The organism is Mesorhizobium xinjiangense, from assembly GCF_009749525.1.
GTDB classification, from domain to species: domain Bacteria; phylum Pseudomonadota; class Alphaproteobacteria; order Rhizobiales; family Rhizobiaceae; genus Mangrovimarina; species Mangrovimarina xinjiangensis.
Window position 1 is genome coordinate 1 of sequence record NZ_WOAC01000008.1, and the last position, 57,671, is coordinate 57,671.

The following is a 57,671-nucleotide window of genomic DNA, read 5'->3' on the forward strand; positions in this document are numbered from 1 at the left end:
CGCTGGCGCCGCTGCCGCCGCCACCCGTTCCGCCTGCGCCGCCCGTCGAACCACCGGCACCACCGCCGCCACCGCTGCTGCCTCCGGCGCCGCCTGCGCCGCCGCCACTTCCTCCTCCCGCACCGCCTGCGCTACCGGCGGAACCGCCTGACCCGCCACCACTTCCACCGCCCGCGCCCCCGGCGCCGCCTGATGCACCACCGGCGCCTCCGCCTCCCCCGCCGCCGGCACCGCCAGCGCCACCTGAACCACCAGGACCGCCCGCGCTGCCGCCGCCTCCAGAGCCACCTGGGCTTCCAGGGCTTCCAGGACTGCCCGGACTGCCCGGACTGCCCGCACTGCCCGCACTGCCGCTATCGCCCCTGCCACCCGCCCTGCCGGGTTGGCCCGGCGGGCCGGGCGCGCGCGGCTGGCTGCGCGGCGCGAGTATGTTCTGGGGTCCAGGTGCGATCGACGAACTGCCCTGGCAGGCACTTGAACCGCCCTGGAACTGGGGCAGGATGGGCCGCGAATTGGTGAGCAGCGGAAACAGGTTCCGGTAGCGGCGCGTTCCCATGCTCCCGGCGACGTTGCCCGTCTCGAGAAAGCCGCGGCCGGAAAAGGCGACGAACTCGCATCGGCTGCGAACCACACGGCAGCCGCCGGTACGCGGGCAGATGTTGATCTGGCCATGCAGCAGGACGACATTGGTCCGGCCCCGTTCCACCGTGACATCGAATGCCGTGCCTCTGACACCGATGGTGCCTTCGGGCGTCCGGATGGAATAGACCCTCTTGCGGCTGTTGCCGCTGATGAAGCGAAAGGCGCCCCGGGTCGCGGCGAGCGAGATGCTCCGGGCCGACCGGTTTGCCGAGAAGACGAAACTGTCCAGGACGATGCTGGAATTCGGACCGAGCACGAGCTTGGTGTCGTCGAGGAACCGGATCTGCGCCAAGCCTGTCGCGTTGGCCCTCAGGCGATCATTGTGGAAGACGGGAGCGGAACTGACGAGAACCTTGCTGCCGCCCTGGCCAGTCGCCGACACGCGAAGCCGTGCATCGACAGCCACGCCGATCTCCTGCGCCGTTGCCGTCGCGTGCAGGGCCAGCAGCAGGAACGACAGCAACATTATACCCATGCCGTACATGAGCTATTGCCTCGCGTCGCGAATGACTCGCGAATTGACCATTCTAAAATGCGGGTTGTTGCAGGTCGATATGTCGCGGCTACCAATTATGGCTTAGGCCGTGTGGACAGCTATGGATTGGGCGTGGCGCGAGCCGGATTTCGTTCCTGAACAGGAGAAAAGCGCAAGGCGGTGTCGACCACCGTCGAGCATTTTCGACGTATTCAGGGGCGAGATCCGCCGCGTCCCGAAGGGATATGGCGATAATCGCCCATTTCGGCGTCGCGGCCCCTTGAAAGGGGGCGACCCTTCCTGCGGGCCCACTCCTGGAACTGAACGATTTTCGCTCATACCACGCTCCAATCCATAGCTGTCCACACGGCCTAGCGATCAAACACATTCGACCGTCCTCGCCGCGCATGATCGGCCCGCAGACGTGCAAATTCCGGCGAGCGCGCGTGGTCCTCGTCGCCGACCAGCGCGTAGAGCGCCACATCCTGCGATTTGCCCTTGAGAGCCAATTCGCCGATCGGCAGCAGAGCCATGCCGGCCACCGCCGCCGCCGTCTCCTGTGAAAGCAGGATCGGGTAGCCGATGGTCTTGGTCATTGTCTCGATTCGAGCGGCAACGTTCACCGTGTCGCCGATGACCGAATAGTTAAAGTGCGCCGACGATCCCATATTGCCGACACAGGCATCTCCGGTGGCGATGCCGATCCCGATGCGGATATCGTCGAGCGCCAAGCCCTTGCCGCGAAAGCCGAATGCATCGCTGCGGTTCAGCGCCTCGACCGCCTCGACCATCTTCAATGCCGCGCGGCAGGCCTTGCGCGGATGGGCCTCGACGCTGAGCGGCGCGTTCCAGAACGCCATGATGGAATCGCCGATATATTTGTCGATCGCACCTTCATGCGCCTGGATGATATCGGACAGAGGCGAGAAGAGCCGGTTGAGAAACGCAACGAGGTCGGCCGGCGCAAGCGTTTCCGATATTGCGGTGAAATTGCGGATATCCATGAACAGCACGGTTATGTTGCGCACCTCGCCGCCAAGGATGAGCTTTTCCGGCTCGGCCTCGAGCTTGGTCAGCAGTGCCGGCGCCAGATAATGCTGGAACGCCGAGCGGACGAAGCGGCGCTCGCGCTCGGAAGCCGCGAAAGTCAGCGTGATCGCCAGGATATAGACGGCGCCGCCGGTCAGCATGGCGAAGACAGGCTCGATCAGCACGCCGTAGCGCTGGAAGGCGATCCAGCTGATGGCGGCCACGATCGCGGCGCAGATCGCCCCGAATATCGCGGCGACGAGAGCGCTGCAGAAGGGCAGAACGGCCATCATCAACGCCGTGAGCACCACCGTCATGGCGAACTCCGCGCCGTCGGCCCAGTCGGGCCGTTCGAGGAAATTCTGCGTCAGGATCTGCTCGATGATCTGCGCGTGCAGCGACACGCCCGGCACCGTCTCGCCCAGCGAGGTGATGCGCATGTCCGACAAGCCCACGGCCGACGCTCCCACCAGCACGATATGGCCCTCGACAAGCGGTGCAAGGTCCTCCGCCTGGTCGCCGAGGAGCCGGCCGGCGGAAATGTAGTCCGAAGCCCGGTCGCGCTTGAAATAGAGCTGTATCTCGCCCGACGCCGTCGTCGGCGCGACGAAATCGCCGACCTTGACACTGACCATCCCGGCCGTCCCGCCGCTGACCTCGCCGCTCGCAGATGCCGTCTTCAATATGTATGTCGACCCGCCGGCGGCGAGCCTCAGCGTCTCCATCGCCAGGGCCGGATAGATGGCTTCGCCGTCGGTGAGGAAGAGCGGGATCCGCCGCACGACGTCGCTCGTGCGCCCGCCGGCCAGGCTGATGCTGCCGATGCCGGCGGCCGCGTCTTCGAGCGCCGGAAGGTTGACGATGGCGCCGTTCATGCGCAGAAGCGCCGGCACGGGATCGTCGCCGGCAAAGGCGAACCCGGCCGTCTGGCGCGGGCGCTCGTCGCTGACGGCGCCGGTTGCGAAAAAGCCGACCACCGAGGGCTGCCGCGCAAGGCTTTGGGCAAACAGCGCGTCATTGTCCGGCATGCTATTCAGCGTGTCGACCAGGACCTTTTCGTCACCGCCGCGCCCGGCAAGCAGACGCCGGGCGATTTGGGCCGGATTCGTGCGGTCGGGTTCGGAAAAGACCATGTCGAATACGACGACGGCCGCCCCCAACGCGCCGAGCCGGTCGGTGATCTCGGCCAGCATGGTGCGCGGCCAGGGCCACTGGCCATAACGGCGCACCGAATCGTCGTCTATATCGACGATGCGTATCGGCAGCTCGGGCGGCGCCCGCGGCGCGATGCGCTGGTACTGATCGAAGGTCGCATCCCGGACGGTCTGCAGAATGCCCGGATCGGCAATGCGCACCAGCCACGCCGCCAAGAGCACGCTGGCGGCAATGAGAGCCACCTGGAACGGCTTGCGCTGAACAATGCGCTTCATGACACGCCCGACCGTTGATGGGGCATGCAGAAGCCTATTGGATCGCCCGTGCGGTGTCGAGCCGGCCTATTGACCGGCGTCCCGCGCTGCTTCCGCCAGCAGCGTCCAGGCATAGTCGGCGAAGGAGCGCCAGACCTCCACCCGGAAGGCATCCTCGCCGGTGCGCACGAGCACGATCTCTGCCTTGCCGAAAACGGTGCGCGAAACCGCCCCGACCGGGAAGGCCGCTGGCGACAGGTCCTGCGGACAGCCGGCCGCAAGACAGGCCTGCGCGCCCGCGCCTTCGACCAGGATCGCGGCATTGCGATGCGCGATATCGACCGCAGCATGGAGCGCACCGGCCCCGGCGGCTTCGCCTGCCAGATCCGTGCCGTCCGGCGCGACGATCAGCCATTCGTCAGGCCCGAGCCACAGCGCGGTGCGCGCGCCGTCCTTCGAGACGGCCGAGGATTTCGGTGTTTGCGGCAGGGTCACCCCGAGGGCCTTCGACAAGGCGGCGATGGAGGCTTGCGGCGCGCGCAGCGCCAGCCGCGCTGCCGGTTCGGCCGGCGTCAACGTGACATTCCCCGCCTTAAGCGAGCGGCCGGCGAGCTTTGGCCGGCGTTCGGCCGACGTCTGGACGGCTTTTGCGGCCTTAGCCATGCACGCGTTCTCCCTTTTCATCGAAGAACACCGTTGCGGTAACCTCGACCGCGATCGTCCGGTCCGGCATGGGAACGTAGAGCGTCTCACCCATGCGATCGCGCCCGTCGGCGACCAGTGCCAATGCAATCGAGCGGCTGCAATTTTCCGACCAGTAGGACGACGTCACGTGGCCGAGCATGCGCATCGGCACCGGCTCATCGGGATCGGCGACGATCTGCGCACCTTCCTCCAGCACGGTTTGCGGATCCTTCGTCTTCAGTCCGACAAGCTGCTTGCGCCCGGAAGCGACGAGGTCCGGCCGTTTCAGGCCGCGTATGCCGACGAAATCGCTCTTCTTCTTGCCGGTCGCCCAGCCAAGGCCGGCATCGTCCGGCGTCACCGTGCCGTCGGTGTCCTGGCCGACAATGATGAAACCCTTCTCGGCGCGCAGAACATGCATCGTCTCGGTTCCATAGGCACAGGCGCCGTGCTTTTCGCCCTCGGCCCACACGGCCTCCCAGACCGCTTCGCCATAGTCGGCCGGCACGTTGATCTCATAGCCGCGCTCACCGGTGAACGACATGCGGAACAACCGCGCCGGCACGCCGCAGATCGTGCCTTCACGCACCGACATGTGCGGCATCGCCTCGTCGGTCAGATCGATGCCCTCGACGAGCGGGGCGACAATCTCCCGGGCCTTCGGCCCCTGCACGGCGATGACGGCCCATTGCTCGGTGGTCGAGGTGAGCCAGACATCGAGATGCGGAAATTCGGTCTGGAGATAATCTTCCATGTGGTGAAGCACGCGCGGCGCGCCGCCGGTCGTCGTCGTCACATGGAAGCGGTCCTCGGCCAGCCGACCGACCACGCCGTCATCATAGAGGAAGCCGTCCTCGCGAAGCATGACGCCGTAGCGGCAGCGCCCCGGCGCGAGCTTGGCCCAGGGATTGGTGTAGAGGAGTTCCATGAAGCGCACCGCGTCCGGCCCCACCACCTCGATCTTGCCGAGCGTGGAGGCATCGAAGATGCCGGCGGCCGCGCGCACGGTGCGGCATTCGCGGGCGACGGCGGCCCGCATGTCCTCGCCCGGCCGCGGATAGTACCAGGGACGCTTCCACTGGCCGACATCCTCGAACACCGCGCCGTGGTCTTCGTGCCAGCCATGCATGGCGGTCTGGCGCGTCGGCTCGAAGAGCGGTCCGCGCGCGTGGTTGACCATGGCGCCGAAGGTGACGGGCGTGTAGGGCGCGCGGAAGGTCGTGAGCCCAACCTCGGGAATTTCCTTCTTCAATGCGTCCGCGGCGATCGCCAGGCCATGCAGGTTCGAGGTCTTGCCCTGGTCCGTCGCCATGCCGGTGGTGGTGAAGCGCTTGACATGCTCGATGGAGTGCATGCCTTCCTTGACGGCCAGTCTGATGTCCTTGGCCGTCACGTCGTTCTGATAATCGACGAAGGCCTTGACGGTCGTGCCGCTGCCGGCGCCCGGTCCCGCGCCCAGCATGCCGCCCGCCCAGCTTTCGCTCGCCTCGACCCTGGGGCGGGAGACCTTGTCGCCGCCATCGCCGCCGGCCTCGCGTGCCGCCTTTTCGCCGGCCGCGAAGGCCTCGCGCAGCGACGTGGCCAGATCGTCGGTTCCATTGCCGGCGCCGACGCAGATGCAGTCTTGTGCGTAGGTTCCGGGCAGGAACCGCTGGCCCACGGCATCGAAGGCGACCTTGCCGCGCGACTGCGAGAACAGATGCAGCGACGGCGTCCAGCCCGACGACATCAAGAGTGCGTCGACAGGGACCACGCGCCCGCCGCCGCCCGCCTTGGGCACCACCGTCATGGAGGCGATACGCCGGCGCCCGCCGGTCGTCGCGACGCCGCGCCCATGCAGAACCTCGATGCCGAGCGCGCGGGCTTCCTCGACGACCCCGCCGCGCGGATTGTCGCGCCAGTCGACGATGGCCGCGATGCCCACTCCGGCGCGTTTCAGATCGATGGCTGCCGCATAGGCCGAATCATTGGCCGTGTAGACGCCGACATGCCGCCCGACGGCGACGCCGTAATGGTTGAGATAGGTGCGCGCAGCCGACGCCAGCATGACGCCCGGCCGGTCATTGCCGTCAAAGACCATGTGGCGCTCGATCGCGCCGGTGGCGAGCACCACCTTCTTCGCCCGCACCTGCCACAGCCTTTCGCGCGGCAGGTCTCCCGGCTCGGCAAGGTGGTCGCTGACCCGCTCGGCCAGAGCGACAAAATTCTGCGCGTAATAGCCGAAGGCGGTCGTCCTGGTGAGCAGCCGCACATTGTCCATTCTCGCAAGCCGGGCGACCGCCTCCTGCGTCCAGTCCCAGCCCGCCTGGCCGTCGATCACGGCACCACGTTCGAAGCGCATCGCGCCGCCGGGCTGCGCCTGTTCGTCGGCGAGGATGACGCGCACCCCGCTTTGTGCCGCCGCAAGGGCGGCGGCGATGCCGGCAGCCCCGCCGCCGACGACAAGCACCTCGCAATGGGCGTAGCGCGCAGAATAGCGGTCCGGATCAGGTTTGTCCGGCGCCACGCCGAGGCCGGCGGCAGCGCGGATCCTCGGCTCATAAAGCGAAGTCCAGGCCGACTTCGGCCACATGAAGGTCTTGTAGTAGAAGCCGGCCGGAAAGAGCGGCGACGCCAGGTCGTTGACCGCGCCGACGTCGAATCCGAGCGAGGGCCAGCGGTTCTGCGACACCGCGGCGAGCCCGTTATAGAGTTCCTGCACGGTTGCGCGCACATTGGGCGTCTTTCGTGCCGCGTCGCGATGAAGCCCGACCAGCGCGTTGGGCTCCTCCGCCCCGGCTGAAACGATGCCGCGGGGACGATGATATTTGAACGAGCGCCCGACGAGATGGACGCCGTTGGCGAGCAGCGCCGAGGCCAGCGTATCGCCAGCGCTGCCACCGTAGGACTTACCGTCGAACGTGAATCCGACGGGCTGCGCTTCGTCAAGGCGACCGACACCGGAGATGCGATATGCCTCGGCCATCAGGCGTCTCCCGGCAAAGACTGCACCCATGGAGGACCAATCCTCATCGCGTCTTCACTCCTTTTGGCGCCGGCTTCTTCGTCGCCGCGCGTGCAGCCCTTGCCTGAACCCCAGCCGGCTTGGCGGGCGCAGGGGTGCTTTTCGCCGCTTCCGTCTGCGGCCGTCTCCTCTCGGCGCGCGAGGCGAGCCGTTTTGCGTCCGGCTTCGGCTCATCGATCCTGTAGGTGGCGAGGAACCGATCGTTCACCGTGTCGCGGGCGGCATTGAAGAAACGCGCGCAGCCATGGATGTGGCGCCAGCGCTCGTAGGCAATGCCCTTGGGGTTGGAGCGGATGAAGAAATAGCGCTCGAATGCCTCGTCCGAAATCTCGGCAATGTCGTCCGGCCGCGCGACATGCGCCTCGCCGGCATGGCGGAATTCCAATTCCGGGCGTTCTTCCTCGCAATAGGGGCAGTGGATCAGGAACATCACAGAACCTCAGTGCGCCACGGCGGCCGCCGCCGCCTCGTCGATCAGCCGGCCGGTGCGAAACCGCTGCAGCGTGAAAGGGGCGTTGATCGGGTGCGGCTCGTCACGGGCAATCGTATGAGCGAAGACGTGGCCGGAGCCCGGCGTTGCCTTGAAGCCGCCCGTGCCCCAGCCGCAATTGACATAAAGGCCTTTCACCGGCGTACGCGCGAGGATCGGCGAGCGGTCCGGTGTCACGTCGACGACGCCGGCCCAGGAGCGCAGCATCTTCATGCGTGTGAATATGGGGAACATCTCGCAAACCGCATCAAGCGTGTGCTGGAGGATATGCAACCCGCCGGTCTGCGCATAGGAGGTGTACTGGTCGGTTCCAGCACCGATAACGAGTTCGCCCTTGTCGGATTGCGAGACATAGGCGTGGACCGTATTGGACATGACCACGCAGGGAAAGACCGGTTTGACCGGCTCGGAAACCAGCGCCTGCAGCGGATAGGATTCCAGTGGCACCTCGACACCCGCCATCTGCATGATGACCGAGGAATGGCCTGCCGCCACGACGCCGATTTTTTTTGCTCCGATCGTCCCGCGCGTTGTCTCCACGCCCGTCACCGCCCCGTCCGGGCCGCGATTGATGCCGGTGACCTCGCAATTCTGGATGATGTGGACACCGCGATCAGAGGCGCCACGCGCATAGCCCCAGGCGACGGCGTCATGGCGGGCCGTGCCGGCGCGGCGCTGCAGGGCGGCACCCACGACAGGGTAGCGCGCCTGGCCGGAAATGTTGAGCGGCGGACAATAATCCTTGGCCTCGCCGGGTGTCAGCCACCGGTTGTCGACGCCGTTCAGCCGATTGGCGTGAACATGGCGCTTCAAGATCTGCACGTCGTGCACATTGTGCGCCATCATCATGACGCCGCGCGGCGAGTACATGACGTTATAGTTGAGATCCTGGGAGAGCCCGTCCCACAGATCGAGCGCGTGATTATAGATGGCGGCCGATTCGTCGTAGAGATAGTTGGAGCGGATGATGGTGGTGTTGCGGCCGGTATTGCCGCCGCCGAGCCATCCCTTTTCCAGGACGGCCACATTGGTGATGCCGTGCTCCTTGGCCAGGTAGTAGGCCGTGGCAAGTCCGTGGCCGCCGGCGCCGATGATGACCACGTCATACTCGGCCCGCGGCTCGGGCGAGGACCATTGCTCCTGCCAACCCGTATGGCCGCGCAACGCTTCGCGGGCAATGGCGAACACGGAATATTTGCGCATTGTATCCTGCCTCGCATGGACATGCTTCGTTGCCGCCGCGTCGGAACGGCTTTCGTATCACTAGCGAATGCACGCCCTCGGCCTTGCACTGATTGCGACGGCAGATGGCGCTAGCGCGCGTTCGCTTTAAACGGAGACGTTTGATATGCGCGCCAGATCAATATGTTGGAACATGTGCCTTTCGCTCAAACCGATTCCGTTCGAGCGGGACATGTTCTGAGGGTCGAGCCCGACGCCGCACCGGTGACATATGCAGCTTTCGGGTGGCGGCAGCTCCGCACGCCTGTCATTTCCTCTCCATCCTGTGGGCCCGCAGGCAACCGCAACGAAACAGGATGGAAAGAAATGTACACGCTCAACCACAAGGTCGCCGTCGTCACCGGTGCCAGTTCCGGCATCGGACGGGCCGCAGCGAAGCTCTTTGCCGCCCATGGCGCAAAGGTGATCGCGACGGCACGCAGGCAAAAAGAACTCGAGACGCTGGTCGACGAGATTGCGAGCGAGGGAGGCGAGGCCGCGTTCCTGCCCGGCGAGGCGGGCAGTGAACGCCATGCCGAGGCCCTCGTTTCCTTCGCACTGGAAAAATTCGGCCGTCTCGACATCGCCTTCAACAATGCCGGCATCGTCGGCCCCATGGGCGACATTGCGGAGATTGCGCTCGACGGCTGGAACGAGACGTTGGCGACCAATCTGACCGGCGCCTTCCTGGGAGCAAAGCACCAGATCCCTGCGATGCTCGCGGGTGGCGGCGGTTCGCTGATCTTCACCTCGACCTTCGTCGGCCACACGGTCGGCATGCCGGGCATGGCCGTCTATGCCTCCTCGAAGGCCGGCCTGATCGGCCTCACCCAGGCGCTGGCCGCCCAGTACGGACCGCGGGGGCTGCGCGTCAATGCGCTGCTGCCTGGGGGCACCGATACGCCGATCGCCACCTTCAAGACGCCGGAGGAACGCGCCTTCGTGGAAGGCTTGCACGCGCTGAAGCGGGTCGCTACGCCCGAGGAAATCGCCGCTGCGGCGCTCTATCTGGCGTCCGATGCGGCCAGTTTCGTGACCGGTACGGCAATGCTTGCCGACGGCGGGATATCGATAAACCGCACATAGCCTCACGCATACGGGCATCCACAATACAGATGGCCGCGCTGTTGTGCGGCCATGGCCGACTCGTCTAACAGAACAGGCGGCTCGGCCACCCATGGCCGGTTCGCGCAAGGGTTCGGAGCGGCGGAAAGAATGAAGGTAGGCATCGATATGGGCACGGCGTCCGGCGCGCCGGCCCAGCTTGACCTGGAGGAACTGCTTGCGACCCGCCTGCTCGTGCAGGGCAATTCGGGGTCCGGCAAGTCGCATCTCCTGCGCCGCCTGCTCGAGCAGAGCGCGCCCTGGGTGCAGCAATGCATCATCGACCCGGAAGGCGATTTCGTCACACTGGCCGACAAGTTCGGCCATCTGGTGGTCGACGCCGTGCGCAGCGAGCACGAGCTGACCCGCATCGCCGGGCGTGTGCGCCAGCATCGCGTGTCCGTCGTCGTCAATCTGGAAGGGCTGGAAGCCGAGCAACAGATGCGCGCCGCGGCCGCCTTTCTCGGCGGCATGTTCGATGCCGAGCGCGACCATTGGTACCCCGTGCTCGTGGTGGTCGACGAGGCACAGCTTTTCGCGCCGACCGCCGCCGGCGACGTTGGCGACGAGGCGCGCAAGGTCTCGCTTGGCGCCATGACCAATCTGATGTGCCGCGGACGAAAGCGCGGCCTGGCCGGCGTCATCGCCACGCAGCGGCTCGCCAAGCTGGCCAAGAACGTCGCGGCGGAAGCGTCCAACTTCCTCATGGGGCGGACCTTTCTCGACATCGACATGGCGCGCGCGGCCGACCTTCTGGGCATGGACAAGCGCCAGGCGGAGATGTTCCGCGACTTGAACAGGGGGCATTTCGTGGCGCTCGGTCCGGCGCTGTCGCGACGGCCGTTGGCCGTCGAGATCGGCAGCGTCGAAACTGAGGCGCGCTCCACCAGCCCCAAGCTCACGCCGTTGCCCGACGCGCCGCTGGACGCCGCGGAACTCATCTTCGCTCCGGTCACCGAAGAGGAACGCCGCCAACCGGTGCGCCGCACTCCGCCGCCACCAACGCCAACCGCCGACATCCTGGAACAGCTGGCGCGCACGCGGCCCGAGGCGGAGCGTTCGCAGGAATCGCTTTTCGCCGAGGTTGACGAAGTCGAGCGCGAAGCGGGGATCGGTGCCGTCATGGCCGAGATCCTCGACGAGCCCGACGTCTCGTTCCGCTCCGACGCCGTGCTCTACCAGGATTTCCTGGTGCGCTGCCGCATCCGCCGCGTGCCGGGTGAGGCGCTTTCGCTGCCGGCCTTTCGCCGCCGCCTTGCCGTGGCGCGCGCCGGCGTCGAAGGCGAGGCGGCGGCGGATGAACGATGGCAGACCGCGCTCGGACTTTCCGAGAGCCTGCCAGACGATGTCCAGGGCGTGTTCCTGCTTGTCGCGCGCGCCGCGCTCGAACACGCTCCCTGCCCATCGGACGCATCGCTGGCTCAGGCCTATGGCACCCATTCGGCACGTCGGGCCCGGCGCCTGCTTGCCTATTTCGAAGAACGCGGCCTGATCGTGCTCAGGACCGACCTGCGCGGGCTGCGCATCGCGGCCTTTCCCGACCTCGATTGCGAGACCGCAGCGGGTAACCCGGACGCCACTGCAGCGCCCGAACTGTCACGGCCGGCAAATTCGCCCTCGGCGCCCACTTCCGTAGTGGACAACGGCTCTTGACTCTGCTAATAGCCGCCGCAACTCGCTGCGGATTCCGCTGCGTAAGGGTATTCCCTATAGATCAAGCAGAAACCGACAACCCGGAAAGACAGGAACGAACGTGCAGGTACTCGTCCGCGACAACAATGTTGACCAGGCCCTCCGCGCGCTGAAGAAAAAGATGCAGCGCGAAGGCATTTTCCGCGAAATGAAGATGCGCGGACATTACGAGAAGCCTTCCGAGAAACGTGCGCGCGTGAAGGCCGAAGCCGTTCGCCGCGCGCGCAAGCTGGCGCGCAAGCGCGCCCAGCGCGAGGGGCTGCTGTCCGGGCCTCGGCCTGCTCCGGCGCGTTGATCGCGCCCATATTTCGTCTCTTTCGGGCGATAGCGAGGTGGGGCGACGAGGAGTCGCCGCCACCTTTTTGTTGCCCGCATCAAATTTCATTGTGTGGTCTGCATTCGAGGGCGGCATTGCGAGCGGGGACGGCCGGAGCGGCCGGCAAGTGAGGGATTCGAACGGCATGACAGGCACCTGCGCCACCCGGTTCAAACAGCGTCGGTTCCGTGCATCTTTCAGCGTCTTGACGATGGTTGCCTGCTTCGGGTTGGCAGCCTGCCAGTCGGACGGTCCGGCAGCCCAGATCGCGACGATCGACACCGCCCAGGGTTCGGCCGAAAACATCGCCTCGCTGACCTCCGTCATCGACCGCACCCCGCAGGATCCGGAAGCCTACAACATTCGCGGCTCGGCCTACGGGCGCGGCGGCAAGTACCGCGAAGCGCTCGAGGATTTCGACACCGCCATCCGGCTCAACCCGAACTACTACCAGGCCTATGCCAACCGCGCGCTGATCTATCGGCAGATGGGCGACACCGAAAAGGCGCTCGCCGATTACGCCCGCGCTCTGCAGATCAACCCGTCCTATGACGCGGCCTATATCGGGCGCGGCAATCTCTATCGCCTGGCCGGACGGTCGAACGAAGCGTTCGGCGATTTGCAGCGCGCCATTCAGCTCGACACGACCAATCCTCGCGCCTACCACTATCGCGGCCTGCTCTACCAGGAGAGCGGTCAGCACAATTATGCGCTGGAGGATTTCTCGACCGCCATCTCGATGGCGCCGAAAGCGGCCGAGCCGTATAACGGCCGCGGCATCTCCTATCTCGCACTCGGTGACGAGGACAACGCCTTCTCCGATTTCAACACCGCCATCAAGCTCGACCGCAACAACGCGGAAGGCTGGGCCAACCAGGCGCTGGTCTTCGAGCGGCGCGGCGACAAGTCACGCGCCAAGCGCTCCTATCAGGAAGCGGTGAAGCACGACCCCAACTACGAGCCGGCCGTGGACGGTCTGGCGCGCACGTCGGGCTGAACCGGACGCCCTATCGCTTTGAATCTACGCTTTGTGCTTTCCGACAACCGGCTCCGATCTTCGGGCCGATGCGTCGCAAGCGCTGGATTGCGCCGCGAGCCGGTCGAGATGCATGCGGATATGCGCGGCTTCGGCCGGGGTGCGGGCAAGTGCGATGGCGCGGTCAAAGGCAATGCGGGCTTCTTCGGCGCGGCCGAGTTGCGTCAGCAAAGCGCCGGTAACGCCTAAATAGTGGAAATAGCCCTGCAGCTTCGGCGCCAAGGGCTCGATCATTGCCAGTGCGGCGTCCGGGCCGCGTGCCTTCGAGACGGCGACGGCGCGGTTCAGCGTGACGACTGGCGAGGGATCGAGTTTTTCGAGCATCTGGTAAAGCGAATCGATCTGCTCCCAGTCGGTGTTCTCGGGGCGCGCGGCGCGGGCATGCGCGGCGGCGATGGCCGCTTGCAGCTGGTAGGGCCCGGCATTACGATGACGGATGGCCTTTGCCACCAGCACCAGCCCTTCGGCGATCTTGTTTCTGTCCCACAGATTGCGGTCCTGGTCATCGAGGAGGATGACGTTGCCATGGCCGTCGAGACGGGCCGCAGCGCGCGAGTCCTGAATAAGCAGCAGGGCGAGCAGGCCCATGATCTCCGGCTCGGAAGGAAACAGGCCGAGCAGCAGCCGGCCCAGGCGGATCGCCTCCTCGCACAGCGGCCGGCGGATATGCGCCTCGCCGCCGCTCGCCGAATAGCCCTCGTTGAAGACGAGATAGATCATGGCCGCGACCGCGCCCAGCCGTTCGGCCCGCTCGACCGCGTCGGGAACGGCGTATTCTATGCCGGCATTGGCGATGCGCCGCTTGGCCCGCGTGATGCGCTGCTCCATGGCGGCATCGCCGACGAGGAAGGCACGGGCGATTTCCTTCACGGTCAAGCCGGACACGATGCGCAGGGCCAGCGCGATCTGTTGCGTCGCCGGCAATTCGGGCTGGCAGCAAACGAACATCAGCCGCAGCACGTCGTCGCGATAGTGGCTGTTGTCGAGCCTTTCGGCCATGTCGGCCTCGGCATCCTCGATGTCGGAGAGCTGGTCCTCCGGCGGCAGTTCCTGCAGGCGCCGGTCGCGGCGCACCCGGTCAAGCGCGGCATTGCGACCGACGAAGATCAGCCAGGCAGCGGGGTCGCGCGGCGGGCCCTTGGCCGGCCATGTCTTGAGCGCCCTGAGGCTCGCCTCCTGAAAGGCTTCCTCGGCGTGGTCGAGGTCGCGGAAATAGCGCAACAGCGCCCCCATGACCTGAGGCCGTGCCGAGGCCAGTGCGGCGCCGATCCAATCCAGTTCGCTCAAGGGGTTTCGTCTCCGGCATTATAGGCCAGCAACGGGCGGACCTCGATGCCGCCGACCTCGCGTTCGCGCGCCAGGAGCCGGCCGGCCTCGATGGCATCCTCGTGGCTTTCGCATTCGATGATCCAGAAACCGAGGAGCTGCTCCTTGGTCTCGGCATAGGGGCCGTCGATCACCAGCGGGTCGTCGCCCGCCTTGACCGTCGTGGCGGCCGTGGTGGGCATCAGCCTGAGGCTCGGGCCGATGCGCGCGCGCTCGGAGATTTTCGTCTCGGCGGCGCGCACCCGCGCCATCATGGCCTCTTCATCCGCCTTCGGCAGATGGCTGACCATGGCCTCGGAGTTGTAACACAAAAGGGCGTAGCGCATCCGCTGGGGTACCTCCGTCAGTTGCAAGGACGAAGGAGTATGCCCCAAGCCGACGGACAGGAACAACAAATGTGCCGAAGTTCGAGCCCGCTCGCCCGGTCTCCTGACAGAAACGTGTCAGATGGCGGTGATGCCGCCGTCTATGGCGAGCGTGTGTCCGGTCATGAAGGAATTTTTCGGGTCGGCGGCGAACAGGATCGCCTCGACCACCTCGTCGACCTCGGCGACCCGCTTCATCGGCACGCCGCGCGTCAGCTCGGCGATCGCCTCGTTTTCGGTGCGGCCCGACAGCTTGACGAAATCGCCGACCATGCTCGTGCGCGCGAAGGCGGGGCACACGGCATTGACCCGGATCCCCTTGGAGGCATATTCGGCCGCCGCGGAACGGGTGAGCCCCACAACGCCGTGCTTGGCGGCGGAATAGACCGAAAGCCGCGCCGCGCCGGCGAGACCGGCGACGGAGGAGATGTTGACGATGGCGCCGCCGGTGCCGTCGCGGCGGCACTGCTTTTCCAGCTGGGGAAGCTGGTACTTCATGGCGAAATAGACACCCATCAGGTCGATGTCGATGATGCGCCGCGCCTCGTCGGTCGGCACCAAGGGCAGCTTCACGAAGCTCTGCGCGATGCCGGCATTGTTGATGGCGATGTCGAGGCGGCCGAATTCGCCGACGGCACGCTCCACCAGATCGGCCGATAGCTGCTCTTGCGCGATGTCGCCGGCCAGAACCGTGGTCTCGGTGTCGAGACTGTCGGCGAGCGCAGTCAGGGCATCGGCGTCCATGTCGGACAGCACCAGGCGAGCGCCTTCCGCGGCCAACCGTTCGGCGGTGCGCCGCCCGAATCCTCCGGTTGCGCCGGTGAGCAACACCGACAAGCCCGCAAACCGTACCATGCACTAATTCCCCTTCTCGATGCGCTCCACGGCCAGGCCGGCCAGCAGCTTCACGGCGTTGCCGTAGGTTCGCGCCTTTTGCGGATTGGATGCGTTCCCGTCGAGCGCCCGCTTGTAGACGCCCTGGCAGATAGCCGCCAGGCGGAAGAAAGAAAAGGCGAGATAATATGTCCAGTTGCCGATACCGGCGATGCCGCGCCGCTCGCAATAGCGCGCGACATAGGCTTGTTCGCTCGGGATGCCGAGCGCGGTGCGGTCGATGCCGCCCAGTCCGCGAAAGCCCGAACTGTGCGGCAGGCGCCATTGCATGCACTGATAGGCGAGGTCGGCATAGGGGTGACCGAGCGTCGACAGCTCCCAGTCGAGGACTGCGACGACCTGGGGCCTGTCGGGAGCGAACATCATGTTGTCGAGCCGGTAGTCGCCATGAACCAGCGATACCTGCCCGTCGTCGACGATCGGGTTTTGTTCCAGCCATGCGATGAGCTGGTCCATATCGGCGACCGTGCCGGTCTCCGAGGCACGGTACTGGCTGGTCCAGCGCGACAATTGCCGCTCGAAATAGCTGCCGGGCTTGCCGAAATCGGCGAGGCCGACCGCGTCGACATCGACGTCGTGGAGGGCGGCCAGGGTTCTGTTCATCGCGTCGTAGATGGCGCCGCGCCCGTCATTGCCGGGCGCTTCGGGAAGGGCAGGGTCCCAGAAGACGCGGCCTTCGACAAAGTCCATGACATAGAACATGCGGCCGATCGGGCTGTCCTCTCCGGACAGGTGCAGGACGCGCGGTACGGGAACGGCCGTCTGCGCAAGCGCCTTGATGACGCGGAATTCGCGATCGACCTGATGGGCCGACTTGAGAAGCTGGCCGGGGGGCTTGGCGCGGAGGACATAGCGGCCGCTGTCGGCGGTGAGCAGATAGGTCGGGTTCGATTGGCCGGAGCTGAACTTCTCGATCGAGCGCAGCCCGGCAAAGCCGGCGATGTTGTGTTCCAGGTAGGGGGCCAATGCCCGCTGGTCCAGGGTGTTGGTGTCGCTCATGCCGACTCGCCGGGCGGATCGATCTGGATCAGCGTCAGCCAGCGCGCCGTCAGGGCCGGCTTCTTCGAATTCTCGATCTCGATCGTCACGTCATACTTGATCTCGGCCCAACCGGAAGGACGCACATTGGCCTCGGCCAGCACGAAGGCGGCGCGGATGCGCGAGCCGGTCTTGACCGGCGCCTTGAACCTGATCTCGTCGAAACCGTAATTGATGGCGACCTTGGCGCTCTCGAGCGGCGGAATGGTCTCGTAGGTCATTGCCGAAAGGAGCGACAGGAGCAGGAAGCCGTGCGCGATCGTACCGCCATAGGGGGTTTCGCTCGCGGCGCGTTCGGGATCGACATGGATGAACTGGTGATCGTCCGTCGCGTCGGCGAACTGGTCGATCATCGTCTGGGTCACCGTGCGCCAGGGCGAGGTGCCAATCTGGCTGCCGATGGCGGTCCGGAGGCTCTCGACCGGGACAGGCTTCAGTTTCAATTCCTGCATGGCAATTGGGTCAATCCACGTCCTTGAACAGCGACATACCATGCTGGACCGACTGCCCGCCGTCCAGTGGCAGGATGGCTCCGGTAACATAGTTGCCGGCCTTGCCGCACAAATAAAGCGTCGCACCGGCGATATCGTCGGGATTGCCGATGCGGCCGAGCGGCACGCGAGAGCCCACCTTCGCCGCCTTTTCGTCGGTGCCGGTGGCAAAGGCTGTCATGCGGCTCTGGAAGGGACCGGGCGCGAAGGCGTTGACGGTGATCCGCTTGTCGGCCAACTCGATGGCCAGAGTGCGCGTGAGATGGTGAACCGCCGCCTTGGAGGCGGTGTAGGAATAGGCGCCGTCGGCGATCGGTTGCGTGCCCATGACGGAGCCGAGATTGATGATGCGGGCCGGATCGTCGGCGCTGGCTGCCTTCTCGATCAACGGGAGCAGGGTTCGCGTCAGATGGAAGAGGCCGGTGACGTTGACGTTCAGCACGCGCGCCCAGGCGTGATAGGGAAAGGTTTCCAGCTTTTCGCCCCAGCTCAGGCCGGCATTGTTGATGAGGATGTGCAACTGTCCCGTGCGCTGCGAGACGGCTTCGGCAAGCGCCTTGACGCCTTCCTCGTTGCCGACGTCGCCGGCAAAGCCTTCCGCGCTTCCCGGTGCTTCGAGCGCATTGAGCTCGTCGGCGACCTTTTTGCATTCGGCCTCGCGGCGCGAGGCGATCATGACATGGGCGCCGGCCCTGACGAGCGCCGTTGCCGCCATGCGTCCGATGCCGCTCGCAGCACCCGTAACCAGCGCCGTCTTGCCGGTGAGCGAAAAGAGATCTTCCAGATAGGACATTTCCCCTCCCTTGCGGAACTCATCCAATTGCCGCGTTGACAACATACCCGGTAGTATGTTCATCATTTGCCGGTCCGTAAAGTGCCCGAAGCCGGAAAGCTACACACAATATGCGGGCGGGCTTTGCGATCAAGGGAGGAGGCACCGGCCGATGACGCTGGGCGTGAAGGAGCACGTTGCCGACAATTCGCGCATGGACATTCTGGGTGCGGCTGCCCGGTGCTTCATGGAGCGCGGCTATGCGGCGACCTCGATCGACGACGTCGCGCGCAGCCTCGGCGCCACCAAGGGCCGCATCTACCACCATTTTCCCTCCAAGGCGGATCTGTTCGCGGCCGTCTTCCGCGCCGGCATGGACATGAACTACGCGGCGGTCAGGCCCTATTGCGACCTGCCCGGCCCGGCGGTGAAGCGTTGGCGCATGATGGCCATGGCGCATGTGCTGCAGATGATCGACACCAAGGCCTTCCAGCGCGCCGTGTGGATCGGCGTGGAGATGCATCTGCGCGGTGCGACCACGCCGCAGCAGCGCTCGGTCCTCAACGAACTGATCGAATATCGCAGCAATTACTCCAACCAGTTCCGCGAAGTGCTGCTTGCAGGCCGCGATGAAGGCGTCTTCTGCTTCGACGATCTCAGCATCACCAACCAGCTCATGTTCATGACGCTCAATTCGCCGATCTTCTGGTACACGCCGCGGGTGGGCGAGACGCGGGCCGACATCGAAATCATCGCGCGCCAGATCGTCGATTACGCCGAGGGCGGGCTTCGCGGGACACAAGGACAGTCGACATGACAGAGATGAATCTCGGCATGACCGAGCGCCTGAAGCCGATCCACGATAAGGTCCGCGACATGGTGCGCAACGAGATCATGCCGCTCGACAAGGAGTTCCTGGCGGAGGTCGGCAGGAATGGCGACCGCTGGAGCTATACGCCGCGGCAGACCGAGATTCTCGAAGGGTTGAAGGCCAAGGCGCGCGAGCGGGGGCTGTGGAACTTCTGGCTGACCGGTTCCGAGCGCGGCTATGGTCTGTCGACCGTCGAATATGCCTATCTCGCCGAAGAGATGGGCAAGGCGCATCTGGGCGCGGAAACCTTCAACTGTTCGGCGCCCGACACAGGCAATATGGAAGTGCTCGAGCGCTACGGTTCGCCGGCGCACAAGGAGCAGTGGCTGGCCCCGCTGCTCGATGGCAAGATCCGTTCGGCCTATCTGATGACCGAGCCCGACGTTGCCTCGTCGGACGCCACCAACATTGCCATGCGTTGCGAGCGCGACGGCGACGAATACGTGCTCAACGGCGAGAAATGGTGGTCGTCGGGCGCGGGCGACCCGCGCTGCAAGATCTATATCGTCATGGTGCGCACGGCCGAGGACGGACCGAAGCACCAGCAGCATTCGATGATCCTCGTGCCGGCCGATACGCCGGGCGTTACCAAGCTGCGGGCCATGCAGGTCTATGGCGACGACGACGCCCCGCACGGCCATCTGCACCTGAAGTTCGACAATGTGCGCGTGCCGGCCGACAATCTGCTGCTCGGCGAGGGGCGCGGCTTCGAGATCGCGCAGGGTCGTCTCGGTCCGGGGCGAATCCACCATTGCATGCGTGCCGTCGGCCAGGCGGAGATGGCGCTGGAGCTGATGTGCCAGCGCTCTGTGCGCCGCGAGGCCTTCGGCAAGCCGCTGGCCACGCTCGGCGCCAATTACGATATTATCGCCGAATGCCGCATGGAGATCGAGATGGCGCGCTTGCTGTGCCTGAAGGCGGCCTGGATGATGGACCAGGGCGATGCGCGCGCCGCCGCGCCGTGGATCAGCCAGATCAAGGTCGTCGCGCCACGCGTGGCGCTCAAGGTCACGGACGAGGCGGTGCAGATGTTCGGCGGCCAGGGCATCAGCCAGGATACGCCGCTGGCGCGCGCCTGGACGCATCTGAGAACGCTCAGGTTGGCCGACGGGCCGGACGCGGTGCACCGGCGCCAGGTGGCGCGCACCGAGCTGAGGAAATACACGCAGGAGAAGGTGTGATGAGCGTCACCTCTCCGATGGCGGAGCAGTCAAATATGCCCCCTCCACCACGCTTTGCGTGGTCCCCCTCCCCCGTAAACGGGGGAGGATCAAGCGGCGCCGCCGGCTCCTCCCCTGCGAAGCGGGGGAGGGGGACCGCCGAAGGCGGTGGAGGGGGCATATGCAATTCTGCCCGACGAGGGCACGCAGGCGGCGAGTGTCGACTGCAAACGAGGAGCATGCCATGAAGGCGATCGTCGCGCGCGACTTCGCGCCCCTCGACCAGCTCGACTATGCCGACTGGCCGGAGCCCAAGGCGACGGGCCATATGGTGGTGATCGAGGCCGACACGATCGGCGTCAACTACCCCGACGGGCTCCTCGTCCAGGGGCTTTACCAGATGAAGCCGCCGACCCCCTTCGTGCCCGGCATGGAGGCGGTGGGACATGTCACGGCAATTGGGCCCGATGTGAAATCGGTGAAGGTCGGAGACCGCGTTGCGGCCCTCGGCTCGCTTGGCGCCTATGCCGAGAAGGTCGCGGCGGAGGAAGCGCGTGTCATGGCGCTGCCCGACGCGATTTCCAGCGCCGATGCCTGCGCCCTGATGTGCGGCTACGGGACCGCGCACTATGCATTGAAGCAACGCGGTCAACTCAAGCCCGGCGAGACGTTGTGTGTTCTTGGAGCGGCCGGGGCGACGGGTGTCGCTGCCGTTCAGATCGGCAAGGCCATGGGCGCGCGGGTGATCGGCGTGGCGTCCAGCGAGGCCAAGCGCGCCATAGCCTTTGAGGCCGGCGCCGATACCGTGCTCGGCTACGACAATCTCAAGGACGCCTTGAAGGAGGCGACCGGCGGCAAGGGTGTCGATGTCGCCTTCGATCCCGTCGGCGGCGACAGTTTCGACGCGCTGGCGCGCTCCATGGGCTGGGGCGGACGGCTGCTGGTCATCGGATTCGCGTCCGGAACGATCCCGAAACTGCCGGTCAATCTGGCGCTGGTCAAAGGCTTCAGCCTCGTCGGCGTGTTCTGGGGCGCATTCACGCAGAAGGAGCCGCAGGCCTATGCCGACAATATGCGCGAACTGATCGGCTGGTATCTCGAAGGCAAGGTCAAGCCGGTCATCGAGGGCGAATACAAGCTCGCCGACGCGCCGTCCGTGCTTGCCCGCGTGCTGGCACGCGGTGCGGCCGGCAAGATCGTGCTCAAGCCTTAGGAGGAAAGACGATGGCATCGCTTCCCGACCGCATGCGCGCCCTGCTTCTTGTCAACGAGGGATATTCCAGGATGCCGTCGGGAACGGCGCTGGAGGCGATGAGCCCCTATGTGGAACGCGCCGAGATCGAGGTTCCCGAACCCGGCCCGACGCAGGTCCTTTTGAAGGTCAGCCTGGCCTCGATCAATCCGTCCGACGTCATGTTCGTGAAGGGCATGTACGGTCAGCCGCGCCGCAAGGGCCGGCCGGCCGGCTTCGAGGGCGTGGGCGAGGTCGTCGCTGCCGGAAGCGAGGCCGCTGCGCAAGGCCTCGTGGGCAAGCGCGTGGCCTTTGCCACGGGCTTGAGCAACTGGGGCTCCTGGGCCGAATACGCGATCGCCGAGGCGGGCGCGTGCATCCCGCTGATGGACGAGGTGCGCGACGAGGATGCGGCGGCGATGATCGTCAATCCGCTGACCGCGCTTGCCATGTTCGACATCGTCAAACAGGAAGGCCAGAAGGCCTTCATCATGACGGCGGCGGCAAGCCAGTTGTGCAAGCTGTTGACGGGTGTGGCCGCCGAGGAAGGCTACCGCCCCATCTCCATCGTGCGGCGCGACGACCAGATGGGGCTGTTGAAGGAGATCGGTGCGGCGCATGTCCTCAATGCGACAGCGTCCGATTTCGCTGACAGGTTGCGTGACGTGCTCGGCGCCGAAGAGCCGCGCATCCTGCTCGACGCGGTCAGCGGGCCGCTTGCCGGGCAGATCTTCACCGCCATGCCGAAACGCGCCCGCTGGATCGTCTATGGCCGGCTCGATGCGAGCGATACGGTCATCCAGGAACCGGGTCAGCTCATATTCATGCACAAGAAGATCGAGGGCTTCTGGCTGACGGAATGGATGCGCAACACGCCTCTGGAGCGCAAGGTGGCGACGATCAAGGAGGCGCAGACGCGATTTGCCGACGGGCGCTGGTCGACCGACGTGACGGCCATCGTGCCGCTCGACGAGGCGATCGACCGCGTGGCCGACGAACTGGCCAAGCCGAACGGGAAGGTTTTCATCGTGCCGTGATCGACTGCGCCGGAGCAGGTCGCTTGCGGGAGGTGCGGCCGGCTCTGTAGACTGAACGAAATGCGGCACAGACCGCATATGAAAAAATGGGAGGAGGAACGTCTTGGACGTATTGCAGCTCTTTGTCAGCGGGCTTGCGAATGGCTGTGTCTACGGCCTGATCGCACTCGGCTTCGTGCTGATCTACAAGGCGACCGAGGCGGTCAATTTCGCCCAGGGCGACTTCATGATGCTCGGCGCCTTCATTGCGCTCGGGCTGACCAACGAACAGTTCATGGGGCTGCCCTTCTGGATCGCCGTGCCGCTGGCCATCATCGCCATGGGCGTGGTCGGCTACCTGCTCGACATGCTGGTGGTCAGGCACATGTTCGGCCAGTCGCAGATCGCCATCGTGATCCTGACCATCGCGCTCGGCTTCGTGCTGCGCTTCATCGCCGGCCTCATCTGGGGGCACGAGCCGATCGCGCTGGAATCGCCCATCGCCGGCAAGGAGGTGCGCTTCGGCGGGCTCGTGCTGGGGCTCGACGAGGTGACGATCATCGTCGTCACGCTGATCCTGACCGTGGCCCTTTACATCTATTTCAACCGCACCAAGCTCGGTGTCGCCATGCAGGCGGCGTCGCAAAACCAGCTTGCCGCCTACTATATGGGCATCCCGGTCAAGCGCGTGCATTCGCTGGTCTGGGCGCTGGCGGGCGCCGTCGCCGCCGTCGCCGGCATTCTCTTCGCCTCCAAGGGCTCCATCGACCCGTCGGTCGGACTGCTCGGCATCAAGGCGTTCGCGGCCGCCGTCATCGGCGGCTTCGGCAGCCTTCCGGGCGCCCTTCTGGGTGGCGTGATCGTGGGGCTGATCGAACCCTTCGCCTCCTACTACATCGCCGCCGGCTATTCGCAGCTCATGCCCTATCTGCTGCTTTTCCTTATTCTCGTCTTCCGACCGCACGGCATCCTTGCCCAGGTCCATGCGAAGAAGGTGTGAGGCGTCATGCGGACCGTTTTCAAGACCAGCTACGACGCCGACATCAACCTTTTTCGTCACGGCACGCAGGCCGCCTGGTACATGGCGCTGCTGGTTCTCGCGGTGGTGCTGCCCTTCCTGCTCAGCACGTTCGCCATCGGCGAGGCGACCAATATGCTGATCTGGGCAATTGCCGGGATGGGGCTGATGATCCTGGTCGGCCAGACGGGACAGGCGAGCCTCGGCCACGCCGCCTTCCTGGCCGTCGGCTGCTATGCCAATGTGCTGCTGCAGGAACGGCTCGGCCTGCCCTTCCTCCTGTCCTTCCCGCTGGCCGGGGTGATCGCGGGGCTTGCCGGCGTGCTGATCGCCATCCCGACGACCAAGCTGCACGGCATCTATCTGGCAATCGCCACGCTGGCGGTCTCCATTCTCGCCGACGACGTCATTGTGCTGGCCGAACCGCTGACGGGCGGCGTGATGGGCCTCTACGCGCCGACGATCAACATTTTCGGGCTGGAGATCGACCGCTACGTCAATCCCGACCGTTTCTACTGGTTGACGCTGGTCGTCACGGTCCTGGTCATCCTGGCCTATCGCAATGTGCTCAGATCGCCGCTCGGCCGCTCTTTCGCCGCCGTGCGCGACTCGGAGGTCTCGGCCAAGGCGATGGGCGTCAACGTGGCGCGAACCAAGGCGACGGCCTTCGGCATTTCGACCGCAATCACCGGGCTCGCCGGAGCGCTGATGGGCCATTTCGCCGGCATCTTCAACAACGAGACCTTCAACATCATCATCTCGATCCAGCTTCTCCTGATGATCGTCATCGGCGGCCTGGGCTCCATCCACGGTGCCTTCTTCGGCGCCGTCGTGGTGGCGCTCCTGCCGCAGGCGATCGCGATTTCGCGCGATACGGTCGGCGGGCTTCTCGGAACCGGCTCGATCGCCATTCCGGGGCTCGAACAGGCGATCTTCGGGGCGATCCTGATCGTCTTCATTCTGTTCGAACCGATGGGCATCTACGGGCGCTGGGTGAAGATCCGCACCTATTTCGAGCTCTTCCCCTTCTACCGGCGCGACATGTTCCGTCGGCAGAAGAGCTATCTGAAGACGGAGCGCATGCGATGAGCCTTCTGGAAGTTGACAATGTCACCCTGCGCTTCGGCGGCGTGATCGCCGTCAATCAGGTCTCCTTCGCCGTCGAAGAAGGAGAGGTCTTCGCCCTGGTCGGCCCCAACGGAGCGGGCAAGTCGACGCTCTTCAACCTGATCTCGCGCTTCTACGACCCGGCCGAAGGCGACATACGCTTCGACGGCGACAGCCTGCTTTCGCGCCAGCCGCACGAGATCGCCGCGACCGGCATCGCACGCACCTTCCAGAACATCGAACTGTTCGAGCAGGCGACCGTGCTGCAGAACCTCCTGGTCGGCCGGCACCGGCACCGCAAGAGCAATTTCGTCAACGAGCTTCTCTTCACGCCCTTCGTGCGCAGCGAGGAGCGCCGGCATCGCGCGGCGGTGGAGAAGGTGATCGACTTTCTCGACCTGCAGCCCTACCGCGAAAAATATATCGCCGGCCTGCCCTACGGCGTGCGCAAGGTGGTCGAGATGGGCCGGGCGCTCGCCATCGAGCCGCGCCTGCTGCTGCTCGACGAGCCGGCCTCGGGCCTGTCGGTTGAGGAGACGCAGGACGTCGCCTTCTGGATCGAGGACATCAAGAAGCAGATGGGCATCACCGTGCTCATGGTTGAGCACGACATGCACCTCGTCTCCTCGGTGTCGGACCGGGTTCTGGCGCTCGCCGACGGAAAGACCTTGTCGCTCGGCACGGCCGAGGAGGTGCAGAACGATCCCAAGGTCATCGAGGCCTATATCGGGGTCTCCGACGAGCATGAAAGGGCGGTGGCGTGACGATGCATCAACGGGCCGAAAACCCGCATGCCGAGGAAAAGCCGGCCGTACTTTCGGTGCGCAACATCGAAAGCTTCTACGGGCCCATCATGGCCATCCGCGGCTGCAGCCTCGATGTGCGCAAGGGGCAGATCGTTACCGTGCTGGGCGCCAACGGGGCAGGCAAGACGACGCTGATGAAGACGATCTCCGGCGTCATGGATCCCGAAAAGGGCGAGATCATCTATGGCGGCGAGAACATCGCCGGGGCAAGCCCAGACCGCGTGGTGCGGCTGGGGATCGTGCATGTGCCCGAAGGGCGCGAGGTCTTCCCGCTGCTGACGGTCGAGGAAAACCTGCGCATGGGCGCCTATACGCGCAACGATCCCGACGGGGTGAGGCAGGATATGGAGATGGTCTATTCCTATTTCCCGATCCTAGCCGAACGGCGCCGACAGGCGGCCGGCACGCTGTCGGGCGGCCAGCAGCAGATGCTGGCCATCGGGCGCGGGCTGATGGGGCGGCCGAAGCTGATGCTGCTCGACGAGCCGAGCCTCGGCCTGTCGCCGATCCTGGTCAGGGAGATCTTCCAGATCATCAAGCGGCTCAACCGCGAGCAGGGCGTGACGATGATGGTGGTCGAGCAGAACGCCAAGGTGGCGCTGGAGGTCGCCGATTACGGCTACGTCATGGAACTCGGCCGCATCGTCATGGCCGACGCCTCGCAGAGGCTCCTGGATTCGAAGGACATCCAGGAATTCTATCTCGGCGTCCAGGAGGAAACGCAGCGCGGTCAGAAGCGCTGGAAGCAGAAGAAGACGTGGCGATGATCGCGCATTGCCGTCATACCGGCCAAGGTCGCGGAGCGGCCGCAGAGCAGGGACCCATTGGCCGACACATTATCGAGCGCGGACCCCGTCCGAGCTTGGCGCATGTCGGCATTGTCGCGCCGACCGATAAGCGGGCCGTGCCGCCCCATGGGTCCCGGCTCTTCCTTCGCTTCGCTCCGGTTGGCCGGGATGACGGCCGCGAACAGGCTACGCGCACCCAATCCGGGAGGATCGTATGACCATTGCCGAGAAACTGCCGCCGCAGCAGACAGTGGGTGGCCACAGCTTCAATGCCGAACTCACCGGTCCCGGGCCCTTCTATTTCGACGGCTGCGACACGCTTGCGAAGCTGTTTCGCCAGCGCTGCTTGGAACTGGGCGAGAAGATCGCCCATCGCGAGAAGGATTTCGGCATCTGGCTGTCCTATTCCTGGACCGATTTCTACGAGCATGCGCGGCTCATCGGCCTCGGCCTCGTGGCGCTCGGACTGAAACGCGGCGACGTGGTTTCCATCCTGTCGGAAGATTCCAAGGAATGGATCTACACCGATCTCGCCGTGCAGTCGGTGGGCGGCATCGCCTCGGGCGTCTACACGACGGATTCGGCGAGCCAACTGAAATATCTGGTCAACGATTCCAGCAGCCGGTTCCTGTTCGTCGAAAACGACGAGCAGCTCGACAAATATCTCTCGGTCAAGCACGAGATGCCCGACCTTCAAAAGGTCATCGTCTACGACCGCGAGGGCCTGCATGAGTTTTCCGACGACAAGGTCATCTTCCTTGACGATCTTTACCGCATTGGCCGCGATTTCCTGAAGGAGAATCCGGACCGCTTCGACGAGGAGATCGCAAGGTCCAGGCCGGAGGACACGGCCATCCTCGTCTATACGTCCGGCACGACCGGGCCGCCCAAGGGCGCGATGATCACCCACGAGAACATCGTCGTCTCGATCATCGGCTCCGTGCTGACCCTTCCGGTGACCGAGCAGGACGAGCAGGTCTGCTTCTTGCCGCTGTGCCATATACTGGAGCGCCTGATCAGTGTCTTCACGCCGATAGGCCTGCGTTCGACGGTCAATTTCGCCGAAAGCCCGGAGACCGTGTTCGACAATGTGCGCGAGGTGAGCCCGCACGTGTTCACCGCCGTTCCGCGGGTATGGGAAAAGGTCTACAGCCGCGTGACCATCATGGCGGACGAGGCGACTCCGATCGGCAGATGGGCCTATCGGCGCGCCATCACTGCCGGTGCGGCGCGCGCAACCGCGCTGGAAAACGGCAAGGCCGTGCCGCTCGCCACACGGCTTTCCTATGCCTTCTGGGATTTCGCCGTGCTCAAGAACCTGCGCCGCATGCTGGGATTCGACCGCTTGCGCCGCGGCACGACGGGCGCGGCGCCAATCTCGCCTGATCTTCTCAAATGGTACCGCTCGATCGGGGTGAACATCCTCGAAGGCTACGGGATGACGGAGAGTTCCGGCGTCATCTCGGTCAATCTGATCGAGCGCTACAAGACCGGCACGGTCGGTCAGGTGGTGCCGGGCGGCGCGGTGCGGATCGCCGGGGACGGCGAGATCCAGTACAAGGGCGCCAATGTCTTTGCCGGTTACTGGAACAAGCCGGAAAAGACAGCCGAGACGATCACCGAGGACGGCTGGCTGAAGACCGGCGATGTCGGGCGGCTCGACAATGAGGGCTTTCTGACGATCACCGGCCGGGTCAAGGACATCATCATCACCGCCGGCGGCAAGAACATCACGCCGGCCGAGATCGAGAACCGGCTGAAATTCTCACCCTACGTCTCCGATGCCGTGATCATCGGCGACAAGCGCAAGTTTCTCACCTGCCTGATCATGATCGACCAGGAGAACGTCGAGAAGCATGCGCAGGACAAGCGCGTGCCGTTCAGCGATTTCCGTTCCCTGTGCGCCGCCCAGGAGGTACGCGACCTGATCGGCGCGGTGGTGGCGGAGACGAACGAGGCGTTCGCCCGCGTCGAGCAGATCAAGGATTTCCGCCTGATCGATGTGCTGTTGACCGCGGAAGACGAGGAGCTGACGGCCACGATGAAGCTGAAACGCGGCTTCGTAGAGCAAAAACACAAGAAGCTGATCGACGAGATGTATGGCTAGTGGAACGCCCGGTCGGGCGGGTCATGCTGGGAACTGAACGAACAAACAGGAGGACGACGCATGAAACGCAAAGCAATGAAGTCCATACTCGCCATGGGGCTCGCCGCCGGGCTTGCCTCGGCGGCCCATGCCACGCAGGGCGTGACCGACACCGAGGTTGTGATCGGCTCCAACGGCGACCTGTCGGGCATCTTCGCCTCGTTCAATGTCGGCGCGATCAAGGCGGCGCAGCAACTCTTCGACGAGGTCAACGAGAAGGGCGGCATTCACGGCCGCAAGATCCGCTTCGTCGTCGAGGACCACGGCTACCAGGTGCCGAAGGCGGTTCAGAATTTCAACAAGCTGATCAACTCGGACAAGGTGTTCGCGATGGTCCTCAATCTGGGGACGCCGCACAACATCGCCGGCTTCAAGATGATGGAGCCCAAGCAGGTGGCCAATATCGGACCGCTGACGGCGGCGCGCCAGATGCTGGAAGGCGATACGACCTACAAGTACGCGGGCTTTTCATCCTATTATGATCAGCTGCGCGCCGGCGTGAAATATCTGGCCGAGGAGAAGGGCGCCGAGAATGTCTGCTCGATGTATATCCCGTCCGATTTCGGCCTGGAGATCTATGAGGGGGCCAAGGAAGAGGCCGAGGAACTGGGCCTGACCTGGGCCGCGGAAACCACGCACAAGCCGGACGAGCAGGACTTTGTCGGCTCGATCCAGAAGCTGAAGGACGCCGGCTGCGACATCGTGGCGACCGCGCTTGGCGTGCGCCAGACGATCATCGCCTACGGCACGTCGAAGAAGCTCGGCTGGGACGATGTCACTTTCATCGGTTCCTCGGCCGCCTTCAACACGGCCGTGGCCAAGGTGCCGGAAGGCGTGACCGAGGGCTTCTACGCGGCCGCCGGCTGGGTCGACCACGAGGCCCGCATGGATGTGCCCGAGGTCAAGGAATGGGCGGAAGCCTATGAGGCCAAGGCGGGCGAGCCGGCCGGTACGGCGGCGATCCTCGGTTATGGCGCCGCAAAGAGCTTGGTCATGGGGCTCGAGGCGGCCGGACCGGAGCTGACGGCCGAGAGCTTCCAGAAAGGCATGGAAAGCCTCGAATTCGAGGATGTCATCGCCGACGTGCCGATCAAATACGGCCCCGACGACCATCAGGGCGGCGACCTGATCATCATCTCCAAGATCGAAAACGGTCAGTGGGTCGAAGTCGGCCGCGTCGATCCGACCAAGTCGCAGTAGGATCGGCCACACGGGAAAGGAATGCGCCGCGCGGGTCGCTCCGCGCGGCGCTTCACGTTCGGCGACGAGATGAGGCAAAAAGCGCCGCCGTCACGGGGCTGGCCGGGATGACAATGCTGGGGATCACTCCCCGGGCTGTGGCTGCAGCTTTTCCTCCAGCCGCGCTGCCGCCTCCAATTCGCGGTGCAGGCGCGCCTCTTCATGCGCCTTCGGCGTGACGAAGCGGCCGATCAGCAGATAGACGACCGGGGTGAGGAACAGCGTCGAGACGGCGGCGAGGCCCAACCCGCCGACAATGACCCAGCCGAGCGCGATGCGGGCTTCCGCGCCGGCGCCGCTCGCCAGAACCAGCGGCAGGCCGCCGACGATCGTGCAGATCATCGTCATCATGACCGGGCGCAGGCGGATATTGGCCGCGTTCTCGATCGCCTGGCGCAGGCTCTGGCCGCGGTCGCGCAACTGGTTGGCGAATTCGACGATCAGGATGCCGTTCTTGGCCATGATGCCGACGAGCATCACCAGGCCGATCTGGCTGTAGACATTGAGCGTGGTGCCGGTCATCAGCATGGCGAAGACGGCGCAGGCGAGACCGAGCGGCACGGTCGCCATGATAATGACCGCACTGACGAAGCTCTCGAACTGGGCAGCGAGCACGAGCAGGATGACGATCAGCGCGAAGCCGAAGGTCGTCGCCATGCTCGACGACTGCTCGTCGAGCGTCGCGGCCTCGGCCAGCGGGATGAGACGACTGCCGGGCGGCAGCAACGGCTCGGCGACGCGCTTGGCTTCTTCATAGGCTTCGCCCAGCGCGAAGTCCGGCGCCAGGCCCGAGGTGACGCCGACCGCGCGCAATTGCTGCTCTCGCGCCAGTTCCGGCGGCACGGCCTGCTCCGTCAGGGAGGCGAAGGTCGACACGGGCACATATAGTCCGTCGCCGGTGCGGATATAGATGTTTTCCAGATCGGTCGGGTCGTTGACCGGGTGGGTGGTGGAGACGAGCTTCACGTCATGGGCCCGGTCGTCGATGAAGACCTGCCCGATTTCCCGCCCGTCGAGCATGGCCTGCATGGCCGCGCCGAGCCCGTCGATCTGGATGCCGAGATCGGTCGCGCGTTCGCGGTCGACGGTGATGGAAAGCTGCGGCCGCGTCGCTTCGGAGGAAAGGCGCGGTTGCTCGAAGCGCGAATCCTCCTGCATCGCCGCCACGATCTTGTCGGCTGCCTCGCCCAACTGCCTGTAATTGCTGCCGGCGACGGCGAATGTCAGGCCGGAGCCGGCACCGCGAATGCCGAGACTGTTGGGCTGAAAGGCGAAGGCGCGCACGCCGGGCACGTTGCGCACCAGCGCGTTGGCTTCGGCCAGGATGTCCTGCTGCGAGCGCTCGCGCGCATCCCATGGCGCCAGCCGCAGGACCATGAAGCCGCTGTTGGTGCTGCCGCCCGAGCCGGCGACGCAGAAGGTGCTGGAAATCTCGCCGGTTTCGCGCAGCGGCTGCAGCAGCGTCTCGATGTCGCGTATGCGCTGGGCCAGATAGTCGAGGCTGACGCCCTGTGGCGCCGAGATGCGCATGAAGGCGATGGATCGGTCCTCGCTCGGCGTCAGTTCCGACTTGATGGTGCCGAAAAGGCCGCCCGCCACGATGGCGAACACAAGAGACACGGCAACAACGACCATGGGCGCATTGAGGCACGCGCTCAGGCAACGGCGATAGAGTGCGGACAACGCGCCGCCGGTGCGCGAGGCGAGGCCCTCGTTGCCGTTGTCGTGCTCGAGATGCCCCTTGAGAATGCGCGAGGCGAGCATCGGGCACAAAGACAGGGCGACGATCGACGACAGGAACACGGCGATGGCGAGCACGAAGCCGAATTCGCGGAACAGCCCGCCGGTCTGCCCCGGCAGGAAGGAGAGCGGCACGAACACCGCCACCAGGGTCGCCGTGGTGGCGATGACGGCGAAAAAGACCTCGTCGGTGCCGAGCACGGCAGCCGCGCGCGGACCCAGGCCCTGGTTGCGCCGGCGGACGATGTTTTCCAGCACCACGATGGCGTCGTCGACGACAAGGCCGGTGGCCAGGACCAGCGCCAGAAGCGTCAGGATGTTGATCGAAAAGCCGACGAGATAGATCGCCGCCAGCGTGCCGATCAGGGCGACAGGAATGGCCAGGCCCGGAATAAGCGTGGCGCGCCAGTCCCAAAGAAACAGGAAGATGATCAGCAGCACCACGCTGACGGCGATGACAAGTGCGATCTCGACCTCGTGGATGGCGCCGTTGATGAAGGTCGCGTCGTCGCTGGTGACCTCGATCTTCATGCCGTCCGGCAGGGTTTCCTGGATCTGCGCGGCTGCCGCGCGCACGCCCTCGGAGATTTCCAGCGTGTTCGACTGCGCGGCGCGGATGATGCCGAGTCCGATGCCGGTCTCGCCGTTGGCGCGCAGCTGCGACTGGCCGATGTCGGGGCCGAGCGTCACGCTGGCGAAATCGCGCAGCCTGACGCGGCGGTTGATGAGCAGGTTCTCGAACGCCTCGGGCGTGTTGATCGAGGCCATGGCGCGCACGATGAGGTCCTGCGAATTGCTGGTCAGCGAGCCGGCCGGCGTGTCGAAGGCCATGGTCGACAGCGCGTTGGAGACGTCGGCGACCGTCAGCCCGAGGCTCGCCATGCGGGCCTGGTCGATGTCGATGCGGAAGATCTTGTCGCGGTCGCCATAGACCGAGACGTCCGCCACGCCCGGCACGGCCGACAGCCTGTCGACCACCTCGTCCTCGACCAACACCGTCATGTCTTCGACAGACACATTGTCGGAGGTCACGGCCAGACGCACCACAGGCTGCGAATTGGCATCGGCCTTGATGATGCGCGGCTCGTCGGCGTCGTCCGGCAACTGGTTGGTGATGCGGCCGAGCGCGTCGCGCAGATCGGACGCGGCGGTGTCGAGATTGATGTCGTCGCCGAACTCGATGGTCACCCGGCTGCGGCCATAGGAAGAGGTGGACGACATCGACTTGACGCCGGAGACGCGCGCGGCGGCGCCCTCGATGATGCCGGTGACTTCGCGGTCGATCGTTTCGGCCGCCGCGCCGTCGAAATCGGTGCGCACGGAGATGACCGGCCGGTCGACATCGGGCAATTCGCGCACTTCAATACCGAAGATCGCCGCCAGGCCGGCGACGACGATGAGCATGTTGAAAACGAAGGCGAGCACCGGACGGCGAACGAACAGCGCCGTCATCCCGTGTTCCTTGAAGAAGGTTTCCGTCTTGTCCATGGCCGACAGCCCTTTGCGCGTCACGAACCGCTGGTAGTCGCGGCCTTGCCCAACTCGTCAGGCGAGAGGGAAACGGGACTGCGCTCGGCTACCTTCACCGGTTCGCCCTCGCGCACGATGTGGATGCCTTCGGTGACGACGACGTCGCCGGCGACCAGAGGCGCGTCGAGTAGGACGGTCGCGGCATTGCGCTGCACGATCCTGACAGCAATACGCTCGGCGCGCCCGTCGCGCACCGCCCAGACAAAGGCGCCGTCCGTGCCCCATTGGACGGCCAGGGGGTCGACCGAGGGATAGCTGTCGCCGGGAAAGCGCATCCTGACCTGGAACGACATGCCGGCGCGCAACCGGTCGTCGTCATTGGGAAGGCGGGCCTCCACATGCAGGGTGCGGCTGGTTTCGTCGACCCTGTTGTCCAGCGCGCTGACGATGCCGTTATATGCCTCGCCCGGCCGGGCAACGGAGGTTGCGGTGACTTCGTCCCCAACCGAGATGGCGCCGGCAAAGCGCTCCGGTATCCAGAAATCGACGAGAATCGAGGAACGGTCGTCGATCGTCGCGATCTCGGTATCGGAGGTGACGTAGTTGCCCGCGGTGATCGGCAGGATGCCGACAATGCCGGAAATCGGCGCCAGCACGGAGCGCCGGCTGAGATCGAGCTCGGCCTGGCGCAGTTCGAGCCGCGCATTGTTGCGGGCCAGCAGGGCCTGGGTGACCTGTACCTCGGTGACGGCGTTGGAAGCACGCAGCGAACTCAGGCGCTGCAATGTGCGCTCGGCGTCCTCCAGCACGATCTGCGCCTTGTCGACGGCGATCTCCTCGTTTTCCGAATCGAGCTTCGCGATCACGTCGCCCGCATCGACCCGGCCGCCCGACGCGACGACGACCTCGGTGAGGCGGCCTGTGTCATAAGGCTTGACGCTCACCGTCTGGAAGGCGCGCCCCGTTCCGATGGCCGACAGCCTGTCATTGATCGTTGCCGTGGCAACCGGCGCGGCGTAGACGGCAGGGTCGGAGCCGCCAAATCCGCTGTTCCCTGTCGGTGCGGCGACGGGTTCTTCGGAGGTGGATTGTGCCGTGGAGACCACAGGAAGCCAGTCAAGCTTGAGACGGGCCAGGACCTGGCCCGCGCCTGGGTAGAAATAGGCCCACAGAACCGCCGCCAGGGCGATCAAGACGAGCGTAACGGCTGTCTGCTTCCAAATCGACATTCAATACCCCGCAGGCCAGCGCGTCCGGTCACTGACACCGATATTGCGGCCCCGTGGCTGCCGGTACGAAACCGCCGCTCAGGTCTTATGGCAATTCCGTGCACCGCGGGCACGAAGATTATCATTAAATCTCTGTAATTTGAAAACAGGCAAATGACTGCCCAATCGCCGGGCAGCCAGGCCCTGGCGCTTGCCTCGTCAGCGCTGCGCCGCGGATGTGCTATCGTCTTCGAGCCACGCCTTAAAGAGGCGCCGGCGCAGCCGTGCGGTGCGCGCATACCATTCGCTGTCCTGCCAGATCGCCGTGCCCATGCGGTGTTCGGCCGTGGGAAGCTGTTCGCGCATCGGCGTCAGGGTCTCCGGATGAAAGCCGATGCGCCGCCGGGCGGAGCGGCGCGAGGGGCCGTAGGGAATATGCCGGGCCTGCGCCGCCATCCGGTCCGGGCGTGTGGCGAAGCGGATGAATTCCTTTGCCAGATCCGGCTGGTCGGCGCCGCTGGGGATCGCCCAGGCATTGTAGTCGAGTAGCTGGCCGTCCCAGATGATGGAGATCGGGGCGTTGCCGGATATGCGGGCGTCGAAAAATCGGCCGTTATAGCCGCTCGCCATCGCCACCTCGCCGCTCGTCAGAAGGGCGGCGGGCGTGGCCGCATCTTCCCACCAAACGATGTGGTCGCGGATCGCATCGAGCCTGCGGAAGGCCAGGTCCATGCCCCGCTGCGTGCTGAGCAGGTCGTAGATCTGCGAGCGCGGCACGCCGTAGGACAAGAGCGCCCATTCCAGCATTGCCTCCGGCGCCTTCTTCAGCGCCCTTTTGCCGGGAAAGCGTTCGACATCGAAGAAATCGGCGACGCTTTGCGGCTTCTCGCCGGGATAGGCCCGTTCGTCATAGGCGATCACAGTGGAAAAGACGAGCTGGACCACCGCGCAGGAAAGCAGCGCGCCGTCGATGAAATCGCGTTCGGCAGGCGTGCCGTCCGGGGCGGGCGCCAGGATCGCCGGATCGAAGGGCGCCAGAAGACCCTCGCGGCAGCCGGTGCGGGCGTCGGTCGACAACAAGTCGATGACATCCCAGTCCGTCTCGCCATCGGCCAGTTCCGCGCGCAAGCCATTGAGCCCGCCATTGTAGCGTTCGACGGCGATCCGGGCTCCGACCGCGCGCTCGAAAGGATCGAAATAGGCGATGCGCTGGCTTTCTTCATAGGCGCCGCCCCAGGAAACGACCGTCAGCGCCTCACGTTCCTCGGCCTGGGCGGCGAGCGGCGAAACAAGGCACAGGACCATCGCGAACCGTTCAAGCCGATTCATTTTCCTCCCGCCTCAGTTCGTTGGAGATGTCGAGATAGGCACCAATGACCACCGCTTCCGGCACGACGCCGAGCAGGCGGCCATCGCTCGAGGCGACGAGCGGCGCGGCATCGCCGACAAAATTCTTGAGACTATCCATGGCCTCGCGAATGCTCGTCGTTTCGTCGAACACGACGGGGCATCGCACCGCTGCCTCCCCAGCCGACCTGCCGGGATCCGATTCCAGCACGTCGCGCGTGGCCAGCGTGCCGACATAGCGACCCGCTTCGTCGGTCACGAAGGTCGATTCCCAGTCGCGTTCGCGCATGTTCCGGCGCACCGTGCCCATCGTCGCCTCGGCCCGGCAAACGGGAAAGTCGACCACCATGTGGTCGGCCAGGCGGGCATGGGCCAGCATGGCCCCGTCGCGCCCGAGCGCCAGATCGTATCCGCGCGCCAGGATCTGGGCATCGAAGAGCGAGCGTCCGAACAGGCGGAAGGCCACCAGATTGGCAAAGACCACCGAGACCATGGCGGCGACGGTTAGCGCGTAGTTGCGGGTCAGTTCGAAGACGATGACAATGGTGGTCAGCGGCGCGCCGATGACCGGGCTCGCCAGCGCCATCATGCCGCAGATCGCGTAGACGACCAGCCCGGAGCTTGCGAGCGGGACGACGAGGGACAGCAAGGTTCCGAACAGGGCGCCGAACAGGATGCCGATCAGGAGGGCCGGGCTGAACACGCCGCCGGAAAAGCCGAAGCCGATGCACAGCGCCGTCAGCGCAATCTTGGCGACGACCAGAACGGCGAGTTCGACCGGCGAGAAGGCGCCCTCTATCGTGGCGAAGCGCAGGGCCTCCGCACCGATGCCCATGACCTCGGGAAGCTCCAGCGCGACCAGCCCGACGGCGAGCCCGGCGAGCATGGGCCGCACGGCCTGCGGCAGACGCGTCGCCTGTGCCAGCCGGCCGCAATACAGCACGAGCCGCATGAAGCCGATGGCGACGAAGGCGCACAGAACCCCTTCCAGCGCGAAAAGGAGGAACTCGAAGCTGTGCTCGACTCCGCCGAAGGTGACGACAAAGAGCGGCTCGCGCTGGAAGAAGACGTTGGCGACGACATAGCCGGTCGCCGAAGCCACGGTGGTCGGCGCGAAGGCGCGCAGGGAATAGTGCCGCAGGATCACCTCGTGGGCGAAGACAAGGCCGGCAATCGGCGCATTGAAGGCGGTCGAGATCGCCGCCGCGACACCACAGCCGATGCACACGCCCTGCAAATGGGCGATGCCGAGTTTTAGCCGGCCCGCCAGTTCCCCGAACATGGCGCCGAGATAGACCATCGGGCCGTACTGGCCGACCGAGGCGCCGCAGCCGAGCGACACGATCGCCGCGCCGGTCGAGACGAGCCCATCGCGAAATGAGGGCAGCGGCGTGCGCGTCTGCACCGAGACGATGGCGTCGGCGGGGCCGAGCGGCCGCTTGCGCGCTGAAAGCCGCCACAAGGCGAGCCCGACGAAAAGCCCGCCGAGCGGTGGCACCAAGATCGTCGCCGCGGCCACGAGCAAGGGCCTGTCCTGATAGAGGACACGCGCGCGCGGCGCCACCAGCAGCCGGTCGTTCACCCAGGCGGCGGCATCGACAAATCCGATGGCGGCGAACGCCGCGAGCGCACCGATCGAGATGCTGATCAGCGTCAGGACGACGATCCTGTAGAAAGGGCTCACCAAAGCCTCACTCCCGCAGCGTTGTCGCGCAGCTGGTCAATTGTCGGCCGCTTGGACTTCCCCGGATCGTCGCCGCGAAGCACCACACGGCCGATCGCGCGATCAACGCTCTGACTGTGCAACACATTTCCGTGGAGATCGAGAGTGCGGATGGCTCAGCGGACCGGCAGGTCCCGTTCCTTCGCCAATCTGGCCGCCTTGACCGACCGGCCGATTTTGCGCGCCAACCGCATTACACGCAGCAGATTCGCCTGACGGTCGAACCGAAAAAATCACAAACTCGGGGGCTGGATGGTGGGCGTGACAGGGATTGAACCTGTGACCCCTACGATGTCAACGTAGTGCTCTCCCGCTGAGCTACACGCCCATCAGCGCCGCGCATACACCACAGTTTGCGTGCCCTCGTCAATGGCCAAATGGCGAATATTCGCCGCGGTGTGAACAATCGCGTCAGGCGGCCTGAAGCATCTTCTCGACCTCGTTGACGAGGTCGCGCAAATGGAAGGGCTTGGACAGCACCTTGGCGTCGCGCGGCGCCTTCGAATCGGGGTTGAGCGCCACGGCCGCAAAGCCGGTGATGAACATCACCTTGAGATCCGGATCGATCTCGGTGGCGCGGCGGGCAAGCTCGATGCCGTCCATCTCGGGCATGACGATGTCGGTGAGCAGCAGCGAGAATGGTTCCTCGCGCAGGCGCTCATAGGCGCTGGCTCCATTGTCGTAGTCGATCACGTCGTAGCCGGCGCGTTCCAGCGCCTTGACAAGAAAGCGGCGCATGTCGTTGTCGTCTTCAGCGAGGAGAATTCGTGCCATTTTGCTGTCCAGATCCGCAAGCGGGGGCGGGCCCGTGCCACCCGTTAACCAAGCTCGATATATGTGCCGGGTAGGGTAAACATCAAGTGAATTTGCCGGACGCAACGGTGCGCGCGCCGATCCGACGCGGCGGCCTTCAGTCGATGGTTACTGGACAGTTGCATGGTCAGATGGCAATTTCATTGCATGATGAAACGGTTGCAGCGGGTTTGACATCGATGAGCGTTGAGGCTGATTTTGCCGATGTCCCCGCTTTCGGCAGCCGGCGTCCCGAAATCCAGACAGTTCCTTTCGTCTTCAACTCGCCGCACAGCGGCCGCACCTATCCGCGCCGCTTTCTGGAGCAGTCGCGGCTGGACGCATTGGGTATCCGGCGCTCGGAGGACTGCTTCGTCGACGAACTCTTCGCCTCGGTCGTGGCATTCGGCGCGCCGCTCCTGACGGCACATTTCCCGCGGGCCTATCTCGACGTCAACAGGGAGCCCTGGGAACTCGACCCGCGCATGTATTGCGAGCCCCTGCCGCCTTACGTCAACAGCCGCTCGGCGCGGGTGGCCGGCGGACTAGGAACGGTGCCGCGGATCGTCGGGGAGGGGCAGGAGATCTATGCCGGCCGCATAGGTCTCGACGAGGCCGTGGACCGTATCGAGCACATCTACCGGCCCTATCACGAGACGCTGCGCCAGATGATGCTGGAGACACATTCGCTCTTTGGCACTGCGGTTCTTGTCGACTGCCATTCCATGCCCGCCAGCGTGCGGGTGGGCGAGATGGGCGCGCGCCCGGATTTCATCGTCGGCGACCGTTTCGGCACCTCGGCGGCGGCCTCCATAACGCAGTCGGCGATCGAGCTGTTGTCGGCGATGGGCTATACGGTGGCACACAACAAGCCCTATGCGGGCGGATTCATCACCGAACATTACGGCCGGCCCGCGCGTGGGCTCCACGCCATCCAGATCGAGATCAATCGGGGCCTTTACATGGATGAGCGGAGCTATCAAAAGACGAGCGGCTTCGAGCCGCTCGCCGACGATCTGAGGCGCTTCGTCCTCGCCCTGACAGCGCAGCACCAGGCGAACCCGCGCGACTTGCCGCTGGCGGCCGAGTAGTGCATTCCCGACAGAGCCGGATCGATTCTGGAGAAAAAAAGACCGCATCGATTGACGATGCGGTCGAAGTCTAGGGAGGAAACGCCCAAGGAGGGCATGAACGGTATCAACCGCTCACAGGAAAGGGTATTGTGCGCTGCACAAATGTCAAGTCTGAACAGCATTGCTGGGCCGCCAGGCGCCTGATAAGCGCGCTATTGGTCTATTTTTGTGGCAAATCTGCAACAGTTGGTGGGGTGAAATGGCTGTGAATGCTGAATTTCTGCGGCGCATCGCGACGGCCGCGGCGGGCGAATCACTGCCGCGCTTCCGCCGCGCAGGTGCAGTCGCCAACAAGCTGGAGAGCGGCTTTGATCCCGTCACGGAGGCCGACCGCGAGACCGAACGCGTCATACGGGCGCTGATCGAGGCGGAGTATCCGCGCGACGGCATTCTGGGCGAGGAACATGGCGGCAAGCCGGGCGAGACCGGGCGGGTCTGGGTCATCGACCCGATCGACGGCACGCGCGCCTTCATCTCCGGTATCCCGCTTTGGGGCACGCTGGTCGGCCTCACCGAGAACGGCAGGGCCGTATGCGGGCTGATGTCGCAACCCTTCACCGGCGAGCTCTATTACGCCACCGGCGAAGGCGCGTTCTACGACGGTCCGGGCGGGGCGCGGCGGCTCGAGACGCGCCGGACAACCCGGCTCGACGAGGCAACACTGTGCACGACGACGCCGGCGCTCTTCGATACGCGGCGGCGTGCGCTCTACGACCGTGTGGAAGAGGCCGTGCGTCTGCCGCGCTACGGCACGGACTGCTATGCCTATGCGATGGTGGCGGCAGGGCATGTCGACCTGGTGATCGAGTGCAGTCTCAACCCGTACGACATTGTCGGTCTCATCCCCATCATCGAACAGGCCGGCGGTATCGTGACGACCTGGCAGGGCGGTCCGGCCGAGGAGGGCGGCGACATTATCGCAGCCGCCACGCCAGAACTGCATCGCGCCGCGCTCGACCTTCTCGGGCGGTGAGGTTGGATTTGGCTATCCGCTTCCCGGAATGAAGGCGTCGAGCGCGGCCAGGCATTGTTCGCGGTAGAGATCGGCCTCCTGCAACAGCTCGTGCCGTGCGCCGTCGATGGTGAGCACGCTGCCGTAACGCAATTGCGAGGCGTAGTCCTCTATGGCGCCGGTCGAGACGATCTCGTCGCGGCCGGCGGCCAGACACAGGGTCGGTATGCGCAGGCGTGCCATGAAGCGCGGATCGGTGACCGTCTCGATGGCGATGCATGCCGCGCGCAGCCAGGCAACCGTCGGGCCGCCGAGTGCCAGCGAAGGACGCATCGCCACGATGTCGGAATTGCGCTTGAAGCGCTCGGGATCGCTCGTCAGCGGGTTGAGCGAAAATGGCCGCTGCTGCTTATGCGGCGGCCCACCGCCCAGATACATGGTGCCGAGGCCGAGCCCGAACAGCAGGCCGGACAGCCGCCCGAGCGCTGGACGCGACAGGGCGACGCGCGCCAGTTGCAGCAACGGTGCGCACAGCACCATGCGCTCGACCCGGTTGGTGAGATGGGGCGCGGCAAGCAGCGCCACGAGCGCGCCCATGGAATGGCCGAGCACGTAATACGGTCCGCGGCAATCCGGCAGCACGATGTCGTGAAAGAACCGGTCGAGGTCGGCCACGTAATGTGAAAAACTTTCGACATAGCCGCGTGCAGGGTCGCGGATAAGGCGCTCCGAGCCGCCCTGCCCACGCCAATCGAGTATGGCCGTGCCGAGACCGCGGCCGGCGAGATGGCGGATCGTCTCGAAGTATTTCTCGATATTTTCATTGCGCCCGGGAAGTACGACCACGGAGCCTGCAAGCGGGTGGTCGGTCGGACCGAACAGTCCGTAGCGTAGCTTCTTGCCGTCAAAGCCGGGCGTGAAACCGGCCGCCGCATTGTCGGGCATGGGATTGCCCGGCATGTCGAGCAGCAGCTCGGCGGCCGCCGATGGATCATTCGCGGGCAGGTGCAACGCCGTCGTCATATCCGATTTGATAGAAAGCCATTCGATCAAAAGCAAAGGGAAAAGGCCGGAGGCGCACACTGGCACCCCCGGCCTCACCAGATCCGGGGGAAGGGACGTTACACCCGGACCGAGCCTGCGGCGGTCTGTCGTTCGTGAGACCGCCCGTGTCGAAGCAAGGCTATAGGGAGAGAGCTGAATGCAGGCCGAAGCGCTCGTTCATGCGACGTTCATGTGGAGTTGGCGGGCCGCAGCGGCGATCTTGAATCCGCCGGCGCGAATTCCCAGATACTTTGCGTGGCCGCCAAGGATGGGGCCACTGGCGAGACGAAGGACGCCGGCTACCGGGTCCCTGAAGCTCCGCCAAGCGCACACCTTGTTGCTCAGAAGGAGAACACACCATGCGTCACGTTGATTTTTCCCCCCTTTATCGTTCCACGGTCGGGTTCGATCGGCTTTTCACCATGTTGGATTCGATTACCCAGCCTGACAACGGCCAGACCTATCCGCCCTACAATATCGAGCGCACCGGCGAGGACGCCTATCGCATCACCATGGCGGTGGCGGGCTTCGATGAGGGCGACATTTCCATCGAAGCGCACCGCAACGTGCTGACGATCAAGGGCGCCAAGGCCGACGTCGACGGCGAGGACGGTGCCGAGACTCTTTACCGGGGCATTGCTTCACGCGCTTTCGAGCGCCGTTTCCAGCTTGCCGACCATGTCGAGGTCTCCGGCGCCGAGCTGAAGAACGGCCTGCTGCACATCGATCTCAAGCGCAACATCCCCGAGGAGATGAAGCCGCGCAAGATCGAGATCTCTGCGGCCGGTTCGACGGCCAAGCAGATCGAGGGCAAGGCCGCCCACTAGAACATGTCCCGCTCAAACGGTGACGTTTGAGCGAAAGGTACATGTTCCAGTCGATTCCTCATCGATGGCGCCCGGTTCCGGGCGCCATTTTTGTATGCGGAATCACCGCTGCCAGGTCCGGGCCAGCAGGTGATCGAGCGACAGCCGGCCGGGGCCGTGGATCACGATCATCATCAGGACGAAGACCCACAACAGGCGCTGATCCCAGATGATGGCGTCGGGAAATCGGTCGAACATATGGCCGATCGACTTTTCATCGAGCCCGTGCCCGGTGATGTCGACATAACTCTGCACCATGACGAAGCCGATCATGCCGAGCGCGGCGATGCGACTGAAAAGCCCGGCGACGATCATCAGCGGCAGCAGCAGCTCGCTCCACATGCCGGCATGGACGATGATGTGGTAGGGAAAGAAGGGCAGGGCCGACTTGTCGAAGCCGTGCGCCTCCATCGCCTTCGGCAGGATCGAGGCGAAGGCGCCGGTCGTGGGATTGAGAAAGCCGAAAACCCCTTCGCCGAATTTCAGCCAGGCCGAGTTGAGGTAGTAGACGAGCAGCACACTTGCGAAGACGAGCCGGGCGGCCAGTCCGGTGAACCAGCCCGACAATGCCCGCTCGATGGCCGCAAACACGTAGCCGTGCAGGCGCGCCAGACGGGCAACCAGTGCGAAACGGCCTCGGTGCGCCGCTGGTCTCATATCGTGTGTGTTCATGGGATCATGTCCGCTCGTCAGCAGTTCGCCGCCTCGACGGCCGTGAATGCGCCCGCTTCCAGCATGGCGGCGATGTTGGCGCCGAGATCGAAGCGGGGCTCGCGATCGAGCGCCTCGGCGGCCGCCTCGCCCAACGTCCTCCCGCCGCACAGCGCGACGAGGAAGACGGCGCCTCCCGGAGGCAGTTTGCGCACGAAAAGCTCCAGATGCGGTCTCGTCACCAGCGCGTCTTCGCCGCCGCGTTCCAGTATCTTGCCGACCGGGCCGCTTTGCCGGTTTGCGGCGAAGATCGTCACTGCCGGATAGGCCGAACGGACAACGCGCATGGCCGGATGCGGCGTGAAGACCATGGTCGAAAGGCTTTCGGCGGGAACGTTTGCCAGTGTCTCGGGGGCCAGCGGCGGAGCGTCGGCAGCGTGATAGGCGTCGAGCCAGGCGCGCTCGATGCGCGCCACGTCGCCCAGCCACGGCATCGAGGCCGTGTGCTCGAAATCGTCGATGAAGGCGGAGAAGCCGCGTCCATATTCGAACAGCAGCGGCGAACGCGGTGGTTCGGCACGCACGAATATACGCGCCATGTCGCGGAAGAACGTCCTGCCCACGATGCGCTGGACGGCCGGATAGGTTTCGCCGAGGGTGTCGATGAGGCTGACGGTCACATTGTTGCGGTAGACATCGTAGCGCTTGTCGGCCGCCTTGCTGCGCGGACCGGTGACGTCGCGCGGCGTCGGGCGCTCAGGATCGAGCAGCGGCGCGCAGAACCGCCCTGTGAAATCGTTGCGGGGCCCTTCCGGTCTATGAGGCAACGGCATGGCGCCCACCAATTGCGAACGAGGCGGAATGACGGTCCATGATCGTCTGCGCCGCATCCGCCTCGGCCATGAGGATCGTCCAATCGGGAATCGCGCTGTCCCATTCGACGAGGGTCGCAACCGGGCCGCAGCGGCCGATGACGATGTCGTAGAGTTTCCACACCGCGTCCGCCACGGGTCCGTCATGGCTGTCGATCAAAAGCAACTCGCCTTCGTCATCCGTCTGCTCGGCATGGCCGGCAAGATGGATCTCGCCGACATGCTGCAGGGGGAATTCGGACAGATAGTCGAGCGCGGAGAATCCATGGTTCGTGGCCGATACGAAGACGTTATTGACGTCGAGCAGCAGGCCGCAGCCGGTGCGCCGCGCGATCTCGGCAATGAAATCGGTCTCGGAGAATTCCGATTCTGCGAAGACGACATAGGTCGACGGATTTTCGAGCAGCATCGGCCGCTTGATCGCGCTCTGCACCTCGTCGATGTGATCGCAGACGGTGCGCAGCGTGGCGGCCGTAAAGGGCAGGGGAAGAAGGTCGTTGTAGAAGACGTCGTCATGGGTCGACCATGCCAGGTGCTCCGATACGACCGCCGGCACGTAGCGCCCGACCAATGCCGCGAAGCGATCGAGATGATCCTTGTCGAGCGGCTGCGGGCCGCCGATCGACATGCACACGCCGTGCAGAAGGAGCGGATAGTCGCGGCGAATGCGCGTCAGCGCGGCGTGCGGCGGGCCGCCCGCGCCCATATAGTTTTCAGCATGCACTTCGAAGAAGCCGACCCGGGCTCCGGCGGAGACTATCGCCTCCAGGTGCTGCGGCTTGAAACTGGCGCCGGCGCGGCCGGCGACGGGAAAGGCCGGAAAGCGGCGTGATCCAATCGTGATGTCGTTCATGGCTGCGCGCCGGTTCGTCTTCCGGCCCTCCCCCGTGCGATGGAATCAGGACGGCAGATCGCGGTCGAGCGGCTCCATCGAGCCATTGCGGCCGTCGGGTACCTCCATCGATGCGCAGGTGCCGCCATCGACGAATTTCCAGGAGTTGCCCTGGTAGTCGACGGTCGACGTGCCCTGACAGGTCGTGCCGGGGCCGGCGGCGCAGTCGTTCTGGCCGGCGAGCGCGACGCCGTAGCATTTCTCCATGCCGGCATCCATCGCCGCCTTCACTTCGCCTTCCGTCAGCGGCGCTGCGTAGGCCATTCCTGCGAGCGCCGTCGCAACGGCACCAGCCACGGTTGCGGCGCTGAGCGCGGTCTTGGTAGACATCTGCATCTCCTCTCTTGAGAAATATTCCGTGCCGGCTTCTTCCGGCGAGGAGCATCGTTTCAGAGGAGACGGTCACTTGGAAATCAACGCAGCGCGAGCCGTTTTCACGTTCTCCTGACGCTGACGTTACCGAATTGTAATGTTGGTCAGCCGGCCATATCGGCAAAGCGGTCGATGTCGTCCTCGGTGGTCGCAAAGCTGGTCACGAAACGGTAGAGAGATTCGTCCGGCCGCGGCGCCTCGACGAGGCCGCCCGGCACATGCCAATCGTAAAACATGGCGCCGGCTTCCATCAGCCTCTTCGCGTCGGCCTGTCCGAGGAAGGCGAACACTTCGTTGGCCTGCGGCTCCCAGGCCAGCCGCATCGCTGCGCTCTCGTTCATATGCGCGGCGAGCCGGGCCGCCATGCGGTTGGCGTGGCGCGCCGATCGAAGCCACAGATCGTCGCGGAAATAGGCGTCGAACTGGGCGGCAACGAAGCGCGACTTGGAAAAAAGCTGCGCGGCACGCTTGTGGACGAAGGCGAATTCGCCGGCACGCGCCGGATCGAACAGGACGACCGCCTCGGCGCACCAGCAGCCGTTCTTGGTGCCGCCGAAGGAGAGGATGTCGACGCCGGCTTTCCAGGTCATCTCTGCCGGCGTGACGTCGAGTGACACGAGCGCGTTGGCGAATCGCGCGCCATCCATATGCAGCGGCAGTCCGTGCTTGCCGGCGATCTGCGAGATCGCGCGGATGTCGTCGAGGCCATAGACGGTCCCGATCTCACTCGCCTGGGTGATCGAGACCGCCATCGGACGTCCGCCATGGACGAAACCGACCGGGTAGCGTGCAATCGCGTGTTCCAGGTCCTCCGGGTCTATGCGGCCGAGCGCGCCGTCGACGGGGCACAGGCGCTGTCCGCCGGTGAGATATTCGGCCGCGCCGCATTCGTCCTCGATCAGATGCGCTTCGCGGTGGCAGAAGGAAACGCCGCCCGGGCGGTTGACGGACGCCAGCGACAGCGCATTGGCGGCGGTGCCGGTGGAGACGAAAAAGACGGCGACCTCGCGCTCGAACAATTCGCTGAAGCGGGCGCTCACGTCCTTGTCGAGGTCGCTTGCGCCATAGGCGCTGGCATAGCCCGCGGCATGGTCGGCGAGCGCGGCGGCGACGGCGGGATGGGCTCCGGCCCAGTTGTCAGATGCGAAGTACATGAGGCATTCCGAAGAGGTTGCTGAACAGGCCGGCGACATTGCATTGTGCACCGCGCCGTATCAAGGCCGGCGCTGCGACGGGGCGCAGATAGGGCGCGATTTTCTCTGTTGCGATCTGGCACATTTGGCCTATTTCGACATATAATTACGCCTTGCACGCCTTGCGGGACCGAAACTTTCGCCGCAGCCGCCCTGAATTGATGATTTGGTCTTGTGTGGCGGCGGCATTTCTGGCATAGAAATTAGGACAGGAGTGCTGTCTTAATTTTGCTGAGCAACCGAACTGGACCCGGCGACGATGCCGGCCCGGTTGCATGCGCGCCGAGTGCCAGGCACAAGCCGGCGTGGCGGGTTTCCGCCAACAGGCAAGGCAAACAGCGATCGATACGGCCGGCCCGGGCAAGCCCGTCGGCCCGTGTGCAGAGCCGGGCTGCGCTGCTATGATGTGCGCCCGGGAGGTCAAGTCACCCTGAAAGGGTGTTGTTTGGAGGATTGACGATGACGGAACTGACGCCATCTGTGACGACGGAGCACCGCTCGGCCGCCCAGACCGAGGCGCGCGCCGTCAAACGCGCCGCTCCCCAAACTTTCGCGCTGCCGGCGGCGCGGGGTCTTTACGATCCGCGCAACGAGCACGACGCGTGCGGCGTCGGTTTCATCGCCAATATGAAGGGCGTGAAGTCCCACCAGATCGTCAAGGACGGTCTGTTCATGCTCGAGAACCTCACCCATCGCGGTGCCGTCGGGGCCGACCCGCTGGTCGGCGACGGTGCCGGCGTTCTGGTGCAGATTCCCGACCGCTTCTTCCGCGAGGAGATGGCCAAGGACGGCATCGAGCTGCCGCCGGCAGGCCAGTATGGTGTGGGCCACTGGTTCATGCCGTCCGATGCGCCGATGCGGACGCATATCGACGACATCATCCGCGAATCGGTACGCTCCGAGGGCCTGCAACTGATCGGATTCCGCGATGTCCCGGTCGACAATTCCTCTCTGTCGACGGCGCCGGAGATCGTCGCGGCCGAACCGTTTCACCGTCAGGTCTTCATCGGGCGTCCGCCCGAGATGGATGATGACGATGAGTTCGAGCGCCGGCTCTATATCCTGCGTAAGGTCATTTCGGGCCGCATATATGCGGAGAACGACAACAAGGACATCGGCGCCTATTGCGTATCCTTGTCGGCGCGCACGATCGTCTACAAGGGCATGTTCCTGGCGAGCCAGGTCGGCGCCTATTACAAGGATCTCCTCGATCCGCGCTTCGAGACGGCGCTGATGCTGGTCCATCAGCGCTTTTCGACCAACACCTTCCCGTCCTGGAAGCTGGCCCATCCCTACCGCATGGTCGCTCACAATGGCGAGATCAACACGGTGCGCGGCAACAATAACTGGATGGCGGCGCGCCAGGCCTCGGTCGATTCCGAGCTGTTCGGCAACGATATCTCGAAGTTGTGGCCGATCTCCTATGACGGACAGTCCGACACGGCCTGCTTCGACAATGGGCTCGAGTTCCTGTTCCAGGGGGGCTATTCGCTCGTCCACGCCATGATGATGCTGATCCCGGAAGCCTGGGCCGGCAACAAGCTGATGAGCAAGGAACGTCAGGCGTTCTACGAATATCACGCGGCCCTGATGGAGCCGTGGGACGGCCCGGCCGCCGTGGCCTTCACCGACGGGCGCCAGATCGGTGCCACGCTGGACCGCAACGGCCTGCGCCCGGCCCGCTATATCGTGACGAATGACGACCGCGTCATCATGGCTTCTGAGGCCGGCGTGCTGCCGGTGCCGGAGGAAAAGATCATCCAGAAGTGGCGCCTGCAGCCCGGCCGCATGTTGCTGCTCGACATCGAGAAAGGCCGGATCGTCTCCGACGAGGAGATCAAGGCCGAGATCGCCCGCCAGCACCCCTACAAGCAGTGGCTCGCCAACACCCAGCTCATCCTGGAAGAGCTGGAGCCGGTCGAGCCGCGGGCACTCAGAAAGGATGTCGGCCTGCTCGACCGCCAGCAGGCCTTCGGCTACACGCAGGAAGACACCAAGATCCTGATGGCGCCGATGGCGACGACCGGTCAGGAGGCGATCGGCTCGATGGGCACCGACACGCCGATTTCGGCCATGTCGGACAAGTCGAAGCTGCTCTACACCTATTTCAAGCAGAACTTCGCCCAGGTCACCAATCCGCCGATCGACCCGATCCGCGAGGAGCTCGTCATGAGCCTCGTGTCCTTCATCGGACCGCGGCCGAACATCTTCGACCTGGTCGGCAATTCGCGCCGCAAGCGGCTCGAGGTGCGCCAGCCGATCCTGACCAATGGCGACCTGGAGAAGATCCGCTCCATCGGCCATACCGAGGACCGCTTCGACACCAAGACGCTCGACATCACCTATCCGGCCGGCGAGGGCGCGGCCGGCATGACGGGGGCGCTGGAGCGGTTGTGCGAGCGGGCCGAGGCCGCTGTCGCCGGCGGCTACAACATCATCATCCTGTCGGACCGGCAGATCGGGCCCGACCGCATCGCCATCCCGGTGCTTCTGGCGACGGCGGCGGTGCATCATCATCTCATCCGCAAGGGTTTGCGCACGGCCGTCGGCCTGGTGGTCGAATCGGGCGAGCCGCGCGAGGTGCATCATTTCTGCTGCCTGGCCGGCTACGGCGCCGAGGCGATCAACCCCTATCTGGCTTTCGACACCTTGCACGAGATGCACAAGCGCGGCGAGTTCCCGCCCGAGGTCGACGCCCGGGAGGTGGTCGAGCGCTACATCAAGTCGATCGGCAAGGGTATCCTGAAGGTGATGTCCAAGATGGGCATCTCGACCTACCAGTCCTATTGCGGGGCGCAGATCTTCGATTCCGTCGGTCTGAAGAGCGAGTTCGTCGACCGGTATTTCACCGGCACCGCCACGACCATCGAGGGCGTGGGCCTGGACGAGGTGGCCGAAGAGACGATGCGCCGCCATCGCGCCGCCTTCAGCAGCGATCCGGTGCTGCGCAATGCGCTCGAGGTGGGCGGCGAATATATGTACCGCATGCGCGGCGAGGCGCATCTGTGGACGCCCGACGCGATCGCGACGCTGCAGCACGCCGTGCGCAAGGGTTCCTGGGAGACCTACAAGGAGTATTCCGAGCAGATCGACAGCGCCACCGCGCGCGCCAAGACGATCCGTGGACTGTTCAATATCCAGACGGCCGAAGAGACCGGCCGCCAGCCGGTGCCGATCGACGAGGTCGAGCCGGCGACGGAACTGGTGCGGCGTTTTTCCACCGGCGCCATGTCCTTCGGCTCGATCAGCCGCGAGGCGCACACCACGCTGGCGCGCGCCATGAACACGATCGGCGGCAAGTCCAACACCGGCGAGGGCGGCGAGGAGCCGGATCGGTTCCTGCCATTGCCGGACGGCTCAGCCAATCCCGAGCGTTCGGCGATCAAGCAGGTGGCGTCCGGCCGCTTCGGCGTGACGACCGAATACCTGGTCAATTCCGACATGATCCAGATCAAGGTCGCGCAGGGCGCCAAGCCCGGCGAGGGCGGGCAGTTGCCCGGCCACAAGGTGGACGCGACGATTGCCAAGACGCGGCATTCGACGCCGGGCGTGGGGTTGATCTCACCTCCGCCGCACCACGACATCTATTCGATCGAGGACCTGGCGCAGCTCATCTTCGACCTGAAAAACGTCAATCCGGACGCCGACGTCTCGGTCAAGCTGGTCTCCGAGGTGGGTGTCGGAACGGTCGCCGCCGGCGTCGCAAAGGCGCGCGCCGATCACATCACCATTGCCGGCTATGACGGCGGAACGGGCGCCTCGCCTCTCACCTCGCTCAAGCATGCCGGCAGCCCGTGGGAAATGGGCCTGGCCGAGACGCACCAGACCCTGGTGCTCAACGGCTTGCGCAGCAGAGTGGCGCTGCAGGTCGACGGCGGCCTGCGCACCGGCCGCGACGTCGTCATCGGTGCGCTGCTTGGCGCCGACGAGTTCGGCTTTTCCACCGCGCCGCTGATCGCGGCGGGCTGCCTGATGATGCGCAAGTGCCACTTGAACACCTGCCCGGTCGGCATTGCCACACAGGATCCGGTGCTCAGAAAGCGTTTCAAGGGCACGCCGGAGCATGTGATCAACTTCTTCTTCTACATTGCCGAAGAGGTGCGCGCGCTGCTGGCCGCGATGGGCTATCGCAAGCTCGACGAGATCATCGGCGAGACGCAACTGCTCGAAAAGCGACCGCTGATCGACCATTGGAAGGCGCGCGGACTGGATTTTGCGCGCGTCTTCTTCAAGCCGGATGCGCCGAAACAGGCGATCCACTGGACCGAGCGGCAGAAGCATCCGATCGACAATGTGCTCGACCGCAAGCTGATCGCCGAGGCGGCGCCGGCGCTGGAAAGCAAGGAGCCGGTGCAGATCGAGACCGATATCCGCAATGTGGACCGCTCGACGGGAGCCATGCTTTCAGGTGCGCTCGCCAAGCGCTTCGGCCACAAGGGTTTGAAGCCGGACACCATTGCCGTGACGCTGCGCGGCACGGCCGGACAGTCCTTCGGCGCGTTCCTGGCGCGCGGCATCTCCTTCGATCTGATCGGCGACGGCAACGACTATGTCGGCAAGGGCCTGTCGGGCGGCCGCATCGTCATCCGGCCGCCGGCCGAATCCGGCATCGTGCCCGAGAAGTCGATCATCGTCGGCAACACGGTGCTCTACGGCGCGGTCGAGGGCGAGTGCTATTTCCGCGGCGTGGCCGGCGAACGCTTCGGCGTGCGCAATTCGGGCGCGGTCGCCGTCGTCGAGGGCGTGGGCGACCATGGCTGCGAATACATGACCGGAGGCATCGTCGTCGTCATCGGCCAGACGGGGCGCAACTTCGCCGCCGGCATGTCGGGCGGCGTGGCCTATGTGCTGGACGAGGAAGGCGATTTCGCCGAGCGCTGCAACATGGCCATGGTCGAGCTCGAGCCGGTGCCCGAAGAAGACGACATGCTGGAGAAGCTGCACCATCACGGCGGCGACCTGGCGCATAAGGGCCGTGTCGACGTGTCCGGCGACATGACGCGCCACGACGAGGAGCGGCTGGTTCAGCTCATCTCCAACCACATGCACTACACCGGTTCCGCGCGGGCCAAGGAAATCCTGGACAACTGGGCTGACTACCGGCCGAAATTCAGGAAGGTGATGCCCGTCGAGTACCGCCGTGCGCTCGAGGAGATGGAGCGCATGCGCATGGGCATCGCGGCGGAATGAGTTCGCTGCCGCTGGTTCACACCGCGATCTCAATTCTGATCGGCGTTGCCGTTCCAGTGGCGGTTTACGTCGTCAGCGGCAATGCTGGAGTGGAGGTCATCGTGCTGGGCGCTGTTGTGGGGTCGGCGTACTGGTTTTGGGGACCAAGTTGGCCACCGGTGTGATGCCAGCTGCGGCAATAGCAGTTTGAAGACAAGGACAGGGTATGGGTAAGGTTACAGGCTTTCTTGAGATCGACCGGCAGGTGCACAAGTACCAGCCCGCGGCCGACCGTATCCGGCATTTCCGCGAGTTCACGCTGCCGATGTCGGACAAGGAGGTCGAAAAGCAGGCGGCGCGCTGCATGGATTGCGGCATCCCCTATTGCCACGGGCCGACGGGCTGCCCGGTCCACAACCAGATCCCGGACTGGAACGACCTAGTCTATAACGGCGACTGGGACACCGCGATCCGCAACCTGCATTCGACCAACAACTTCCCCGAATGGACCGGGCGCATCTGTCCCGCGCCGTGCGAGGAAGCCTGCACGCTCAACCTCGAAGACGTTCCCGTGGCCATCAAGACGGTGGAACAGGCGATTGCCGACAAGGCTTATGAAACGGGCTATGTCCGCTCGCAGCCGGCCGAGCACAAGACGGGCAAGACGGTTGCCATCATCGGCTCCGGTCCGGCCGGAATGGCGGCCGCCCAGCAACTCGGCCGGGCCGGCCACGACGTGCATGTCTATGAGCGCGAGAGCCGGCCGGGCGGATTGATGCGCTACGGCATTCCCGACTTCAAGATCGAGAAGCACCATGTCGACACCCGCGTCGAGCAGATGGAGGGCGAGGGCGTCACATTCTATTGCGGCGTCAATGTCGGCGTCGACAAGAGCGTCGACGAACTGCTCGGCGCTTACGACGCGGTGCTCTATTGCGGCGGTTCGGAAAAGCCGCGTCCGGCCGGCATTCCGGGAACCGAGCTTGCCGGCGTGCATGATGCCATGCCTTATCTGGTGCAGCAAAACCGCCGGGTGGGCGGCGAGGACATCCAGTCCGTGGCCTGGCCGTCCGCCCCGATCCTGGCCGGCGGCAAGCATGTTGTGGTTGTCGGCGGGGGCGACACGGCGTCCGACTGCGTCGGCACGGCGTTCCGCCAGGGCGCGGTGCGCGTCACCCAGCTCGATATCCGGCCGCAGCCGCCGGAGAAGGAAGACAAGCTCACCGTCTGGCCCTATTGGGCGACCAAGATGCGCACATCCTCGAGCCAGGCAGAGGGGGCGGAACGCGAGTTCCAGGTCGCTACGCTCGAATTCGTCGGCGAGGACGGTGTGCTGACGGGCGTGAAATGCAGCGAGGTCGACGAGAAGCGCAAGCCGATCGCCGGAACCGAGTTTGTCATCCGCGCCGATCTCGCATTCGTCGCCATCGGCTTTGCCGGGCCGGCCGAGACCGGTCTCCTGGCCGAACTCGGCGACCGGCTCGAAACGAATGTCGATGGTCGGCGTTCGACCAATGTGGTGGCCAATGACCGCGACTACATGACCAGCGTCGACAAGCTGTTTACCGCCGGCGACGTGCGGCGCGGGCAATCGCTGGTCGTCTGGGCGATCCGCGAAGGCCGGCAGGCCGCGCATGCCATCGACAAGTTCCTGATGGGGACGACCGTCCTGCCGCGATGACGCGCGGCAGGCAGGCGAATTCGACTGCCTGGCTCGGTAGGGTGCTCGGCCTATTCCGCGTGAGGCGGTCTACGGCCCGGCGGATGGGGTGCGACGGACCGAATAGTCATCCACGCGACCCGGCCGGGACTCAGGCGCGATGCCTTCGATGACCAGTTTCTCCGCGGCCGTGCGGGCTTCATCGTGTTTGTCCGGCCGGCCGGCGCCGAGCAGTTCGACATCGTCGCTGTAGCTCGGATTGACGAGCGAGATGGGCGGCGTGCGGTCGATCGATGAAATGTCTTCCGGGGCGACTGGCACGGCTGCCTCCGGCGTTTCCGACGGTGAGCCGCTGATCGCGATGCCCAATATGCGCTCGAGCGGCCTTTCGGCATAAAAGGCGATCTTGCGCTTGCCGGCCCGCGTCAGGTTGATGCCGTCGCCGGCGCGCAGGCGCACCGGCTGGCCGTTTATGTCGGGCCCGTTGGCCGCAAACGCACCCTGCTCGTCCACGAAGCCGTCCCATATATCGACGAATGCGCCGCCATGCGCCTCGGCCGCCTGGCGCAGAATGTCGTTGAAGGCGATCATGTCGGACGACATCTTGCCGGGTCTGAATGCCGGCTGGCCGACCCAGACAAAGGGCATGCCGGCATCCTCCATGATCGCGGCAACGCCGTTCGCCCGCCGCTCATATTCGCTCGTCCAGTCCTCGGAACGTACCGGCTCGCTGCGGCCGGCCACGCGCATCGCCTGGCGGTCGTTGGAGCCGATCATCATGACGGCGACGGCCGGGCTTTCCTCCTCCAGGATCGGGGGCAGCTCGGTCAGCCAGTCATAATAGTCGTCGCGCACGAGGCCCGAGGAGCCTTTGGTCCGTTCGACGATGATGAGATTGGGGTTTTCGGCCGCCGCCTCCGCGAGGCCTTCTGCCAGGCCGGCGCCCATGAAGTCGCCGACGACGAGGATCTTGCGCGCATCCGCGGCCTTTTCGACGACAGGGGTGGGCGGCGCTGCGGGTTGCTGGCGTGCCGGCCGGGTGCGGCGCACGGGGCGGGTCGTGGTCGAACGGCGGCGCGGCGCCACGGTTCGCTGGCGTTCCCGCCTGGGTTCGGCGCGCATTCCGGGAAACAGGAATTCCAGCAATGTGCGCGGCCGCTCCTGCGCGACCGCCTGCTGCGTCGGCATCAAGGCCATGAGCGCCAGCGCCGCAAGCGCCAGAACGCCGGCCAGCCGGCCGGCCGGGATGCGCCCGCGCGCCCGTTTGTTCGCCGTATGCCTGTGCTCAGCGACCCCGCAATACATTGAGGATTTCCTTGCTCGCATGCCCGTCCTCGGGCAGCCCCCTGTCCTGCTGGTAGGACATGATGGCGGCGCGCGAACCGCTGCCGATCTTGCCGTCGATCTTGCCGTCATAGTAACCGGCCGAATTGAGGCGCTTCTGCAATTCCTGCTTTTCCCGGAAGCTCAGCTTGGTGAAGGGGCGGTTCCAGTCGCGAACGAGCCCGCCATGGCCGGCAATCTGGTCGGCGAGCAGGCCGACGGCCAGCGCATACTTATCGGCATTGTTGTAACGCTTGAGGACGAAGAAATTCTTCGTCACCAGAAAGGCCGGCCCGGCGCGTCCTTCCGGGACCTTCAGTTCGGCGCTGTCGGAGGGGCGCGGAAAGGGCTTTCCGTTGGCCCGGCGCACGCCGATCGATTGCCACTTCGCCAGCGACATGGTGCCGGCGGGGAATTTGCGGCCGCCCGGCAGGACCACCTCGTATCCCCAGGTCTCGCCGCTACGCCAGCCATTCTTTCTCAGCAGATTGGCGGCCGTCGCCAGGGCGTCGGGAACCGAGTTCCAGATGTCGCGCCGTCCGTTGCCGTCGGCGTCGACCGCATAGGCCTGGTAGCTCGTCGGGATGAACTGGGTGTGGCCCATCGCGCCGGCCCACGACCCGGTGAGGTGACTGACGTCGATGTCGCCGCTTTGCAGGATCTTCAGCGCCGCGATGAGCTGCGTGCGGGCGAACTTGGCGCGGCGGCGGTCGGCATAGGCGAGCGTGGCGAGCGAGCGCACGACACTGCGCATGACCTTGTCATTGTCGAGGATCCGGCCATAGTTGGTCTCCATCGACCATATGGCGAGCAGGATGTGACGGTCGACGCCGTAGCGCGCTTCGATATGGTCGAGCCACCGTTTCCATTGGCGCGCCATCTGGCGGCCTTCGGCGACAGATTGCTCGTGCACGCGGTTGTCGAAATAGTCCCAGACGGGCGCGGTGAATTCCGGCTGATAGCGGGCTTTCTCAAGCACTTCCGGGTCCGGCGCGGTGACACCCCTGAACGCCAGGTCGTAGGTCCGGCTGTTGATGCCGGCGCGTGCCGCGGTGTTCTTGAAATCCGCCACCCAGCGCTGGAAACCGGCGTCGGCGCTGGCCTGGAACGTCCAGGCCAGACAGACCATCGCGGCCAGAGCCGCCGCCGATAGAGTGCGAGCCACGATATTGCCGACTTTCATCCTTGCCTCCTGGAATCACGAAGACATGAATTCTCCGCGCCTCGGAGTTAGCAAAGGGTTTACCATCCGCGAATTCTACAAGACACTTGCCGATCCGTCGACGCGCCGAACATGAAGGTGTTCAGTTCACGCGACGTTATCTTTGAGGCGTCATTGTGGCGCCCGTCGATCATGGCAACCATGCAAGTTCAGGAAACAAGGAAGCATGAAGAAAATCCGCAAGGCCGTCTTTCCCGTCGCCGGGTTGGGGACACGCTTCCTGCCGGCGACGAAGGCTATCCCGAAGGAGATGCTGCCGGTGGTCGACAAGCCCGTCATCCAGTATGTCGTCGACGAGGCGCGCGAAGCGGGCATCGAGCATTTCATCTTCGTCACCGGGCGCAACAAGGCGGTGATCGAGGACCATTTCGACGTCCAGGTCGAGCTTTACGATACGCTCGCCCAGCGCGGCAAGGACGACCAACTGGCTCATCTGCAGCGCCTGCAGCCGCAGGCCGGCCAGACCAGCTTCACCCGCCAGCAGGTGCCGCTCGGGCTCGGCCATGCGGTGTGGTGCGCCCGCGAACTGGTCGGTGACGAGCCTTTCGCGCTGCTCCTGCCGGACATGATCATGCAATCGGCAAAAGGCTGCACGAGCGAGATGGTCGAGCTTTACGAGCGGACCGGCAAGAACGTCATCGCGGTGCAGGAATGCGATCCCGCCGAGGCGCACAAATACGGCATCGTGGCCATGGGCCCGTCGGTTGCCAACGGTTTCGAGGTCACAGGCATGGTGGAAAAGCCGGCGCCCGGCACGGCGCCGTCGAATTATTTCATCAACGGGCGCTACATCCTGCAGCCGCAGATCTTCGACCTGCTGTCGCGCCAGGAAAAGGGCGCCGGCGGCGAGATCCAGCTCACCGACGCGATGCTGAAGCTGATGGAAACGCAGCCCTTCTTCGCCCATCCTTATCGCGGCCGCACCTTCGACTGCGGCTCGCCGGAAGGCTTCATCGAGGCCAATGTGGCCTATGCGCTGAGCAACCCGGCCATGCATGACAGGGTCCTGGGTCTCATCGAGTCCTTTCTGGACAAGCCGGCGCGTTCCTGAGGCGGGGCGCGTGCTGCGGCGTCAGCGCTGCAATTTCAGGCCGAGATAGAGGCTCGCGGTGCGGTAGTCGCGGCCGGGCAGGGTGCTGGTGAAACGCTCATATTCGAGCCGGCCGTCGAGCCCGGCATAGCGGTTGAGCCACCATGTGCCGCCGGTCCGGGCAAGCCAGCGCAGTTCGTGATCGGAGGAGTCGGAATAGTCGCGCCAGGCCGCGCCGAGGCCGGCTTCGGCATCAAGATTCGCGCGAATTTCGCGCCGCGCAACGACAAGGCCCTCATACAGGATCGAACCGCTCTCGCCCGGCGTTGTCGAGCCTTCCACGATGGTCGTGCCCGACAGTTCCACACTCGTTCCGCGATGAGGCGACCAGTCGACGGCTGCGGCGAGACCGGGCCCCGAAATCGCCTTCAACCGATCGTCGTCGAACCGCTCCTCGACCCAGCCGGCCGAAAATTCGCCGTTGAGCTTCTCGCCGAAGTTCCATTCGAGACCGGCCGCGAGACCGTATTGGTCGCCCGAGCGCTGGTAGCCGGCGTCGTCGGTCCTCTGGTCGTAGAAGCGACGGCCGATATCGGCCTCCACGAAAGGTATGAGGGCGGGCGACACTTCGTAACCGGCGCGCAACGACAACAGCGCCAGCGTGGAATTGCGGTCGTCCTGCGAAAGCGTACCGCCGGTCGACAGGTCGGCATCGGAATAGATGTCGCGTTCAACCGATCCCGTTACATTGAAACGATGCCGGCCGGCGCGCTTTTCCAGGCCGAGTTCGGCCGATAGGGTCTGCACGGTGGGCTGGGACGCGATGCCCACGATCTCGACCGGCGAGGAGGCCGATTCCGGCCGAACGGCATAGCCGAGCCCGGCGCGAAGGGCGAAATCGGAAGTCAGGTCCAGTTCGAGCGCGCCCCGGGCATCGCCGTAAAATTCCGACAGCGATGCGCCGGAAACCGATTCACGCCACAGGCCCTGCGCCTCCAGCCTGGCCGAATGGCGTGTCCAGTCGGAAACGGCGGTCAGGCGCAGCGCGGTTTCCGACACCACGCCCTCACCGCCCGTGGGGCTGGAATCGACATTGGACGTCCACATTGCGCCCTGATCGAGTTCGCCGAAGACGTCGAAATTGCCGATCCGAAGGCCGAGCGGCGCATAGGGCTCGGCCTCGCGTTGCGGCGCGCGTCCGCTGATCGCCGCGACGCGCCGGTTTTCGCGCGGGGTGCGTTGCGCCGGCCTATCGTCGAAAAGCTCGGTGCGGTCCTGGTTGGTCGCCGCCGTCTGGATCTCGTCGGGCAGGGAGGCAGTGTCCGTCGTCCGGGGCCTGGCCGTCGGGACGGCGGCATCACGGTCCGGCGGGTCGGAGCGTTGCGGTTCGGCGGCGTCTTCGGCCGTGGCGCCTTGGCTGATCGGTTGATAATTCTGGCCGGACGCGGCGGGCCGTTCCGGCCGCACCGGCGTTTTGTCGCCCGCAAGGGCGGATCCGCGCCCCGTCAGAGGCTCATCGGCCAGGAGCGAGCCGGTCACCGCAAGCTCGTCGATGCCGCCGCGCAGTACCAGCGCCTGGGCGTTTGCCGCTGCGATGGGGCACAGCACCGCAGCCGCCGTCGCGGCGCACAGCAAGGGCATT

General features: G+C 65.1%; 46 protein-coding genes and 1 tRNA gene. 20 read left to right on the forward strand and 27 right to left on the reverse strand.

Annotated elements, in window-relative coordinates; translation table 11 throughout:
- From GM909_RS10230 to GM909_RS10255, 6 genes are all read right to left on the reverse strand, one after another.
- Nucleotides 1–1,108: FecR family protein (locus GM909_RS10230; protein WP_198174201.1), on the reverse strand; the 1,108-nt coding region annotated here is incomplete at its 3' end.
- Nucleotides 1,109–1,488: 380 nt separating this feature from the next.
- Nucleotides 1,489–3,576 (reverse strand): CHASE2 domain-containing protein, encoded by a 2,088-nt coding sequence (locus GM909_RS10235; RefSeq protein ID WP_157016294.1) that lies wholly within the window; start codon nucleotides 3,574–3,576, stop codon nucleotides 1,489–1,491.
- A gap of 66 nt (nucleotides 3,577–3,642) precedes the next feature.
- The gene (locus GM909_RS10240; RefSeq protein ID WP_157016295.1) at nucleotides 3,643–4,218 is read right to left on the reverse strand and encodes a sarcosine oxidase subunit gamma; all 576 of its coding nucleotides are present in this window, start codon (nucleotides 4,216–4,218) and stop codon (nucleotides 3,643–3,645) included.
- Complete coding sequence (locus tag GM909_RS10245; protein WP_157016296.1) at nucleotides 4,211–7,204, reverse strand: sarcosine oxidase subunit alpha; 2,994 nt, start codon at nucleotides 7,202–7,204, stop codon at nucleotides 4,211–4,213. The genes GM909_RS10240 and GM909_RS10245 overlap by 8 nt, the downstream gene beginning before the upstream one ends.
- Before the next feature lie 43 nt (nucleotides 7,205–7,247).
- The gene (locus GM909_RS10250; RefSeq protein ID WP_157016297.1) at nucleotides 7,248–7,673 is read right to left on the reverse strand and encodes a sarcosine oxidase subunit delta; all 426 of its coding nucleotides are present in this window, start codon (nucleotides 7,671–7,673) and stop codon (nucleotides 7,248–7,250) included.
- A 9-nt stretch (nucleotides 7,674–7,682) separates the two neighbouring features.
- A complete protein-coding gene (locus tag GM909_RS10255; RefSeq protein WP_157016298.1) occupies nucleotides 7,683–8,936 on the reverse strand; it encodes a sarcosine oxidase subunit beta in 1,254 nt (417 codons plus the stop codon).
- Between the two features lie 345 nt (nucleotides 8,937–9,281).
- Between GM909_RS10255 and GM909_RS10260 the strand changes: the two genes are divergently transcribed.
- The 4 genes from GM909_RS10260 to GM909_RS10275 all read left to right on the forward strand — a co-directional run bounded on the left by GM909_RS10260 (nucleotide 9,282) and on the right by GM909_RS10275 (nucleotide 13,063).
- Nucleotides 9,282–10,040: an SDR family oxidoreductase gene (locus GM909_RS10260; protein ID WP_157016299.1), complete on the forward strand. Its 759-nt coding sequence runs from the start codon at nucleotides 9,282–9,284 to the stop codon at nucleotides 10,038–10,040.
- Between the two features lie 129 nt (nucleotides 10,041–10,169).
- Nucleotides 10,170–11,711 (forward strand): ATP-binding protein, encoded by a 1,542-nt coding sequence (locus GM909_RS10265; RefSeq protein ID WP_157016300.1) that lies wholly within the window; start codon nucleotides 10,170–10,172, stop codon nucleotides 11,709–11,711.
- A gap of 100 nt (nucleotides 11,712–11,811) precedes the next feature.
- The gene (gene rpsU, locus GM909_RS10270; protein WP_157016301.1) at nucleotides 11,812–12,045 is read left to right on the forward strand and encodes a 30S ribosomal protein S21; all 234 of its coding nucleotides are present in this window, start codon (nucleotides 11,812–11,814) and stop codon (nucleotides 12,043–12,045) included.
- Nucleotides 12,046–12,277: 232 nt separating this feature from the next.
- Entirely contained in the window at nucleotides 12,278–13,063 is a 786-nt protein-coding gene (locus GM909_RS10275) for a tetratricopeptide repeat protein (RefSeq protein ID WP_407941280.1), read from the forward strand.
- Nucleotides 13,064–13,087: 24 nt separating this feature from the next.
- Here GM909_RS10275 and GM909_RS10280 read toward each other — a convergent pair whose 3' ends face one another.
- The 6 genes from GM909_RS10280 to GM909_RS10305 all read right to left on the reverse strand — a co-directional run bounded on the left by GM909_RS10280 (nucleotide 13,088) and on the right by GM909_RS10305 (nucleotide 18,009).
- On the reverse strand, nucleotides 13,088–14,389 hold the full coding sequence (locus GM909_RS10280) for an RNA polymerase sigma factor (RefSeq protein ID WP_157016303.1): 1,302 nt from the start codon (nucleotides 14,387–14,389) through the stop codon (nucleotides 13,088–13,090).
- Nucleotides 14,386–14,754, reverse strand: a complete 369-nt coding sequence (locus tag GM909_RS10285; protein ID WP_157016304.1) for a YciI family protein — start codon at nucleotides 14,752–14,754, stop codon at nucleotides 14,386–14,388. Before GM909_RS10285 ends, GM909_RS10280 begins: the two co-directional genes overlap by 4 nt.
- Nucleotides 14,755–14,871: 117 nt before the next feature.
- Nucleotides 14,872–15,648, reverse strand: a complete 777-nt coding sequence (locus tag GM909_RS10290; protein WP_157016305.1) for an SDR family NAD(P)-dependent oxidoreductase — start codon at nucleotides 15,646–15,648, stop codon at nucleotides 14,872–14,874.
- Between the two features lie 3 nt (nucleotides 15,649–15,651).
- The gene (locus tag GM909_RS10295; protein WP_157016306.1) at nucleotides 15,652–16,686 is read right to left on the reverse strand and encodes a phosphotransferase family protein; all 1,035 of its coding nucleotides are present in this window, start codon (nucleotides 16,684–16,686) and stop codon (nucleotides 15,652–15,654) included.
- Nucleotides 16,683–17,177, reverse strand: coding sequence for a MaoC family dehydratase (locus tag GM909_RS10300; protein ID WP_157016307.1), 495 nt, complete (start codon nucleotides 17,175–17,177; stop codon nucleotides 16,683–16,685). Before GM909_RS10300 ends, GM909_RS10295 begins: the two co-directional genes overlap by 4 nt.
- 10 nt (nucleotides 17,178–17,187) lie before the next feature.
- The gene (locus GM909_RS10305) at nucleotides 17,188–18,009 is read right to left on the reverse strand and encodes an SDR family oxidoreductase (RefSeq protein ID WP_157016308.1); all 822 of its coding nucleotides are present in this window, start codon (nucleotides 18,007–18,009) and stop codon (nucleotides 17,188–17,190) included.
- Nucleotides 18,010–18,160: 151 nt separating this feature from the next.
- Here GM909_RS10305 and GM909_RS10310 point away from each other — a divergent pair, with 151 nt between their 5' ends.
- From GM909_RS10310 to GM909_RS10355, 10 genes are all read left to right on the forward strand, one after another.
- Nucleotides 18,161–18,805, forward strand: a complete 645-nt coding sequence (locus GM909_RS10310; RefSeq protein WP_198174202.1) for a TetR/AcrR family transcriptional regulator — start codon at nucleotides 18,161–18,163, stop codon at nucleotides 18,803–18,805.
- A complete protein-coding gene (locus tag GM909_RS10315) occupies nucleotides 18,802–20,040 on the forward strand; it encodes an acyl-CoA dehydrogenase family protein (protein ID WP_157016310.1) in 1,239 nt (412 codons plus the stop codon). The genes GM909_RS10310 and GM909_RS10315 overlap by 4 nt, the downstream gene beginning before the upstream one ends.
- A 223-nt stretch (nucleotides 20,041–20,263) precedes the next feature.
- A complete protein-coding gene (locus GM909_RS10320; RefSeq protein WP_157016311.1) occupies nucleotides 20,264–21,232 on the forward strand; it encodes an NADPH:quinone oxidoreductase family protein in 969 nt (322 codons plus the stop codon).
- 11 nt (nucleotides 21,233–21,243) lie between these two features.
- Nucleotides 21,244–22,287 carry a zinc-binding dehydrogenase gene (locus GM909_RS10325; protein WP_198174203.1) on the forward strand — a complete coding sequence of 348 codons (1,044 nt, stop codon included), beginning with the start codon at nucleotides 21,244–21,246 and terminating at the stop codon, nucleotides 22,285–22,287.
- A gap of 103 nt (nucleotides 22,288–22,390) precedes the next feature.
- Entirely contained in the window at nucleotides 22,391–23,266 is an 876-nt protein-coding gene (locus GM909_RS10330) for a branched-chain amino acid ABC transporter permease (protein WP_157016312.1), read from the forward strand.
- Nucleotides 23,267–23,272: 6 nt separating this feature from the next.
- Nucleotides 23,273–24,373 (forward strand): branched-chain amino acid ABC transporter permease, encoded by a 1,101-nt coding sequence (locus GM909_RS10335; RefSeq protein WP_157016313.1) that lies wholly within the window; start codon nucleotides 23,273–23,275, stop codon nucleotides 24,371–24,373.
- Nucleotides 24,370–25,155, forward strand: coding sequence for an ABC transporter ATP-binding protein (locus tag GM909_RS10340; protein WP_157016314.1), 786 nt, complete (start codon nucleotides 24,370–24,372; stop codon nucleotides 25,153–25,155). The genes GM909_RS10335 and GM909_RS10340 overlap by 4 nt, the downstream gene beginning before the upstream one ends.
- A gap of 2 nt (nucleotides 25,156–25,157) precedes the next feature.
- Nucleotides 25,158–25,964 carry an ABC transporter ATP-binding protein gene (locus tag GM909_RS10345; RefSeq protein WP_157016435.1) on the forward strand — a complete coding sequence of 269 codons (807 nt, stop codon included), beginning with the start codon at nucleotides 25,158–25,160 and terminating at the stop codon, nucleotides 25,962–25,964.
- 235 nt (nucleotides 25,965–26,199) lie between these two features.
- A complete protein-coding gene (locus tag GM909_RS10350; RefSeq protein ID WP_157016315.1) occupies nucleotides 26,200–28,092 on the forward strand; it encodes an AMP-dependent synthetase/ligase in 1,893 nt (630 codons plus the stop codon).
- Nucleotides 28,093–28,152: 60 nt separating this feature from the next.
- Nucleotides 28,153–29,331 (forward strand): ABC transporter substrate-binding protein, encoded by a 1,179-nt coding sequence (locus tag GM909_RS10355; protein WP_157016316.1) that lies wholly within the window; start codon nucleotides 28,153–28,155, stop codon nucleotides 29,329–29,331.
- A 123-nt stretch (nucleotides 29,332–29,454) separates the two neighbouring features.
- On the opposite strand, the gene GM909_RS10360 is transcribed toward GM909_RS10355, so the two are convergent.
- The 6 genes from GM909_RS10360 to cpdR all read right to left on the reverse strand — a co-directional run bounded on the left by GM909_RS10360 (nucleotide 29,455) and on the right by cpdR (nucleotide 37,632).
- Nucleotides 29,455–32,598, reverse strand: coding sequence for an efflux RND transporter permease subunit (locus GM909_RS10360; RefSeq protein ID WP_157016317.1), 3,144 nt, complete (start codon nucleotides 32,596–32,598; stop codon nucleotides 29,455–29,457).
- A 20-nt stretch (nucleotides 32,599–32,618) separates the two neighbouring features.
- Nucleotides 32,619–33,809, reverse strand: coding sequence for an efflux RND transporter periplasmic adaptor subunit (locus GM909_RS10365; RefSeq protein WP_157016318.1), 1,191 nt, complete (start codon nucleotides 33,807–33,809; stop codon nucleotides 32,619–32,621).
- 198 nt (nucleotides 33,810–34,007) lie between these two features.
- The gene (locus GM909_RS10370) at nucleotides 34,008–35,117 is read right to left on the reverse strand and encodes an ABC transporter substrate-binding protein (RefSeq protein ID WP_157016319.1); all 1,110 of its coding nucleotides are present in this window, start codon (nucleotides 35,115–35,117) and stop codon (nucleotides 34,008–34,010) included.
- The gene (locus GM909_RS10375; protein ID WP_198174204.1) at nucleotides 35,104–36,819 is read right to left on the reverse strand and encodes a chloride channel protein; all 1,716 of its coding nucleotides are present in this window, start codon (nucleotides 36,817–36,819) and stop codon (nucleotides 35,104–35,106) included. Before GM909_RS10375 ends, GM909_RS10370 begins: the two co-directional genes overlap by 14 nt.
- Nucleotides 36,820–37,111: 292 nt before the next feature.
- Nucleotides 37,112–37,186, reverse strand: a tRNA-Val gene (locus GM909_RS10380).
- A gap of 83 nt (nucleotides 37,187–37,269) precedes the next feature.
- The gene (gene cpdR / locus GM909_RS10385) at nucleotides 37,270–37,632 is read right to left on the reverse strand and encodes a cell cycle two-component system response regulator CpdR (protein WP_157016321.1); all 363 of its coding nucleotides are present in this window, start codon (nucleotides 37,630–37,632) and stop codon (nucleotides 37,270–37,272) included.
- 170 nt (nucleotides 37,633–37,802) lie between these two features.
- On the opposite strand from cpdR, the gene GM909_RS10390 reads away from it, so the two are divergent.
- Together GM909_RS10390 and hisN are read left to right on the forward strand one after the other, a co-directional pair.
- Nucleotides 37,803–38,741 carry an N-formylglutamate amidohydrolase gene (locus tag GM909_RS10390; protein ID WP_157016322.1) on the forward strand — a complete coding sequence of 313 codons (939 nt, stop codon included), beginning with the start codon at nucleotides 37,803–37,805 and terminating at the stop codon, nucleotides 38,739–38,741.
- Nucleotides 38,742–38,982: 241 nt separating this feature from the next.
- Nucleotides 38,983–39,756 (forward strand): histidinol-phosphatase, encoded by a 774-nt coding sequence (gene hisN / locus GM909_RS10395; protein WP_157016323.1) that lies wholly within the window; start codon nucleotides 38,983–38,985, stop codon nucleotides 39,754–39,756.
- Nucleotides 39,757–39,768: 12 nt separating this feature from the next.
- Here hisN and GM909_RS10400 read toward each other — a convergent pair whose 3' ends face one another.
- Nucleotides 39,769–40,758, reverse strand: a complete 990-nt coding sequence (locus GM909_RS10400) for an alpha/beta fold hydrolase (RefSeq protein WP_157016324.1) — start codon at nucleotides 40,756–40,758, stop codon at nucleotides 39,769–39,771.
- 380 nt (nucleotides 40,759–41,138) lie between these two features.
- Between GM909_RS10400 and GM909_RS10405 the strand changes: the two genes are divergently transcribed.
- Complete coding sequence (locus GM909_RS10405; protein ID WP_157016325.1) at nucleotides 41,139–41,606, forward strand: Hsp20 family protein; 468 nt, start codon at nucleotides 41,139–41,141, stop codon at nucleotides 41,604–41,606.
- A 102-nt stretch (nucleotides 41,607–41,708) separates the two neighbouring features.
- Here the strand turns inward: GM909_RS10405 and GM909_RS10410 are convergent, their stop codons facing one another.
- The 5 genes from GM909_RS10410 to GM909_RS10430 form a co-directional block, all read right to left on the reverse strand.
- Entirely contained in the window at nucleotides 41,709–42,317 is a 609-nt protein-coding gene (locus GM909_RS10410; protein WP_235911814.1) for a DoxX family protein, read from the reverse strand.
- Nucleotides 42,318–42,334: 17 nt separating this feature from the next.
- The gene (locus GM909_RS10415; protein ID WP_157016326.1) at nucleotides 42,335–43,129 is read right to left on the reverse strand and encodes an HvfC/BufC N-terminal domain-containing protein; all 795 of its coding nucleotides are present in this window, start codon (nucleotides 43,127–43,129) and stop codon (nucleotides 42,335–42,337) included.
- Nucleotides 43,113–44,021, reverse strand: coding sequence for an MNIO family bufferin maturase (gene bufB / locus GM909_RS10420; protein ID WP_157016327.1), 909 nt, complete (start codon nucleotides 44,019–44,021; stop codon nucleotides 43,113–43,115). The genes GM909_RS10415 and bufB overlap by 17 nt, the downstream gene beginning before the upstream one ends.
- A gap of 45 nt (nucleotides 44,022–44,066) precedes the next feature.
- Entirely contained in the window at nucleotides 44,067–44,390 is a 324-nt protein-coding gene (locus GM909_RS10425; protein WP_157016328.1) for a BufA1 family periplasmic bufferin-type metallophore, read from the reverse strand.
- Nucleotides 44,391–44,536: 146 nt separating this feature from the next.
- On the reverse strand, nucleotides 44,537–45,586 hold the full coding sequence (locus GM909_RS10430; protein ID WP_157016329.1) for a threonine aldolase family protein: 1,050 nt from the start codon (nucleotides 45,584–45,586) through the stop codon (nucleotides 44,537–44,539).
- A gap of 498 nt (nucleotides 45,587–46,084) precedes the next feature.
- Here GM909_RS10430 and gltB point away from each other — a divergent pair, with 498 nt between their 5' ends.
- Together gltB and GM909_RS10440 are read left to right on the forward strand one after the other, a co-directional pair.
- A complete protein-coding gene (gene gltB / locus GM909_RS10435; protein WP_157016330.1) occupies nucleotides 46,085–50,815 on the forward strand; it encodes a glutamate synthase large subunit in 4,731 nt (1,576 codons plus the stop codon).
- Between the two features lie 205 nt (nucleotides 50,816–51,020).
- Nucleotides 51,021–52,475: a glutamate synthase subunit beta gene (locus GM909_RS10440; protein ID WP_157016331.1), complete on the forward strand. Its 1,455-nt coding sequence runs from the start codon at nucleotides 51,021–51,023 to the stop codon at nucleotides 52,473–52,475.
- 69 nt (nucleotides 52,476–52,544) lie between these two features.
- Here GM909_RS10440 and GM909_RS10445 read toward each other — a convergent pair whose 3' ends face one another.
- Together GM909_RS10445 and GM909_RS10450 are read right to left on the reverse strand one after the other, a co-directional pair.
- Entirely contained in the window at nucleotides 52,545–53,759 is a 1,215-nt protein-coding gene (locus GM909_RS10445; RefSeq protein WP_157016332.1) for an SGNH/GDSL hydrolase family protein, read from the reverse strand.
- Nucleotides 53,740–54,960, reverse strand: a complete 1,221-nt coding sequence (locus tag GM909_RS10450) for a lytic murein transglycosylase (RefSeq protein ID WP_157016333.1) — start codon at nucleotides 54,958–54,960, stop codon at nucleotides 53,740–53,742. The genes GM909_RS10445 and GM909_RS10450 overlap by 20 nt, the downstream gene beginning before the upstream one ends.
- A gap of 205 nt (nucleotides 54,961–55,165) precedes the next feature.
- Between GM909_RS10450 and galU the strand changes: the two genes are divergently transcribed.
- Nucleotides 55,166–56,050: a UTP--glucose-1-phosphate uridylyltransferase GalU gene (galU, locus tag GM909_RS10455; RefSeq protein WP_157016334.1), complete on the forward strand. Its 885-nt coding sequence runs from the start codon at nucleotides 55,166–55,168 to the stop codon at nucleotides 56,048–56,050.
- Between the two features lie 21 nt (nucleotides 56,051–56,071).
- On the opposite strand, the gene GM909_RS10460 is transcribed toward galU, so the two are convergent.
- Nucleotides 56,072–57,670, reverse strand: a complete 1,599-nt coding sequence (locus GM909_RS10460) for an outer membrane beta-barrel protein (RefSeq protein ID WP_198174205.1) — start codon at nucleotides 57,668–57,670, stop codon at nucleotides 56,072–56,074.
- Nucleotide 57,671: the final 1 nt, after the last annotated feature.

Excerpts from the sequence above, each read along its gene's own strand:
- GM909_RS10235 (WP_157016294.1), bottom strand. The coding sequence starts at position 3,576 with ATGAAGCGCATTGTTCAGCGCAAGCCGTTCCAGGTGGCTCTCATTGCC.
- GM909_RS10240 (WP_157016295.1), bottom strand. The coding sequence starts at position 4,218 with ATGGCTAAGGCCGCAAAAGCCGTCCAGACGTCGGCCGAACGCCGGCCA.
- GM909_RS10245 (WP_157016296.1), bottom strand. The coding sequence starts at position 7,204 with ATGGCCGAGGCATATCGCATCTCCGGTGTCGGTCGCCTTGACGAAGCG.
- GM909_RS10250 (WP_157016297.1), bottom strand. The coding sequence starts at position 7,673 with ATGTTCCTGATCCACTGCCCCTATTGCGAGGAAGAACGCCCGGAATTG.
- GM909_RS10255 (WP_157016298.1), bottom strand. The coding sequence starts at position 8,936 with ATGCGCAAATATTCCGTGTTCGCCATTGCCCGCGAAGCGTTGCGCGGC.
- GM909_RS10260 (WP_157016299.1), top strand. The coding sequence starts at position 9,282 with ATGTACACGCTCAACCACAAGGTCGCCGTCGTCACCGGTGCCAGTTCC.
- GM909_RS10265 (WP_157016300.1), top strand. The coding sequence starts at position 10,170 with ATGAAGGTAGGCATCGATATGGGCACGGCGTCCGGCGCGCCGGCCCAG.
- GM909_RS10275 (WP_407941280.1), top strand. The coding sequence starts at position 12,278 with ATGGTTGCCTGCTTCGGGTTGGCAGCCTGCCAGTCGGACGGTCCGGCA.
- GM909_RS10285 (WP_157016304.1), bottom strand. The coding sequence starts at position 14,754 with ATGCGCTACGCCCTTTTGTGTTACAACTCCGAGGCCATGGTCAGCCAT.
- GM909_RS10290 (WP_157016305.1), bottom strand. The coding sequence starts at position 15,648 with ATGGTACGGTTTGCGGGCTTGTCGGTGTTGCTCACCGGCGCAACCGGA.
- GM909_RS10295 (WP_157016306.1), bottom strand. The coding sequence starts at position 16,686 with ATGAGCGACACCAACACCCTGGACCAGCGGGCATTGGCCCCCTACCTG.
- GM909_RS10300 (WP_157016307.1), bottom strand. The coding sequence starts at position 17,177 with ATGCAGGAATTGAAACTGAAGCCTGTCCCGGTCGAGAGCCTCCGGACC.
- GM909_RS10305 (WP_157016308.1), bottom strand. The coding sequence starts at position 18,009 with ATGTCCTATCTGGAAGATCTCTTTTCGCTCACCGGCAAGACGGCGCTG.
- GM909_RS10310 (WP_198174202.1), top strand. The coding sequence starts at position 18,161 with ATGACGCTGGGCGTGAAGGAGCACGTTGCCGACAATTCGCGCATGGAC.
- GM909_RS10315 (WP_157016310.1), top strand. The coding sequence starts at position 18,802 with ATGACAGAGATGAATCTCGGCATGACCGAGCGCCTGAAGCCGATCCAC.
- GM909_RS10320 (WP_157016311.1), top strand. The coding sequence starts at position 20,264 with ATGAAGGCGATCGTCGCGCGCGACTTCGCGCCCCTCGACCAGCTCGAC.
- GM909_RS10325 (WP_198174203.1), top strand. The coding sequence starts at position 21,244 with ATGGCATCGCTTCCCGACCGCATGCGCGCCCTGCTTCTTGTCAACGAG.
- GM909_RS10335 (WP_157016313.1), top strand. The coding sequence starts at position 23,273 with ATGCGGACCGTTTTCAAGACCAGCTACGACGCCGACATCAACCTTTTT.
- GM909_RS10340 (WP_157016314.1), top strand. The coding sequence starts at position 24,370 with ATGAGCCTTCTGGAAGTTGACAATGTCACCCTGCGCTTCGGCGGCGTG.
- GM909_RS10345 (WP_157016435.1), top strand. The coding sequence starts at position 25,158 with ATGCATCAACGGGCCGAAAACCCGCATGCCGAGGAAAAGCCGGCCGTA.
- GM909_RS10350 (WP_157016315.1), top strand. The coding sequence starts at position 26,200 with ATGACCATTGCCGAGAAACTGCCGCCGCAGCAGACAGTGGGTGGCCAC.
- GM909_RS10355 (WP_157016316.1), top strand. The coding sequence starts at position 28,153 with ATGAAACGCAAAGCAATGAAGTCCATACTCGCCATGGGGCTCGCCGCC.
- GM909_RS10360 (WP_157016317.1), bottom strand. The coding sequence starts at position 32,598 with ATGGACAAGACGGAAACCTTCTTCAAGGAACACGGGATGACGGCGCTG.
- GM909_RS10365 (WP_157016318.1), bottom strand. The coding sequence starts at position 33,809 with ATGTCGATTTGGAAGCAGACAGCCGTTACGCTCGTCTTGATCGCCCTG.
- GM909_RS10370 (WP_157016319.1), bottom strand. The coding sequence starts at position 35,117 with ATGAATCGGCTTGAACGGTTCGCGATGGTCCTGTGCCTTGTTTCGCCG.
- cpdR (WP_157016321.1), bottom strand. The coding sequence starts at position 37,632 with ATGGCACGAATTCTCCTCGCTGAAGACGACAACGACATGCGCCGCTTT.
- GM909_RS10390 (WP_157016322.1), top strand. The coding sequence starts at position 37,803 with ATGGCAATTTCATTGCATGATGAAACGGTTGCAGCGGGTTTGACATCG.
- hisN (WP_157016323.1), top strand. The coding sequence starts at position 38,983 with ATGGCTGTGAATGCTGAATTTCTGCGGCGCATCGCGACGGCCGCGGCG.
- GM909_RS10400 (WP_157016324.1), bottom strand. The coding sequence starts at position 40,758 with ATGACGACGGCGTTGCACCTGCCCGCGAATGATCCATCGGCGGCCGCC.
- GM909_RS10405 (WP_157016325.1), top strand. The coding sequence starts at position 41,139 with ATGCGTCACGTTGATTTTTCCCCCCTTTATCGTTCCACGGTCGGGTTC.
- GM909_RS10410 (WP_235911814.1), bottom strand. The coding sequence starts at position 42,317 with ATGAACACACACGATATGAGACCAGCGGCGCACCGAGGCCGTTTCGCA.
- GM909_RS10415 (WP_157016326.1), bottom strand. The coding sequence starts at position 43,129 with ATGCCGTTGCCTCATAGACCGGAAGGGCCCCGCAACGATTTCACAGGG.
- bufB (WP_157016327.1), bottom strand. The coding sequence starts at position 44,021 with ATGAACGACATCACGATTGGATCACGCCGCTTTCCGGCCTTTCCCGTC.
- GM909_RS10425 (WP_157016328.1), bottom strand. The coding sequence starts at position 44,390 with ATGTCTACCAAGACCGCGCTCAGCGCCGCAACCGTGGCTGGTGCCGTT.
- GM909_RS10430 (WP_157016329.1), bottom strand. The coding sequence starts at position 45,586 with ATGTACTTCGCATCTGACAACTGGGCCGGAGCCCATCCCGCCGTCGCC.
- gltB (WP_157016330.1), top strand. The coding sequence starts at position 46,085 with ATGACGGAACTGACGCCATCTGTGACGACGGAGCACCGCTCGGCCGCC.
- GM909_RS10440 (WP_157016331.1), top strand. The coding sequence starts at position 51,021 with ATGGGTAAGGTTACAGGCTTTCTTGAGATCGACCGGCAGGTGCACAAG.
- GM909_RS10445 (WP_157016332.1), bottom strand. The coding sequence starts at position 53,759 with ATGTATTGCGGGGTCGCTGAGCACAGGCATACGGCGAACAAACGGGCG.
- GM909_RS10450 (WP_157016333.1), bottom strand. The coding sequence starts at position 54,960 with ATGAAAGTCGGCAATATCGTGGCTCGCACTCTATCGGCGGCGGCTCTG.
- galU (WP_157016334.1), top strand. The coding sequence starts at position 55,166 with ATGAAGAAAATCCGCAAGGCCGTCTTTCCCGTCGCCGGGTTGGGGACA.
- GM909_RS10460 (WP_198174205.1), bottom strand. The coding sequence starts at position 57,670 with ATGCCCTTGCTGTGCGCCGCGACGGCGGCTGCGGTGCTGTGCCCCATC.